Origin of the sequence: Streptomyces sp. NPDC094032 (assembly GCF_040303965.1) — a bacterium.
Classification (GTDB): domain Bacteria; phylum Actinomycetota; class Actinomycetes; order Streptomycetales; family Streptomycetaceae; genus Streptomyces.
The window spans coordinates 1-46,728 of sequence record NZ_JBEOUE010000039.1; the positions used below are offsets into that span (position 1 = coordinate 1).

Below are 46,728 nucleotides of genomic sequence, written 5' to 3' on the forward strand. Positions count from 1 at the left end.
ACTACGGCGCCGACAGCGAGAACGGCGACCGCATCGACGACCCCTCCGAAGACGCGCTGTTCATGATGATCAGCGATCTCAACGACTCCGACAACACCTTCGTGGTCGTCCAGCCCGACGAGGACGACCCCGTCTGGTTCGCCTCCGTGGCCGTTCTGGACGAAGGCGGCTACGAGATCGTCCGCCGCGACACCACCCGCAACGAGCACCAGGTCACCACGGCGACCAGCATCAACGACATTGCCCGCGACCTGACTATCTGGATGGCCACCCGCGGCTTCCCCGGACGGCCAACCAGCCAGGTCAGCGGGTTCTAAAACACGGCCTAGGCGCCGGGAGCCCTGTCCTCGTCGAGCCGGAGCGACACGAACGGGATCGTGTCGTCCGGGAGGACGTACCGCTCGGTCTCCACGAAGCCGCGGGCCAGCGCGAAGCGCAGCCCCTCCTCGTTGCTGGCCAGGACCACGGTCTCCACGCCCTCGTCGCTCAGCGTGCGGGCATGGGCGAGCCCGTGCTCGTACAGGGCCGTCCCGTAGCCGCGGCCACGGTGTCCGGGCAGCACGCGGGCGATGACCGTGGCGGCCGGGGTCTCCTCGTCGGGCGGCCGCACGGTGGAGCAGCCGACGGCGACGCCGTCCGCGTAGGCGACGCCGAGCCGGTTGCGGCCCGCGCGCTCGCGGACGTCCTCGGGGGAGAGCGGGGCGGTGGGGATGATCGTGTTGTGGATCAGCCGCCAGTCGTCCAGGAGCGCCGACCCGGCGGCGTCCGCGGGGCCCGCGGTCTCGATACGAAGATCGTTCATGGCCGCAGGAAACCGTGGGGGTGGCCTCCCGTCAACTCCTTTGCCGGGTGGCCCGGACGGGTGAGGAGGCAGGGGCGCGCGACAGGTCCGCATCCGACCGGGTACGGATCCCCGCATTGCCCCGAGCCTCGGAGGTGGCCGAACCATGCCCGTCCGCAAGGGCACCGCAACGGTGCTGACCTGTGCCCTGTCCGCGGCCCTGGTGCTGACCGGCTGCGCCGCCGGCCACTCCCCGGCCCCCGCGCCGCCCTCGGCCCGGGGCGCACACGACGCCCGAGGCGGCCACGACGGGCCGGACGGAGGCGCGGGGCCGGATGCCGCGAACCGCGCCCCGCAGCGGCCCCGTACCCCCGAGCGACTCCCCGGCGTCGGCCCCGGGACCCACGCCCGCATCCCCGACGGCACCACCCAGGCGCTCGTGGTGAGCGGCACCGACACTGACGGCAACACGGTCACCGCCGTCCTGCACGAGCGGGACCCGGCCGGCCGCTGGCACCCGGTCGCCGGGCCCTGGACCGGCCACAACGCCCTGCGCGGCTGGACCGACGCCCATGAGGCCGGCGACCTGCGCTCACCCACCGGAGTCTTCCGGATCGGCGACGCGGGCGGGCGGCTCCCCGACCCGGGTGCGCGGGTCCCGTACGACCAGGACGAGGAGTTCGCGGTCTCGGGCACCGGTTTCCTGGGGGAGCCCCTGGAGGGCTCCTTCGACTACGTGGTCGCCATCGACTACAACCGCGTCGCGGGGACGACCCCGCTGAACAAGGAGCGCCCGCTGGGGCCCGAGCGGGGCGGCGGCGTCTGGATCCACGTCGACCACGGCGGCCCCACCCAGGCCTGTGTCTCGCTGCCCCGGGAGAACATGGCGGAGCTGCTGCGCGCCCTCGACCCGGCGCGCGAACCCGTGGTCGTGATGGGCCCGGCGGCCGAACTCGCCCGCTGAACCACGGGCCGGCGGGGGCGGCGGACGCGCTCTCAGACCCCGGGCGCGGACGTCACCGTGATGCCGTGACGCTCCAGGAGCGCCGCCGTCACCCCGTCACCCGGCACGAGACCGCCGCCGAACGTCCCGTCGTACACCCGGCCCCGCCCGCAGGAGGGGCTGCGCGGCATCAGCACCGCCTCTGCGCAGCCCGCCGACCGGGCGCGGTCGAGCGCGAGGTGCGCGCCCGCGACGAACTCCGCGGTCACGTCCTCGCCCGCGTCGTCCACGACCTTCGCCGTGCCGTCCAGGACCGCGTGCCCGTCGCCGCCCACCAGCTCGGCGGGCCGCCGCGGGGTCGGCAGACCGCCCGCGCTCTCCGGGCAGAAGGGGACGACCACGCGGCCCTCGAGGCTCGCGTCGAGCGCGGCGGAGGGCTTGTCGCGTCCGTCGTAACGGCACGGCACGCCCCGCAGACAGGCACTGACCAGTACGGATTCCATGCGGCCAGGCTAGCGGGGGCCGTTGCGGCACCCGCCGGGCACCCGGGTGGCTCCGTGCCCGACGGTCAGGAACCGGCGGCCCGCAGCGAGGCCGTGTGGGTGCGGACCTGCTCCGGGGTGAGGTAGACGTCCGTGTACTCGAAGTCGCGCAGGGTGCCGGACTTCGAGGCGAGGAAGCCGGTGCGGACGAAGTCGTCGCCCGCCACCGCGTTCAGCAGCCAGTTGGTCATCACCCGGGTCTTCGCCACGTTGGTGCGCAGCGCGGCCCAGTGGTAGGCGCGGGCCACCGCCTGGGCCGGCATGCCGTGCAGCTCGACGCCGAGCGGCTTGGACACGCCGTCGAGACCGCCCAGGTCCACGACCAGGCCCAGGTCCTTGTGGACGTACGGGCGGGTCGGCTCGCCCCGCAGGGTGGCCACGAGGTTGTCGGCGACCGCCTTGCCCTGGCGCATCGCGTGCTGGGCGGTCGGCGGGCAGATCGCGTCGGCCTCGCCCTTGGCGAGGTCCGGCACCGCGGCCGCGTCGCCCAGCGCCCACACCCCGTCGAGGCCGGGGACCGCCATGTCGGAGCCGACCACCAGACGGCCGCGCAGCGTCTCGGAGCCCAGCGTGCCGATGAGCGGGCTCGCGGCGACGCCCGCCGTCCAGATCAGGGTGCGGCAGGGCAGCACCCGCCCGTCGGTGAGGGTCACGTTCTCCTCGTCCACGGAGGCCACCGACACCCCGAGGGAGACCTCGATCCCGCGCTTGCGCAGCACGTCGAGGGCGGCCGCGCCCAGCTTGGGGCCGAGTTCGGGCATGAGCGCGGGCGCGATGTCGACCAGGTGCCACTTGATGAGCCTCGGGTCGAGCCGGGGGTAGCGCTTGACGGCGTTGTGGGTGAGCAGCTGGAGGCAGGCGGCCGTCTCCGTCCCCGCGTATCCGCCGCCGACCACCACGAACTGGAGCCGGGCCGTCCGCTCGGCCTCGTCCTGGCTGGCATCGGCGAGGTCGAGCTGGGCGATCACGTGGTCACGGATGTACGCGGCCTCGGCCAGGGTCTTCATGCCCCGGGCGTGCTCGGCGAGCCCGGGGATGTCGAAGGTGCGGGTGACGCTGCCCGGGGCGAGGACCAGATGGTCGTACGGCTCGGTCTCCAGCTCGCCGGAGATCGTGCGCACCACGGCGACCTTCGCGGCCGTGTCCACGCCGACCGCGCCGCCCGGGATGATCCGGGTGCGGTGCCGCTCGCTGCGGCGCAGTGACAGCGCCACCGACTGCGGGGTGAGCACGCCGGAGGCGACCTGCGGCAGCAGGGGCAGATACAGCTGGTACGAGAAGGGAGACAGGAGCGAGATCGCCGCCTCCCGCGCGGTCAGCCGCCGTTCCAGGCGCCGTACGCACCCGACCCCTGCGAAACCGGCGCCCACCACGAGGATCCTCGGTCGAGACACGGTCAGCCCGCCCTTCCATGTTCCTGCCATGTTCCTGGCCGTCGAGGTCCTTGAAGGTCGACAGCCCTTGAAGGCTGACTAACCGGGCACACCATCCTGAAATCATTAATATCGGCCGAATGAGTGATGAATAGGGGTGAAGCCGGTCCTGTCCCGGCCGCGCCGGAGTGTGCGGGTGCGGCCCGGCCCGGGTTGTGGCTGAGTGGCCCCATGTGGCAGTTCTTCGCGGACAACCCCTGGCTCACGCTCTTCGTCGTCATCGCGGCCGGCTCCCTCTTCGGCATGGTCCGCTTCGGGCCGGTGAAGCTGGGCGCGGCCGGAGTGCTGTTCGTCGGGCTCCTGCTCGGCGCCCTCGACCCGGACATCGGACCCGCCGTCCCCGCCGGTCTCGCCGTCTTCGGCCTCGCCCTGTACGTGTACACGGTCGGTCTCGAAGCCGGACCCGCCTTCTTCCGCGAGCTGCGCCCCCAGCTCGGCGTGATGATCGGCGCGGTCGTCGCGCTCGTCCTCACCGCCGTGGCGGTCGGCCTCCTCGGCAACAAGGTCTTCGGGATCCCCGGCAGCTTCCTGGCCGGCGGCTACGCCGGCATCGGCACCACCACCCCCGGCCTCGCCGCCGCCCAGGCCTCGTCCGCGCAGCCCACGGAACCGGCCACCGGGTACGCCATCGGCTACCCGCTCGCCGTCGTCCTCACCATCCTGTTCGTCGCGGCCATCGCCGCCGTACGGTCCTGGCCGGCCCGCCGCGACCCCGGCACCGGACTGCCCGACCAGCTGGTCTACCTCACCGTGACCGTCGACCGCGCCCAGAAGTGGAGCGAGGTCCCCGGCGTCGCCGAAGGGCAGCTCCTCGCCAGCGTGCACCAGGCCGTGGGGGAGCCCCCACGGGTCGCCGACGGCCTCCGGGTCCTCGCCCCCGGCGAGCGGGTCGTCCTGGTCGGCAGCCCCGAAGCCGTCGCCGAGGGCGCCGCCGCGCTCGGCCGGGAGGACGCCGAGAACCTGCTCGACCACCGCGACGCCGTCGACTACCGCCGCATCCTGCTCACCAACCCCGACCTGGCCGCGCGCACCGTCGGCGAGCTCGGTCTCGCCGAACGCTACGGGGCCATGGCCACCCGGGTCCGCCGCGGCGACCAGGACATGCTCGCCCACGACGACCTGCTGCTCCAGCTCGACGACCGGGTCCGCGTGGTCATGCCCCGGGAGCGCACCCCCGAGGTCACCGCCTACCTCGGCGACACCGAGGCCAAGGTGAGCGAGGTCAGCGCCGTCAGCATGGGCCTCGGCCTGGCCGCCGGCTTCCTCATCGGCATCCCGAAGCTCACCATCGGCGCCACCACCCTCTCCCTCGGCACCGCGGCCGGGCCCCTGGTCATGGCGATGGTCCTCGGCCGCCTGCGCCGCACCGGTCCGCTGGTCTGGGTGCTGCCCACCCGCGCCAATCTGACCCTGCGCCAGATCGGCCTGCTCGTCTTCCTGGCCTGCGTCGGCCTCACCTCGGGATACGCGTTCCGGCGCGACGCCTTCTCCGTCTTCGGCCTGAAGCTGCTCCTCGTCCTGCTGGTGAGCGCCGTCCTGAGCTACGCCCTGATGGTCCTGGTGGCCCGGCTCCTCGGCCAGAGCCGCCCCCGGACGATGGGCCTGCTGGCCGGCTACGTCGGAAACCCCGCCATCACGGCGTACGCGAACAGCAGGGTCTCCGACAGCAGGGTGAACACCGGCTACGCGACGCTCTTCGCCCTGGCGATCCTGGTGAAGATCGTCTGCATCCAGCTCATCGTCGGACTCTGACGGAAGGCCGTGCCCCAGGGGGTCCCGGTCCGTCAGCCCGTGACGCTGGGCGCCCCCGTCTCGATGTGGCCGGTGTACCGCCGCGACCAGGTGCCGTCGGAATCGGCCAGGACCGTGAAGTCGTACCAGCCGTCGCTGTACGCCACGGCGTTGAAGAAGTCCTCGCGGGAGGAGTTCGCCGGGACGGTGTACGTCCAGGGGCCGTCCGTACGGTACGCGTTGGGGCGGACGGTGAAGGTGACGGCGGAGGCCGAGGCGTTGCTCATCCTGAACCAGATCGCCGTCTTCCCGGTGCCCGGCTCCGTCGCGAAGCGGGCCGCCACCTCGATGTCCTTGCCTGCCTTGGACGCGTCGCCGATGAAGCGGCGCAGGAAGCGGTTGGGGCCCATCATCGAGATGTCGTACTTCCCGGAACCCGAGCCGAGCCCGATGTTGAAGTAGTCGGTGGCGGTGGCGCCCGGGTCGACCGTGTACTGCCAGGCGGCGGTGTCCCGGTACTGGTGCGGGTGGATCGAGAAGTGCGCGGGGCGGCGCGCCTCGGTGCCCTGGTTGGTCATGGAGAACCAGGCCAGGATCTTCCCGGCCGCGCCGAACTCGAAGCGGTCGAGGTTGCCGTTCACCTGGTACGGCACGGCGCGCGCCGGCCGCGTGCCCGGCTCCTGCGGGGGCAGGGCGTTGTCCTGGGGGACCGGGTTGGGCAGCGGGCCGCAGGTGGACTGGCCGATGACCTTGGCGGTGGACGGCAGGTCCGCCGGGACGCCGTACACCGGACGGGCGAAGTCGAAGACGCCGGTCAGGTCGCCCACCACCTTCCGCCGCCAGGCGCTGATGTTGGGGCAGGTCGCGGGGGTGCCGAGCGCGGCCGTCCAGGTCTCCATGAAGCGCAGCACGGAGGTGTGGTCGAAGACCTCGGAGCTGACCCAGCCGCCGCGGGTCCACGGCGACATGACGATCATCGGGACGCGGAAGCCGAGGCCGACCGGCACCCCGTCGATGTACTCGCCCGGCGTCCCGGGCGGCGCGACCGGCGGCGGCACATGGTCGAAGAAGCCGTCGTTCTCGTCGTAGTTGAGGAACAGCACGGTCGAGTCGAAGACCTCGGGGTTCGCCGCCAGCGCGCGGTATACCAGGTCCACGAAGTGCGCGCCGTCGCCGGGCGGGGCGTAGGGGTGCTCGGAGAACGCCTCGTTGGCCACCACCCAGGAGACCTGCGGCAGCGTGCCGGCGACGACGTCCGCGCGGATCGCGGCGGCGATGTCGTCCGGGGTCGAGCCGGTGACCTTGGGCACCGAGCCCATGCCACGGTCGTACAGCGGATCGCCGGGCTTGGCGTCGGTGAACCTCTTGAAGTAGGCGAGCCCGTTGTCGCCGTAGTTGTCCTGGGCGTTCTGGTAGACCTTCCAGCTCATCCCGGCCCGCTGGAGGGCTTCCGCGTACGTCTCCCAGGTCAGCCCGGACTCGTCGCCGCCGTCCTTGCTGGAGGCGTCCACCTTGCCGCTCCACAGGAAGGTGCGGTTGGGGCCCGTGGCGCTGAGCGTCGAGCAGAAGTAGGCGTCGCAGATGGTGTACGCGTCGGCCAGCGCGTAGTGGAACGGGATGTCGCCGCGGTCCAGGTGGCCCAGGCTGCGGGTGTTGCCGACGCCGGTCACCCAGTTGTCCATGCGCCCCTTGTTCCAGGCGGCGTGCTGGGAGCTCCAGCTGTGCGGGAGGTCGCCGTTGCACTGGGCCAGGGTCTCGCCGTCGACGCCGCCGGCCGGGGGAGTGGCGCTGAGCTTCCACGGGTACTGCCGGCCGCCCCAGTTGGGCTGGTTGAACATGCCCCAGCCGCCCGGGATGTTGCCGGCGGCCCGGTCGCCGAAGCCCCGCACGCCGCGCAGCCGCCCGAAGTAGTGGTCGAAGCTGCGGTTCTCCTGCATGAGGATCACCACGTGCTTGACGTCCGTGATGGTCCCGTTCGCCCCGGCCGCGGCGGCCGGGACGGCCTCCCCGGCGGCGGCCGCGGCCCGTCCGGCCGGCAACGCGGCCCCTGCGGCGAGCCCCGCCCCGATCCCGACGAACCCTCTGCGGCTGATGGGAAGCATGCCCCGCCCCTCATGTCACATGGCTGCCCCGGTGGCACGCCGAGGGACAGGATGGGGGACCGGGGCCCAAAGGTATACGGCCGTGCAGTAATCGATGAGTGAACTTACGGAGGACGCTGAGGTGTTGGGTGAGAGGCGCAAAGGATTGGTCCGGATTCGAACCAATGCGGAGCCGCGCGGGTGGGGAGGAGTGCGAGGGGGACCGCTGTCGGTGGCGTGGTCCACAATCGAGGACATGACCGACGCACCACGCGAGCAGAGCGACACCGACCCCTACCTGTGGCTGGAGGAGGTCGAGGGCGAGCGGGCCCTCGACTGGGTCCGCGAGCGGAACGCCGAGACGCGCGCCGAGCTGGCCGGCGAGGACGGCTTCGACGCGCTCGTCGCCGAGCTGCGCGAGGTGCTCGACGCCCCCGACCGGATCCCCTACACCCGCCGCCGCGGCCCGTACCTCTACAACTTCTGGCAGAGCGCCGAGCACACCCGCGGGGTGTGGCGCCGCACGACCCTGGCGGAGTACCGCACCGACGAGCCCGACTGGGACGTCCTGCTCGACCTCGACGCGCTGGCCGCCGAGGAGGGCGAGGACTGGACCTGGGCCGGGGCCCAGGCGCTGCGGCCCGCCTTCCGGCGCGCCCTGGTGAGCCTCGCGCGCGGCGGCGGCGACGCCGTCGTGGTGCGCGAGTACGACCTGGAGGAGCGGGCCTTCGTCGAGAACGGCTTCCGGCTGCCCGAGGCGAAGACCGACATTGGCTGGATCGACGAGGACCATGTCTTCGTCGGCACCGACCACGGCCCCGGCTCCATGACGGCCTCCGGCTACCCGCGCACCGTGCGCCGCTGGCGCCGGGGCACCCCCCTCGACGAGGCCGCACCCGTCTACGAGGGAGCCGAGTCGGACCTCGCGGTGTCCGCCTGGCACGACCCGACCGAGGGCTACGAGCGCGACTTCGTCTCCCGCTACCGGGACTTCTGGCACCAGGAGACCCATCTCCTCACCGAGGACGGCGAGCTGCGCCGCGTCGAGGTCCCCGACGACGCCGACAGCTCCGTCTACCGCGACTGGCTCCTCGTCACCCCCAAGGCACCCTGGCTCGGACAGCCTGCGGGCGCCCTGCTCGCCTTCCGCTTCGACGCCTTCCTCGCCGGACGGCGCGAGCCCGAGGTCCTGTTCACGCCGGACGAGCACACCGCCCTCGCCGGCCACTCCTGGACCCGCCACCACCTGGTCGTCGAGACCCTCCAGGACGTCGCCAGCCGGATGTACGTCCTCACCCCGCCCACGGGCCCCGGCGACTGGAAGCGGCAGGAGCTCGCCGACATCCCGCCGCTGGCCTCGGCCGCCCTCACCGACACCGACCCGGACTCCGGCGACGAGTACTTCCTCTCCGTCACCGGCCACCTCGTCCCGCCGTCCCTGCACCGGGGCGAGATCGGCGGCACCGACGAGCTGATCAAGCAGGCGCCCGCGCGCTTCGACGCGACCGGCCTCGACGCCCGGCAGTACTTCGCGACCTCCGCCGACGGCACCCGCGTCCCGTACACCGTCGTCGGCTGCCACGGCGCCCTCCCCGGCCCCACCCTCCTCACCGGCTACGGCGGCTTCGAGGTCTCCCTGACCCCCTCCTACGACACCGTCCGCGGCCGCGCCTGGCTCGCCCGGGGCGGCACGTACGTGGTCGCCGGGATCCGCGGGGGCGGCGAGTACGGCCCGCGCTGGCACCGCGGCGCCCTCAAGGCCGACCGGCCCCGCGCCTACGAGGACTTCGAGGCCGTCGCCCGCGACCTCGTCGCCCGGGGCATCACCACCCCCGGCCGGCTCGGCATCACCGGCGGCAGCAACGGCGGACTGCTCATGGGCGCGATGCTGGTCCGCAGCCCCGAACTGTTCGGCGCGATCGTCGGCCACGTCCCGCTGCTCGACATGCTGCGCTTCCACCGGCTGCTCGCCGGGGCCAGCTGGATCGCCGAGTACGGGGACCCCGACGACCCGGCCGACCGGCCGCACCTGGCCGCGCTCTCCCCGTACCACCACCTCGAAGCCGGCCGGCCCTACCCGCCGGTGCTGCTCACCACCTCGACCCGCGACGACCGCGTCCACCCGGGCCACGCCCGCAAGGCCGCCGCCCGGCTGCGGGAGCTCGGGCACCGGGTGCTGCTCCACGAGACCCTCTCCGGCGGCCACGCCGGAGCCTCGGACCACGAACAGACCGCCTACAACGACGCCTTGGAGCACACCTTCCTCTGGCGGACCTTGGGGTCCTGAAGCGGCTCAGACCAGGACGCCGTCGCGGGCCACCACCCGGCCCGCCCGGACCACCAGGTCGCGGCGCGGCACGTCGACCACGGCCTGCGGGACGCACTCACCCTCGACCAGCATGAAGTCGGCGGGCGAGCCGGGCCGCAGGTCGGCCCGGTCCAGGCCCAGGAGCGCGGCGCCCCCGTGCGCGGCGAGCTCGAAGCAGGCCGTCAGCTCCTCGTCGAGCCGCGCGTCCAACGCCCAGCCGGCCAGCCAGGCCCGGTGCAGCATGTCCGCGTTCCCGAACGGGCTCCAGCTGTCCCGTACGCCGTCCGAGCCCAGGCCGACCCGCACCCCGCGCTCGGCCAGGCGACGGAACGGCAGGATCGTGGTGGCCGAGAGCGCGACCGTGGTGAGCGCGACCCCGGCGCCGGACAGCAGGTCCGCCGTCTCGTCGAGCTCCCGCCCGGACAGCTGGGCCACCGCGAAGGCGTGCGAGACGCTCACCCGGCCCTGGAGCCCGAGGGCCCGGGTCCGCGCGGCGATGTCCCGCAGCGGCGCGAGGCCGGTCTCGCCCCGGTCGTGCAGATGGATGTCGAGCCCTAGGCCATGGCGCTCCGCCAGCGCGAACACCGTCCCGAGCTGCTCGCCGTCGGCCGCGCCGCGCTCGGCGTCGAAACCGGCCGGGTCGATCCCGCCGACGTGGGTGATCAGCCCGCTCGCCGCCGCCTCCTCCAGCAGACCGGCCACGCCGGGCTCGCGGACCACCCCGTGCTGCGGAAAGGCGACCAGCTCCACGTCCACGATCCCGCGCAGCTTCTCCCGGGCCTCGGCCAGGCCCGCCAGGCCCGCGAGCCCGAACGCCGGGGCGACGTCCGCGTGCGCCCGCATCGCCCGGGTGCCCTGGGCCGCCGCGTGCGACATCAGCCGCAGCGCCCGCTCGCCCACCGGGGTGGGCAGCGCCCGGGCGAGCTCCACGTCCCCCTCGACGTACTCCCCGATGCCCCGCGCGGCCCGGCGGCTGTGCCAGGGCTCGCCCCAGGAGGTCTTGTCCGGGTGGATGTGCGCGTCGACCAGCGTCGGCAGCGCCATCCTGCCGCCGCCCTCCACCACCTCGACCACCGCGCCGTCCGGCACGGAGTCCACCAGGACCCCGTCCACGGCGACCAGTTCGGCCACGGCCCCGCCGAAGGGGCGCACGTCCCGGAAGACGGTCACGGAGGCGGGGGTTACGCGGGCGGCGGGCTGCGGTGAGGACACGGCGGGGTCTCCTGGGCAGGTGCGGCGGAAGGAACGGACGCCGTTTGGTATACCACGCGTTTGTATACCAAGCCTCGTGACGGGCTGCCGGAAGGCCCGGGGCGTCAGTCCTCGCGGCGCGCCAGCAGGCAGCAGCGCCTGGTCTCGGCCTCGTGCGGATACGGTCCCCGCTCCAGCTCGGCCTCGACGCGGAAACCGGCCCCGCGCAGCTCCTCGGCGACATCGGCCGGGCGGAGGAAGTGGAAGTCCACGTCCACCTCGTGACCCCACCACTCGGTCAGGGTGCGCACCTCGGTGCCGATGTGGAAGGAGACCAGGAGCAGACCGCCGGGCCGCAGTGTCCGCCGGATCTCGGCGAGGGCGGGGGTCAGCTCCCCGGGCGCGAGGTGGATCAGCGAGTAGAGCGCGACGGCCGCGTCGAACTCGCCGTCGCGGGCCGGCAGCCGCAGCAGGTCGCCCTCGCGGAACTCGACCCCGGGTGCCGCTCGCGGCCGAGGGCCACCATGGCGGGGGACAGGTCCACGCCCACCACGGCCCCGGCCCGGCCGAGCCCCGCGAGCCAGGCGGCGACATGCCCGGGCCCGCAGCCCAGGTCGGCGATCACCGCGCCGTCGCCCGCCTGCTCGACGAGGGCGCCGAGCAGCGCCCGGTCGAGCGGCTTCCCGTCGAGCTCGTCGCCGATCCGGGCGAGGTACTCGCCGGCCACGCTGTCGTAGCTGCGCCGCACCCGCTCATGGCCGGGCCGCCCGGCCCCCGCCGTCCCGTCCGTCCCCGTCATCGCTCCGGCCCCCTCCGTCGTGCGGTTCTCGTACGGACGACTACTGCATCGGGTGCTGCATCGCCTGCTGCACCGACGGCGGCAGCTGGTGCGGGGCCGCCGGGAGCTGGTGCATGGGCTGCGGAAGCTGCTGCATGGGCTGCTGCATCGGACCACGCGCCGGAGCCATCCCGGCCGGAGCCATTCCCGCCGGAGCCATCCCCGCGGGCGCCATTCCGGCGGGCGGCATCCCGGCCGGAGGCATCTGGATCACACGGCTGAGGTCGCGCAGCACCTCTTCGGCGGTCCGGCGCACGTCACCGGGCACGTCCCCCTGCTCGCGTATCAGCTCGGAGTAGATGGGGGCGGTGGTGTCCGCGTGGTTCATCGGGCTCGCATCCTCGGTGTTCTCGGGGGCTCTCGGGCGTGCTGGGGAGTCGTGCGGGGAGCGAGTCTACGGGGCCCGGCCCGTTCCCGGGGGCCGGGTTCATCCCTCCGCCGTGAACCCGGCCCTCTTGTACGTGCGCATGAGCAGCGCCGTCTCCGTGGCCGTGACCCCGTCGAGACGGCCCAGGACCCGGGCCGCGAAGTCGTGGACGTCGCGGACGTCCCGATGGCTGGAATAGCCCAGCAGGCTCGTCGTGCCCGAGGTGACCACCAGGTGCCGGACCGCCGGTTCGCGGGCCAGCAGCCGGATCGCCGGATCGAGCGCCCGGTACGGCAGACCGAGCCGGAACCGGGCCTCCACCGGATACCCGAGCACGGCCGGGTCGGCCCGCAGCCGCAGGTGCAGGACGTGCGAGTCCATGAGCCGGGCCAGGCGGCGGCGGGCGGTCGTCTCGCCCGTCCGCAGCTCGCGCGCGAGCCGGGTCGTCGACATCCGGGCGTCCCGCCGCAGCAGCTCGACGAGTCGCCGGTCCAGCTCGTCGACGACCGGGGGTTCCGGCAGCGCCCGGCCCTCCATGGCGTACCGCCGCACCTCGGTCGGCACGTCGGCGTACGGCGCCCAGTCGCTCGCGGTGAGCAGCAGGCGCAGCACCAGCGCCGAGTGCAGGTCCACCACGCCGTCCAGCCGGCCCACGACCGAGTCCAGCAGGGTGAGCAGCGCGCCGTGGTCGGGGAGGTTCACCTCGACGAAGACGTCGAGCGCCCCGGTGGCGACCTCCACGGACCGGACCTCCTCCAGCGCGGCCAGCGCGAGCGCGACCTCGTGCACCCTGCCCGGGGCGCAGCGCACGGCCAGCTCGGCGGTGACGCCCTCGTGGAGGTACTCCGGGACCAGGGCCGCGACGAAGGCGACCCGCCCGCTCGCCGTCATGCGCTCCAGACGGCGCGCCACGGTCCGCTCGTGCACCCCCACCGCCGCCGCGACCTCGGCGAACGCGGCCCTCGGGGACCGGTGCAGGACCCGCAGCACGGCGTGGTCCAGCCCGTCGAGGACGAGCGGGGCACGCCCGGTGCCGCCGGCGTGCTGCCCGATCCCGGCCGGTCCCGTGCCGGTCGGTCCGAGGCCGCCTTGTCCGGCGCCGGTCGGCCCAATCGCGGCCGGTCCCGTGCCCGTCGGTCCGATCCCGGCCGGTCCGCCACCCAGGGGGTCGCTCCCGGGCGGGCCCGCCGCCTTTCCGTCCGCCATCGCTCCTCCGAGAGCTCGCTCCGTCCGCACGCGTCCCGCGCCACCACACCCCCCCCGTGCGCCCGGCGGTCCGCCCCGCACCCCCGTCGTCGGCCCGCCCGAACCCGTACCGGGGAAGCACCGTACGCCGGAATCCGCCGCGCGACCCCCTCCCGCTGCCGCAATCGGCCGTGTTGACCTTCAAGTCTTGCCCGAAGGGGGGCCCGGTCGCCACATTGTGGTGCGCGTTCCGACGCGCTCCCCAGCGGCCTTCCGCTTCTCCTCGACTTCTGCCGATCCCCGCGGCCCTCCCGGACAGGTTGTACGTATGACCCTCTCCCCAGGCAGCACCCGCACCACGTCCGCTCACAGACACCCCGCGCCCCACGCGACCCCCACCGGGGTGGTCATCGCCTCGGTCGCCCTCGTCGAGCTCTCCAGCGGCGTCACCCAGGGGTTTCTCTCGCCGCTCCTCAAGGGGCTGACCGACACCCTCGGGGTCACGGCCGCCGACCTCAACTGGATCAGCATCGCCAACCTCCTGGCCAGCGTCGCCTTCACCCCCGTGCTCTCCCGTATGGGCGACCTCTACGGCCACCGCCGCATGCTGCGCTGGAACCTGGTCCTGGTGATCCTCGGCTCCGTCCTCGTCGGGCTCAGCCGTTCCTTCCCCGTCCTGCTCGCCGGGCAGATCCTGCAAGGTGCCATCGCCGGCTTCTTCCCGCTGCTCGTGGGCATCCTGCGCAACCGCGCCGGGGCGGGCGGCGACGCCGAGAGCCGCCGGGGCATCAGCTACATGGTCGCCGCGCTCGTCGGCGGACTGACCCTCGGCCTGCTCGCCAGCGGCTTCGTCGCGGCCTCGGTCGACAGCCCCACCGCCGCGCTCTGGGTCCCCGCCGTCGGTGCCACGCTCGCCCTCACCGCCACCTGGCCCTTCCTGCCCGAGTCCGCCGACCGGCCCGGCGGCTCCGTCGACTGGGCGGGCGGACTGCTGCTCTGTCTGGGCCTCGTCGCCCTGATGCTCGCCCTCGGCCTCGGCGGCACCCCCGGCTGGGAGTGGAGCTCGGCCCGCACCCTGGGCGCCCTCGTGGCGGGCGTGCTCGTCACCGCCCTGTGGGTCCTCGTCGAACTGCGCACGGCCGAGCCGATGATCGACGTGCGCATGTTCCGGCACCGCAACGTGGTCGTCGTCTCCGTCACGACCCTCACCTTCAGCTTCTGCATGCTCGGGCTCCAGATCGCCCACCCCGTCTTCCTCGGCACCGCCCCCGCCGAGACCGGCTACGGCTTCGGCCTCGGCCCGGTCGCCATCGGCCTCGCGATGCTCCCCAACCTCCTCTCCCTCGCCGCCGGCGCGCTCGCCGCCCCGGCCGTCGCCGCCCGGATCTCCGACCGGCGCACCCTCGTCGCCGGTTCGCTCCTGATGGCCGCCGGCTACGGGACCGACCTCCTCGCGTACGGGACGGCGGCGCCCTTCCTGTTCGGCACGGCGCTCGCCGGCTTCGGCACCGGACTGCTCCAGCACTCCACCCGCACCCTCGCCGTCGAGTCCGTCCCGCACGAGCGCACCTCCGTCGGCTCCGGTATCAACGAGCTCCTCATCAACGTCGGCGGCTCGCTCGGCGCCGCCGCCGTCCTGACCGTCTTCGCCGCCCGCACCCCCGCCGGCCGCACCCTCCCCGAGATCGGCGCCTACACCACCTCCTGGACCGTGTGCGCGGGCGTCTCCCTCGCGGGCGCCGCCGCCGCGCTCCTCCTGCGCGCCCCCGCCGCCCGCCCCGCACCCAAGGACCCCCGATGAGCACCCGCACCCCCGCCCCGGCCGCCGCAGGGCCGCGCGAGCACGCCCGCCGCACCCTCACCGGCCGCCAGGACGCGGTCATCGGCCTCAGCCACGCGCTGCACGCCGACCCCGAACTCGCCTACGAGGAGCACCGCGCGGCCCGCCGTATCGCCGACCTCGTCGAGGGCGCCGGATTCGACGTGACCCGTGGGGCGTACGGGCTGCCCACCGCCTTCCGCGCCACCGCCGGCGCCGGCGAGCTCGTCGTCGGCATCTGCGCCGAGTACGACGCCCTGCCCGGCATCGGCCACGCCTGCGGGCACAACGTCAACGGCGCCGCCGCGGTCGCCGCCGCGCTCGCCCTCGCCCCGCTCGCCGACGACCTCGGCATCACCGTCGCGCTCCTCGGCACCCCCGCCGAGGAGGCCGGCGGCGGCAAGGTCGACCTCCTGAACGCCGGGGCCTTCGACGACGTCGCCGCCGCGATGATGGTGCACGCCGCCCCGCAGGACGCCGTCGGCATGAGCTCGCTCGCCATCAGCAGCCTCGACGTCGCCTACACCGGCGTCACCGCGCACGCCGCCGCCATGCCGCACCGGGGCGTCAACGCCGCCGACGCCCTGATGATCGCTCAGGTCGCCATCGCCGCCCACCGCCAGCAGATGATCCCCGGCGCCGTCGTCTCCGGCGTCGTCACCTCGGCGGGCGAGGCCGCCAACGTGATCCCCGGCCGCGCCACCGCCACGTACGACTGCCGCGCCGGCACCAGTGAGGAACTGGCAGCGCTCAAGGCCCGGATCCGCGCCTGCTTCGAGGCCGGTGCCCTCGCCACCGGCGCCGAACTCGCCCTGGAGACCGTCGGCAACGACTACGCCGACCTGCGCCAGGACCTCGCCATGGGCGAGGCCTACCGGGCCGCCGCCCAGGCCCTCGGCCGCACCGTCCCGGCCTCCGACCGGGGCCTGCGCGGCGGCTCCACCGACATGGGCAACGTCTCCCACCTCGTACCGACCATCCACCCGATGATCGGCTACGACTGCGGCGACGCGATCATGCACAACCCGGAGTTCACCCGCTACGGCACCACCGCCGCGGCCGACCGCGCCGTCCTCGACGGCGGTCTCGCCATGGCCTGGACGGCCATCGAGCTCGCGACCGACGGCGCCCAACGCCGCCGACTGCTCGCGCAGGTGGCCGGCCGCCGTCCGTAAAACCGCTGGTCGGCGCAGGACACCGAAGGCAGAATGGGCCTCCTTGAAACCGGGAGGGAACCCATGAGCCAGGCGTACCTGACTCTCGACGCGCTGCTGCCGGCGCAGGAACTGGCAGCAGCCGTCGAAGCCGGGCATGTGACCCGCAAGTCGCACCCCGAGCTGCCGCTGTCGATCTATACGTACACGCGGGTCTGTCAGTACGAAGGCGTCTGGAACGAAGTCACCGTCCGCTGCCGGGGTCTCGTCGCCGACGACACCACCGGCCGGATCGTCGCCCTGCCCCTGCCGAAGTTCTTCAACGTCTCCGAGCACGAGTCCGGCCGCCCCTACGCGCCCGCGCTGCCCGACGAGCCGTTCGAGGTGTACGAGAAGGTCGACGGCAGCCTCGGCGTCGTCTTCCACTACGAGGGGCGCTGGCGGGTCGCCTCCAAGGGCTCCTTCATCAGCACCCAGGCCACCTGGGCGCAGCTCCGCCTCGACGCCGCCGACACCTCGGCGCTCGTGCCGGGCGTGACGTACCTCGCCGAGATCCTCTACCCGCAGAACCGCATCGTCGTCGACTACGGGGACCGCCGGGACCTCGTCCTGCTCGCCGCCTTCGGCCCGGACGGCACCGAAGTCGCCCTCGCCGAGGCCGCGGCCCACTGGACCGGGGTCGGCTCCGTCGTCACGGTCCATCCGCCCATGCCGCTGGACGAGCTCGTCAAGCTGACGGAGTCGAGCACGCTCCCCGACGGCGCCGCCTCGACCGGCACCGACGCCGAGGGCTTCGTCCTGCGCTTCGCCTCCGGCGTCCGAGCCAAGGCGAAGATCGCCGAGTACGTGCGCCTCCACAAGGTCCTCACCGGCGTCACCGAGCGGGACATCTGGCGCGGCCACGGCATCCAGCGCTTCGCCGGCACCTCCGCCAAGCGGCTGGCCCAGGGCCTGGGCCTGTCCATGGCCGAGCTCGGGGGCGTGCGCGCCCAGGGCGGCCGGCCGCTGGACGCGCTCCTGGAGCAGGTGCCGGACGAGTTCGACGCCTGGGTGCGGTCCGTGATCGCGCGCCTGGAGGACGCCTTCGCGGCGCGCGAGCACGCCATCGACGAGGCCTACGCGCGGCTCGCGCCGCTCGCCGGAGACCGGGGCGCGTTCGCCCGGGCGGCCAAGGAGCTGCCCGACCCGAGCCTGCGCTCGGCCCTGTTCCAGCGCCTCGACGGGCGCTCCACCGAGCTGTTCACCTGGCGGTCCCTGCGTCCCGAGACCGCCGACCCCTTCACCACCGACGAGGAGAACTGACCGTGCCCGTGGTCCACGTGATGACCGGACTGCCGGCCTCCGGCAAGACGACCGCCGCCCGCGCCCTCCAGGAGGAGTCCGAGGGCCGGATGCGCCGGGTCAACCTCGACGACCTGCGTTCCATGCTCGACCTGCCGGCCGGCGACCGCCGCTCGTTCGCGCACGAGCAGACCGTCCTCGGCATCCAGGACGCGGCCGTCCGCGCCGCCGTCGACGACGGCTTCGACGTGGTCGTCGACAACACCCACCTCACCCCGCACATCCCCAAGCGCCTCAAGGCCGCCGTCGCGGGCCGCGACGCCACCTTCGTCGTGCACGACTTCACCGCCGTGCCCGTCGAGGAGTGCGTCCGCCGCGACGCCGCCCGCGAGCGGCCCGTCGGCGAGGAGATCATCCGCATCCTGGCCGACAAGCACGCCAAGGCCACCCGAGGCGGCTGGCGGCTCAGCGACGCCTGGCTCAACGACCGGCCGGCCGTCACCCCGTACGTCGCCGACCCCGCCCTGCCCTCCGCCGTCATGTGCGACATCGACGGCACCCTCGCGCTGCGCGGCGACCGCGGACCGTACGACTTCAGCCGCTGCGACGAGGACCTGCTCAACGTCTCGGTCCGCGAGGCCCTGCGCGCCTTCCAGCGCTCCCACCAGGACCGGATCGTGCTGCTCTCCGGCCGCAGCGAGGACCACCGGGCGCTGACGGAGGCCTGGCTTGAGCGGTACGAGGTGCCGTACGACGAGCTGTGGATGCGCGCCTCCGACGACGGCCGCTCCGACGACCTCGTCAAGGCCGAGCTCTTCGACGCGCACGTACGCCACCGCTACGCGGTCCGTGTCTCGCTGGACGACCGGGACCGGGTGGTCGCCGTCTGGCGCCGGATGGGCCTGCCGACCTGGCAGGTCAACTACGGGAACTTCTGATACGGGAACGGCGTACCCGGCCTCGGTCCCGTGACCTAGGCCGGGTGCGACCGCAGCCGGATGCGGGGGTGGCCTCCGCCGTCCTAGGGTGGCGGGGGCCCACCACGGCTCGTGACCGCCCGACCGAGGAGATGTAACCGCGCATGATCCGCCGCACCGACGAGGTCGAAGACCTCATGCACCGCTTCCCGCACGTCCCCAGGGAGGCGGTGATCAAGGAGGATCTCCTGCGCGGCGGCATCGCCTTCGACGACTCGGCCCTCACGGACAGCTCCAACGAGGCGTCCGGCGAGGTCAAGCCCAAGTCGTACTTCATCTTCTCCTTCGACCACCGCACCCTGCCCGAGCTCGGCGAGGCCGCCCTGCGCCGCCCGCCGGAGGAGATCGTGCTCACCGGCGGCCCGTACGAGCTGCGCCGCACCGTCGTCTCCGTGCGCGTCAACCCGGCCTCGCCGTACCGCGTCGCCGCGGGCGAGGACGGGATGCTCGGGCTCTACCTCGACGGGCGCCGGATCGCGGACGTCGGCCTGCCGCCGATGCCCGAGTACTACCGGCACACCCTCGCCAGCGGGAAGTCCGTGATGGAGGTCGCCCCCACCATCCAGTGGGGCTATCTGATCTACCTCACCGTCTTCCGCGTCTGCCAGTACTTCGGCGCCAAGGAGGAGTGCCAGTACTGCGACATCAACCACAACTGGCGCCAGCACAAGGCCGCCGGACGTCCCTACACCGGCGTCAAGGACGTGGAGGAGGTCCTGGAGGCGCTGGCCATCATCGACAAGTACGACACGACCGGCGCCTCGACCGCGTACACCCTGACCGGCGGCGCGGTCACGTCCCAGGTCGGCGGCAAGGACGAGGCGGACTTCTACGGCCAGTACGCGCAGGCCATCGAGGAGCGCTTCCCCGGCCGCTGGATCGGCAAGGTCGTCGCCCAGGCCCTGCCCAAGGCCGACGTCCAGCGCTTCAAGGACTACGGCATCCAGATCTACCACCCCAACTACGAGGTGTGGGACAAGCGCCTGTTCGAGCTGTACTGCCCCGGCAAGGAGCGCTACGTCGGGCGTGACGAGTGGCACCGCCGGATCCTGGACTCGGCGGAGGTCTTCGGGCCGCGCAACGTCATCCCCAACTTCGTGGCGGGCGTCGAGATGGCCGAGCCCTTCGGCTTCACCACGGTCGACGAGGCCATCGCGTCGACCACGGAGGGCCTGGAGTACTTCATGTCGCGCGGCATCACGCCCCGCTTCACCACCTGGTGCCCCGAGCCCACCACCCCCCTCGGCAAGGCCAACCCGGAGGGCGCTCCGCTGGAGTACCACATCCGCCTCCTGGAGGCCTACCGCGCCACCATGGAGTCCCACGGCCTCAGCTCGCCCCCCGGCTACGGCCAGCCGGGCCCCGGCCGCGCCGTCTTCTCGGTCAGCTCCTTCATGGACAGCCTGCCGGCCGAGGACTGACCCGCGGGGCACGAGCGCTCCCGGACCGCGCCGCACGGCGCGGCCGGTCCGGGAGCGGGCCGTCGCCGTCGTCGCTTGCGGAAAATCGTTGCAGGATCTTGCAGGGCTTCGGCGGGCGCTGTTTGACTGCGCGCATGAGCAGCGACAGCACTAGCGACGCCGAGTCCGACATCGACGTCCTCGTCCTCGGCGGTGCCGGCGTCGACACCATCGTGTACGTCCCCGAACTTCCCCTCCCCTTCGCCGACAGCCACATGATCCGGCCGGGGATCGAGACCCGCGCCGGTCAGACCGGCGACTTCGTCGCCCTCGGGCTGCACCGGCTGGGGCTGCGGACCCACCACCTCGACCTGATCGGCGCCGACCCCGAGGGCGAGCTCGTGCGCGCCTTCCACCGGGACCAGGGCATCCCGCTCACCGAGGTGCCGCACCCGGCGGGGACCAAGCGGGCCGTCAACCTCGTCGGGCCCGACGGACGCAGACTCTCGCTGTACGACGCCACCCGCGCGCACGACGACGACCGGCTGCCGCCCGAGACGGTCAAGGCGCTCGCCGCCCGCAGCGGGCACGCCCATGTCTCGCTGACCCAGCCGTGCGCCCGGACCCTGCCCGCGCTGCGCGACGCGGGCGTGACGCTCTCGACCGACCTGCACGACTGGGACGGCTCGTCCGCCTACCACGAGCCCTTCGCGTACGAGGCCGACGTCGTCTTCCTGTCCACCGTCGCCCTCGCCGACCCCGAGCACACCCTGCGCGCCATCGCCGCCCGCGGCCGCGCCTCCGTCGTCGTCGCCACCGCCGGAGCCGCCGGCGCGTACCTCCTGACCGGCCCCGCCGACGAGCTCGTCCACGTGCCGGCCGTCACCCCGCCCGCCCCCGTCGTCGACAGCAACGGCGCGGGCGACGCCTTCGCGGCCGGGTTCCTGGCCGCGTGGCTCTCCGGGGCGCCCGTACGGGAGTGCGCCCTGCACGGTTCCGTCGCCGGGGCGTACGCCTGCACCGTGCCGGCGACCCGTACCGACGCGATCGGGCGGGACGCGCTGCGGGCGGAGGTGGCACGGCTGCGGGCCGAGCCCGGTGGTCGCTGAGCCGTCGGGGGACATGTCAGGATCGGAGGATGACAGAGAAGATCATCGCGGCGTGCGACGGCGCCTCCAAGGGCAATCCCGGACCCGCCGCCTGGGCCTGGGTCATCGGCGCCGAGGACGGCGTCATCGCCCACTGGGAGGCCGGCCCGCTCGGCACGGCGACCAACAACGTGGCCGAACTCACCGCGCTGCTCAGGCTCCTTGAGCACATCGACCCCGCCGTGCCCGCCGAGGTGCGGATGGACTCGCAGTACGCCATGAAGGCGGTCACCACCTGGCTGCCGGGCTGGCGCCGCAAGGGATGGAAGACGTCGGCGGGCACCCCGGTCGCCAACAAGGACCTCGTGGTCCGGATCGACGAGCTGCTCACCGACCGGCGCGTCGAGTTCGTGTACACCCCCGCCCACCAGGTCGACGGCGACCCCCTCAACGACGCCGCCGACCGCGCCGCCAGCCACTCGGCCCGCACCCAGGAGCCCGCCGGATCGGCCGCCGGGTCGCCGCTGCCGCCGCCGGAGCCCGGCTCCACCCGGCCGGCGGCCGCGAAGCGTGCCCCGAAGGCGTCGGGGGCGGCGCGCGGGGCGCGCAAGGCGGGTTCCTCCGGGGGGCCCACGCTCAAGGCCAGGTTCCCCGGCAGGTGCCGCTGTGGCAAGCCCTACGACAAGGGCGAGACGATCACCAAGAACCCCGACGGATGGGGCCATCCGACCTGCGTGGAAGCGGCCTCCTAGGGCCCCTCGGGAGGGGGTGTGGGCCATGTGAGGGATCGGGGTGAACCGGACATTCACCCAGCTGTGCGCTCGGGTTCGTGTGGGGTTCTGTTCAGGACGCGCTCGGGGCTGCATACTGTCCTCCTCGCACCGGTGACGAACCGTTTCATTGCCCGTTTTGCCCATCCGGCGAAGTGGTCGGCATCCGGCGCGAACCTCACCCCGTCATTCCCGTCGTGATCCGGCGTGGGATGTCCCCTGCCCGTGAAAGACCCGAGGTTCCGTGCCAGTACCTGTAGTCCTTGCCGGGCGCACCGTGCGCCTGGAGCCGCTGGCCATGCGCCACGCCGAGGGCATCGCCTGGGCGGGCGCACTGGATCGTGCGGCCTATGCCTACACCGCCGTGCCCCACGGCCTTGACGCCTCCTGCGACTACATCGCCCGCGCGCTCGCCGATCAGGCGGCGGGCCGGGCGTTGCCCTTCGCCCTGGTCAATCCCCGCAACGGCCGAGTCCTCGGATCCACCAGATTCCTGGAACTCGATTACTGGCGCGGGCCCCTCGTGTGGCCGCCGACCACCGGCACGCCCCACGGCGACCCCCTGACCGCCGTGCCCGACGCGGTGGAGATCGGCAACACCTGGATCTCCACCGAGGCGCGCGGCACCGGCGTCAACACCGAGGCCAAGTACCTCATGCTGCGTCACGCGTTCGAGAGCTGGGGCGTGCGCCGGCTCTCGATGCGCGCCGACGCCCGCAACAGCCGCTCCCGAGCCGCGATCGAACGCCTCGGCGCCACCTGCGAGGGTGTGCGCCGGGCCCACTCCCGCGGCCTGGACGGGGTCGTCCGCGACACCGCGTTCTACTCCATCCTCGACGAGGAATGGCCGGCCGTACGCGGCATCATCGAGCTCCGCCTCCCCGGGCTGCGCCCGCAGGGCGTGCTCGAACGGGCCTTCCCCGGCGAGACCCGCGAACACGGCGGCGCGGGCGAGCTGTTGCCCGCGTAGCCGGGGCTCCCAGGCCCCCGAGGGGGCCTGGGACTCGCTCAGACCCGCAGCCGTCCCGGGCGCCCCGCCCGGGGTGCCGGAGGCCGGATGGTGCCGGTGGGCGCCCGGTCCTCCGGTCCCGGGGCGGGCGGCTCGGGGCGGAGCAGGTCGTCGAGGGCGGTCAGCCGGATCAGCCGCAGGATCATCGGCTGGTCGCACACCAGGCGCCAGGCCGCGCCCCGCCCCTGTACGCGCTGCGCACACCGCACCAGGAGCCCGAGCCCCGACGCGTCGCAGAAGTCGAGTGGGCGCAGGTCGACCGTGAGCGCGGCGGCCTCGCGGGTGAGGTCGTCCAGTTCGGGCCGGACGCGCTGCGCCAGCACCAGGTCGAGCTCGCCGTAGAGCTCGACGGTGGTCAGGCCCCCGCTCGACCGGACGGCGAGGTGCGGTTCGCGGCGTCGGATCAGATGCATGGACACGCTCCAGTGGATCGGCCCCCGTGGGACGAGGGTCGCGGTCCCCACGGAGGCAGACACGTTTCTCCACATCCGCTATCACCCGAAGAGATGAATTCGGCGCATTTCCGCCCGAGACCGGGACCTCAGGACTGCTCCACCGGCGGTACGACGGCGACGGGGCAGGCCGCGTGGTGCAGGACGGCGTGCGCCACGGAGCCGACGAGCAGGGTCTCGACCCGGTGCCGCCGGTGCCGGCCCACGACCACGAGACCGGCCTCCTGGGAGTCCTCCACCAGCCGCCCGGCCGCGTCGACGGGCGTGACCGTCCGGACGAGCTCGACCTCGGGATACCGCGCGGTGAACGGGGCCAGGCGCTCCTCCTGGCTCCGGCTGGTCGAGGCGACCAGCTCCGGGGTCTCGTCGGGCATCGGGGGCGGGACCTGGAGCGCCGGCGCGGGCGCGCCGATGAGCAGGAGCGGGTTGGGCGGGACGGGGTAGGCCGTCACCACCTCCAGAGACACTCCGCGCAGCCGGGCGGCCTCGAAGGCGAAGTCGACCACCTCGTCCGGGGTTTCCTCGGTGTGCAGCCCGAGCAGCACCCGCCCCGCCTTGGCCCAGCCCTCCAGTGACGCGGCCCGCGCCTCGTGCGGCACGACCACCACGGGGCAGGACGCCGCCGCGACCAGGTTGCGGCTCGTCGACCCGAGGAGCAGGCTCTTGAAGCCTCCCCGCCCCCGGCTGCCGACCACGAGGAGCCGGGCGTCCCGGGCGGCCCCGGTCAGGGCGTCGACGACCGAGCCGTCGAGCGAGGTGTAGCGCACGTCAAGCCCCTCGGCCTTCGTCCCCATGCCGGCGGCGAGCCCGTTGAGGACGGTGTCCGGGATGGCGGGGGCCGGTCCCAGGGAGGCGATCCGGGCGCTGCCGAGCTGAAGCGCCTCGGGGCGGACATGGGCGATGGTCAGCGGGGCTTCCAGGTGGTGCGCGGCCCCGAGGGCCCATTCGAGCGCCCGCAGGCTGTGCTCGGAACCGTCCACACCCACCACAACAGCTGTCTTCTCACTCATGCTTCGCACTCATATCGGGATCATCCGCCCGCTTTCGGATGCCACGCCGGAAGCACCTTGCGTGTTCTTAATGAAAATGATTATCGTCTTGATTGTTCACGCACCCACACCACAGCCCAGGGGGGCTTCCTTTGCGTACCTCCACGCGTACCTTCACGCGTTCCCTGACCGTCGTCGGCGCCCTCGCCGCCACCCTGTCCCTCGGTGGACTCACCGCGGCCCACGCCGCCGGAACCACCCTGTCCCAGGGGCACATCGACGCCATCGACGTCGAGTACGACGGCACCGCGCTCCAGCTCCACGTCCACGACCACTCCACCGTCCCGGCCGTCGAGTACGCGCCCGCCGACGTCGTCCTGCGCGCCCTGCCCGCCGCCGCGTACACCGTCCCCGCCGGCACCTGCTACAGCCACCTCGGGGCCGCCGGTACGACCGTCCACCGCCTCCCGCAGACCGAGGCCACCGGACTGCTGTGGCCCGGTATCTCCGGCGAACACCTCGCCGCGGGCGTCTTCCAGGGCGACAAGGTCCAGGTCAAGCTGGCCGCCGTGAGCGGCCCCGGCAAGATCACCGTCTACAAGAACGGACTCTGCCCCAAGAACAACCGCTCCTTCGACAGCGGCGACACGACCCTCGCCAACACCAGGGACGTCGCCGCGGGCGAGCACGACCACGCCAACTGGGCCTTCACCAAGACCGGCACGTACACCGCCACGTTCCAGGTGAGCGGCACCCTCGCGAACGGCACCAAGGTCGGGCCGACCTCGGCCACGTACACCTTCCAGGTCGGCTGAGGCGGGGGCCGGAGCACCCGCCAGGTGCTCCGGCCCGTCCCGCACACCCCCCGTACGCCCGCCGCCCGTCCACGCAGAAGGAGCCGCCCCGCCATGCGGGCCCCACTCGTGCCACGCCCCGCCGTCACCGCCGCCGCCCTGGCCGCCGCCCTCGTCCCGCTCGCCGCCGCCCCGCCCGCCCTGGCCGCCGACCCCCCGGTCACCGACGCGCCGGCCGGCCTGCGCACCGTCCTCGACGGAGGCCACCTCGACCTCGCGGCCCGGCTCCGGAACGGCCGGCTCGACTTCATGATCAAGGACGGTACGGTCGCCGGCCGCACGGTCTGGCGCGAACCCTCCGACGTCGTCCTGCACTTCGACCCCCGGCACGCGATCGTCGTCCCCCCGCACGAGGAGGTCCCGCAGTTCGAGGGCTTCGGCGAGCCGGGCGAACGCCTCTGGGTCGACAAGGACTTCGCATCCCAGGAGGGACTCCTGTGGCCCGGCTGGAGCACCATGGAGATCCTCCCGGCCGACATCGAGGGTCCCGTCAAGGTGACCTTCCCGAAGATCGACGGGCCCGGCCGGCTCGTCCTCGGCCAGTGGGCCGACGACCCGGAGCTCGGCGTCCGCATCGGCGTCACCGTCGACGGCGCGAAGCCGGACCCCGGCAGCGTCGACCTGCGTCCCTTCAGCCACTCCCACCCGCTCTGGATCCTGGACGCCGAGGGCGTCTACCGGATCACCCTGGAGATGACCGCCACCCTGCCGTCCGGCACGAAGGTCTCCGACCGCGAGACCCTCGCGGTGGCGGTCGGTGACGTGGACGTGTCGAAGGTGGTGCCGGGGGAGGGGGAGGGGGACGGCGAGGGCGGGCCGGAGAGCCCGGGGACCCCGGAGCCCACGAAGTCGCCCACGCCAAGGCCCACTTCCACGCGGCCCACGTCCGCGCCGACGCCGACGCCGACGTTCGCGCCCACTTCCACCGCCACTCCTACCTCCACCGTCACTCCGACCCCCGGATTCACCCCCACCCCCTCCTCGGCGGCCACCGGAACACCCACCCCGCTCCCGCCGGACCCTCTGCCCGCCACCACCTCCCCGCCCCCGGCCGGTGGCGGCCGGCTCGCCGCCACCGGTGCGGGTGTCGCGCTCCCCGTCGGGATCGCCGCGGCGGCGGTCCTCGCGGGCGGAGCCGTCGTCGTATTCGTACGCCGGAAGAAGGCGGCGCGATGAGCCGCGCCCCGGGCCGTGCCCGTACGGCGAAGGGGGCCGTGGGACTCGTCGGCGCGCTGCTCGTGGCCGTCACCGGGTGCTCGGTCCCGGCCGCCGGACGCCCCGGCGACGCCGCGCTGACCGTCTCCACGACGACGGCGATCATCGCCGACCTGGTCCGCAACGTCGGCGGCGACCGGGTCGACGTCGCCTCCGTCGTCCCGCCGCACGGCGACCCCCATTCGTACGAGCCGAGCCCCGGCGACGCCGCCCGTGTGGCCCGCTCCGACCTCGTCTTCAGCAACGGGCTGCTCCTGGAGGAGCCCGGCATCCTGAAGACGATCCACACCAACGCCCCCGACGGGACCCCCAAGGTGCCGCTGGGGGAGAAGCTGGAGCGGTACGGCGGATCCGTCATCGAGCTGGACGAGGACCTCGGGCTCGACGTCCTCTGGCTCGGCTGGGCGGTGGAGGGCGAGGTCGCGGGCGACGGCAGCCAGGTGCGGACGACCGTGACCGGTCTGGAGGGCCCCGGCGACCTGCGGGTCTACCTCACCGACACCCTCGGCACCCCGACCGTCACCGTCGACTCCGCCGACGGCTTCGGACCCGACGACTCGTTCGTCCTGCCGCCCGAGGCCCACACCCACGTCAACTGGGCCTTCAGCGCCCCCGGTACGTACCGGCTCACCGTCGCCGGACGCACCGAGGCGCTCGACGGGAGCGGCGCCCCGATCGGCGGCGGCACGGTCACCTTCGCGGTCGGCGCGGCGGCGGCGAAGGCCGCCACCGGGAGGACCCTGCTCGACGGCGGTCACGCCGACATCGCCCTGGACGCCCGGACGCGTACCGTCCGGGTCCGCTCCGACGACCCGGCGACCGGCCGCCGCACCCACCACCCGCTGGACTCCGTCGTCCTGTCCGTCCCCGACCGGGCGAGGGAGACCGTGCCCGCCGAAGCCCCGTACCGCTTCCTCGGCGCCCCCGGCGCACCCCTGTGGCTCCTGCCGCAGGCCGTCGTCGGCAAGCACGTCCACGGGGACCTGGACCCGCACACCTGGCAGGACGTCGCCAACGCCGAGGCGTACGTACGCCGGATCGAGGCCGAACTGACCGCGGCGGACCCGGCGGGCCGCGCCGTCTACGAGCGCAACGCCGCCGCCTACCTCGCCCGCCTCGGGCGCCTCGACGAGGAGGTCGCCCGTACCCTCGCGGCGATTCCCGCCGAGCGCCGGCGGCTCGTCACCACCCACGACGCCTTCGGGTATCTCGCCCACGCCTACGGCCTGGACGTGGCCGGCTTCGTCGTGCCCGTGCCCAGCCGGGAACCCAGCGCCGCCGAGATCGCGAGGCTGCGCGCCACCATCCGCGAGCGGCGGATCCCGGCCGTCTTCCTCGAACCCAACCTCGCCGCGCGCGCCGACGTCCTGCGCCGGGTCGCCGAGGACGAGGGCATCCGCATCTGCACCGTCTACGGCGACTCCTTCGACGACGAGGTCCACGACTACGTCGCGATGATGCGCCACAACGCGAACGAACTGGCCCGCTGCCTGGGCCGGGAGGGGAGTGGAGCCCGATGAGGCTCGTCCACCACAGCACGACCGCCCTCGCCGCGGCGGGGGCCCTCGCCCTGGCCGGAACGGCCGCGACCATCCCACCGGAACCGGCGCCGTCCCCTGGCGCGCCCGCCCCGATCTCCGTCACCCCGAGCCCGACCGCCGCCCCCGTCCCCGTCCTGGCGCCCGTCACGCTCACCGAGACCGCGACGGGGCGCGCGCTGAGCCTCGGGCCGGACACCACCCTGGAGCTCGGCGCCGCCCATCGCGTCACCGGTCCCGACGGCATCACCCGTTGGGAGACGCCCGCCGTCTGGGACACGACCGGTGTCGGCACCGACGCCCCCGTCCACTGGACGCTCGCCGCCGTCGAAGGGCCCGGAGCCGTCCAGGTCCTTGAGCCGGACGGCGGGGAGGCGGAGCCCCTCGTACGCTTCGACAGCGCCGACGGCCTGCCCGACGGATACGACCTGCCGTCCGGCGGGCGGGGCGGGACCCGCTGGTCCTTCGACGCCCCCGGTACGTACCGGCTGACGCTGACCGCGCGGGTGCCGGTCGCCGACGGGCCGCCCGCCACGGCCGAGGTCCACCACACGGTGCGCGTCGGCGACGCGGATCCGGAGACCGAGGAGACCGCCGCTCCCACGGCCCACCCCCTGCCGGGGCGCCGGGTGGCCCGCGCGGTCGCGTCCACCGGAGCCCCGGAGAGCGCGGAGCCGGTCGAGACCGCGCGGACGGTGCTCGACGAAGGACATGTCGACATCGCCGCCCGGCTCGTCGGCGGCAGGCTCCAGATCCACGTGAAGGACGGCACCGTCCCCGGCCGTACCGTCTGGCGCGAACCGTCGTCGGTCGTGCTCCGGGTCAAGCCGCAGGCCAGGAAGACGATTCCGGCGCACAAGGACTTCGCCTTCCTCGGCCGGGCGGGCGACCCGGTCTGGCTGCTCGACCAGGTCCAGCAGCCGGGCCAGTTGTGGCCGGGCTGGTCCACGGACAACCTGCCGGCCGGGGCCACCCGGGGGGACGTCGAGTTCAGACTGGAGAAGGCCGAGGGCCCCGGGCGGTTCGCCCTCTACAACTACGACGGGCTCTCCGGCGCGACCGTCCGCTTCAACAGCGCCGACGGCGTGCCGGACTCCTTCCGCGTGCCGCAGAACACGCACGCCCACGGCGGCTGGGCCTTCGGCCGGGAGGGCACCTACCGGCTGACGGTCTCGATGTCCGGCACCCGCGCCGACGGCACCCGCGTGAGCGACACCGAGACGCTGGCCTTCTCCGTGGGGGAGAGCGGAGGAGCCGGTACGGGCGGCGGCATCGGCGGAAGCACCGGTGGCAGCTCGTCGGGCGGGACCGCGACCGGGGGATCGGCGGACGCGGGCCCCCCGACCACCGGCCCGGAGACGGGCGGGACCACGAACGCCGCCACCGGCGACCCTGCGGCACCCCGCGGCTCCATGGCCGCCACGGGCGCGGGCTCCGCCGCCCTCCTCGGCGGCGCGGCCCTGGCCCTGGCCACGGCGGGCGCGGCCGCCGTCCGTATCGCCCGGAGGCGCTCCGTATGACCACGGACATGACCACGGACGCGACCGCCGATCCGAAGCGGGCCGGCTCGACTGGCACGGCCGGCACCGCCCCCCGTCCCCTCCTCCGCGCCTCCTCCCTCTCCGTCGTCCTCGGCGGGCGCCCCGCCGTCCAGGACGCCTCCCTCACCGTCGCGCCCGGCGAGCTCGTCGGGCTCCTCGGGCCCAACGGCGCGGGCAAGACCACCCTCCTGCGCGCCGTCCTCGGCCTCACCGCCACCACCACGGGCTCCGTGGAGACGGTGGGCCCGGTCGGGTACGTCCCCCAACGGCACGAGTTCGCCTGGGACTTCCCCGTCGACGTCGCCGGAGCCGTCCTCAGCGGGCGGACCCGTGCCGTCGGCTGGCTGCGGCGCCCGAAGGCCCACGACCGGGCCGCCGCGGCGGAGGCGCTGGAGCGGGCCGGCCTGACGGAGCTGCGGCGGCGGCCGATCGGTGAGCTCTCCGGGGGCCAGCGCCAGCGCGTCCTGGTGGCCCGTGCCCTCGCCGCCGAGCCCCGGCTGCTGCTTCTCGACGAGCCGTTCACCGGGGTGGACGTACCGACCCAGGACCTGCTCGGCGAGCTGTTCGCGCGGCTCGCCGCCGAGGGCCGGGGCCTGCTGATGACCACCCACGACCTCGCGGCGGCGGCCCGCAGCTGTTCGCGGGTCGTGCTCCTCAACCGTACGGTCGTCGCCGACGGCGGCCCCGAACTGCTCTCCGACGCCGGACGGATGCTGCGCGCCTTCGGCCTGGCGACGGCACCGGGCGGGAAGGAGGCGGCGGCGTGAACGAGCTCCTCGTCCTCCTCACCGAACCCTGGCATCTGCCGTTCATGAGGCGCGCGTTCGCCGTCGCCGCGATCGTCGGTCTCGTCTGCGGGGTCGTCGGCGTGTACGTCGTGCTGCGCGGGATGGCGTTCATCGGCGACGCCGTCGCGCACTCGGCGTTCCCCGGGGTCGCCCTCGCGTACGCCTTCGAGGGCAATCTGCTGCTCGGCGGCGCGACGGCCGGTCTCACCACCGCCGTCCTGATCGCCTTCGTGTCGCAGAACAGGCGCCTGAAGGAGGACACCGTCATCGGTGTCTTCTTCGCCTTCGCCTTCGGTCTCGGCATCGTCCTGGTCTCCACCCGGGACAGCTGGACCACCGACCTGTCCTCGTTCCTCTTCGGGCAGGTCCTGGCCGTGGACGCCGCCGACATCTGGCGGGTCGCGGGCATCGGCGCGGTCCTCGTCGCCGTGCTGCTCGCGCTGCGCAAGGAGCTCGTCGCCGTCACCCTCGACCGTGAGACGGCCCGCGCCGCCGGCCTGCCCGTACTGCCGCTCGACCTCACGCTGTACGTGGTCGTGACGGCGACGATCGTCATGTCCCTGGAGGCCGTCGGCAACATCCTGGTCCTCGCGCTGCTGATCACCCCCGCGGCCACCGCCCGGCTGCTGACCGAGCGCCTGTGGGCGATGACCCTCCTCGCCTCCGTGCTCGGCTGCGCGGGCAGTCTGGCCGGGCTCTACGTGAGTTACGCGTACGACCTCGCGGCGGGCGGCTCGGTCGTGGTGGTGCTTACGGCGCTGTTCACTTGCGTCTGGCTGTGCGGTCCCCGGCACGGCCTGGCCGCCAGGCTCCGGCCCCGCCGCACCGCCCCCGCCCCGGCGGTGGGGGAGGGGGCGTGACGGGGTGGGCTCAGCGCGGCGCCCGGCGTCGGCCGCGCGCCGCGGCGACGAGCTCGGGGACCGTCCCCAGCTTCACCCGGGGCCGTCCCGCCGCCCCGCCCCGGGCGAGCTCCGCCCGTTCGATGGCGGCGAGACCCCGGGCGTCGACGAGCGTCCTCGTCCGGCCGTGCGCCAGCCGGTCGAAGGCGCGGGCGCTGCCGGCCGGGAGGGGCAGGGTCCCGTCGACGGCGTCGGCGAGGAGGGTGCCGACGGTCTCCGCCGCGCAGGTGCGGTTGGCGCCGATGCCGCCCGAGGGGCCGCGTTTGATCCAGCCGACCACGTAGGTGCCGGGCCGTCCCGCCACCCGTCCGTTCTCGTGCGGCACGGTGCCGGTCGCCTCGTCGAAGGGCAGCCCCGCCACGGGCATGCCCCGGTAGCCGACGGCGCGCAGCACCGTGCCGGCGGCGATCTCGATTGGCTCGGCGGGCTCGGGGCCCGTCACCCGCACCGCGCCGTCCAGGATCTCCTCGGGCGCGGAGTGGAACCGGAAGACGATGCGCCGCTCCGGCCCCGGCGCCCGGGACCACGCCACGCGCTCGCGGTCCGCGCCGCGCAGCAGCGCCGCCTTCTCGTGGGGCGCGGCGGCCTCGACGGCGGCCCAGGTCCGGGGGTCGTGGTCGTCCACGACCAGCCGTACGCCGGGCAGTCCGCCGAGCGCCCGCAGCTCGGACGCGGTGCAGGAGGCGTCCTCGGGGCCGCGCCGGGCCAGCAGCACCACCTCCCGTACGGAGGAGGCCCGCAGCGCGGCCAGCGCGTGGTCGGCGATGTCGGTCGCGGCGAGGGTCTCGGGGTCGGTCACCAGGACGCGGGCGACGTCGAGGGCGACGTTGCCGGTGCCGACCACCACGACCCGCTCGGTGCCCGACAGGTCGACGGCGTCGGGCGCGACCTCCGGGTGCGCGTTGTACCAGGCGACGAACGCGGTCGCCGAGAGGCTGCCCGGCCGGTCCTCGCCGGGGATGCCGAGCCGCCGGTCGGCCGAGGCGCCGACCGCGTAGACGACGGCGTCGTGGTGCGCGGCCAGCTCCTCCGCCGAGACGTCCGTACCGACGTCGACACCGAGGTACATCCGGACCCGGGGGTGGGTGTGGAAGCGGGCGAAGGTGTCGCCGATCCGCTTGGTCGAGGGGTGGTCGGGCGCCACGCCGTAGCGGACGAGTCCGCCGGCCACCGGCAGCCGGTCGACCAGCGTCACCTCGGCGCCGGTGTGCAGGAGCAGGTCCTCGGCGGCGTACATCCCGGCGGGCCCGGTGCCGACGACCGCGACCCGGATGGGGGCGAAGTCGGACGGCAGGGTGCGCGGGAACGACGGCTGCCCCCAGGCGTGGAACGTGGGTCCGGCCACGGGCTCGGGCCGGGGTCCGCGCCGCTCGTAGAAGGCCGCGTTGACGGCGGCGTACTCCCGCTGCCCGGGGGCGAGGGAGTCCGCGGGGAAGATCGCGTCGACCGGGCAGGCGTCGGCGCAGGCCCCGCAGTCGATGCAGGACCGGGGGTCTATGTAGAGCATCTCGGTACGGCCGAAGTCCGGCTCGTCCGGGGTCGGATGGATGCAGTCCACCGGGCACACGGCGAGGCAGGTGGCGTCGTTGCAGCAGGTCTGGGTGATGGCGTACGTCATGGCGTCGTCGGCTCGTCCGCTCGTCGCTCGGGCAGGTCAGATGAGGTGGGCGCGCTTGTAGAAGGCGAGCGCGGGGCGGGTGAGGAGGCGGCAGGAGGCCAGGAACTCCATCAGGCCCGAACAGCTCGACCGCATGAGGGACTTGTGGTGCTCGTTGGCGCGGGCCTCGGCGAGCGCCCGCTCGGTGTCGAGACCGGCGTGGGCGTACACCGCGCGGTTCACCATGCTGGTGACGATGACGTACGAGGCGATGGCGACGACCAGCGCCTGCACGTGCCGGCGCAGCGGCCCGGCGTGCCGCAGCCGGGCGCGGGTCTCCTCGCGGGCGAACTTCATGTGCCGCGACTCCTCGACGACATGGATGTTGTTGATGGTGCGGACGAAGGGCGCCACCCGCTCGTCGCGCATCCAGTCGCGCTGCATCACGTCGAGCACCTCCTCGGCGACGAGGATCGAGGCGTACGCGGCCTCGCCGACCGCGAGCGTCTTGAAGGCGCGCCCGAGTTCGAGGACGAAGCGGGCCGGGCGGTAGGCGGGGGCGCCCAGCTTGGCCGCGCCGCGCCCGAACATGATCGAGTGCCGGCACTCGTCGGCGACCTCCGTCAGGGCCCACTGGAAGCGCGGGTCCGTCGGGTCCTTGGCGTACATGTCGCGCAGCACCATCTGCTGGAGGATCATCTCGAACCAGATCCCCGTGCTGGCCACCGAGGCGGACTCCTGCCGGGTGAGCTCCCTGCGCTGCGCCTCGGTCAGCTCCTGCCAGTAGCGGGTGCCGTAGAGGGTGCTCCACTCGGGGCTCATGCCGTGGAAGCCCTCGTCGAGCGGGGTGTCCCAGTCCACTTCGACGGCGGGGTCGTAGGACAGCCTGGCGGAGGATTCGAGCAGCCGCCGGGCCGCCTCGCGCTCGGTGCTGCTTCCCATGATGCGGCTCCTTGGTGACCTCGGAGGGGGCAGGAACGTCCGCTTGTTAGACATCGCGTCTAGCAAGCTGTTGGACGGAAGGTATAGCAACAGCGTCCGTCCGCCTACCCATCGGTACGAAATTCGCTGGTGCGGTACCTGTGGCTCTTCGGCCACTCCCACCGGCGGGCACCCCCGTCGCGGAGCGCCGAACGCCCCGGCTGCCATGATGCGTTCTGCCGACCGGGCATGATCATGAACGCCCGGCGGGAGCCGAGGAGCGGGGGACCATGGACGACAAGAGGGACGGCAGTGAGCTGCTCACCCGGCGGTTCGAGCGGGACCGGAGCCATCTGAGGGCGGTGGCCTACCGGATGCTCGGCTCGCTCGCCGAAGCGGACGACGCCCTCCAGGAGGCCTGGCTGCGGGCGGACGCGGCCGGCATCGAGGGCGTCGACAACCTCGGCGGCTGGCTCACCACCGTCGTCTCACGGGTCTGCCTGAACATGCTCAGGTCCCGGGACCGGCGCCGCGAGGACGCCCTCGACGACCTGCTGCGCGAGACGGAGCCCGACCGGCCCGGCCGCGACCCCGAGGAGGAGGCCCTGATGGCCGACTCCGTCGGCGTCGCGCTCCTCGTCGTCCTGGACACGCTGGCCCCGGCCGAGCGCCTGGCCTTCGTCCTGCACGACATGTTCGCCGTCCCCTTCGAGGACATCGCGCCCCTGCTGGAGCGCAACACGGCCGCCGTACGCCAGCTCGCGAGCCGCGCCCGCCGCCGGGTGAAGGGCGCCGACCCGGCCCCGGCGGGGGCGGCCGACCCGGCGCGGCGGCGCGGCGTGGTCGACGCGTTCCTGGCCGCGACCCGGGGCGGCGACTTCGCCGCGCTGGTCTCCCTGCTCCACCCGGACGTCGTGCTGCACGCCGACCGTATGGTCATCCCGACGCCCGAGCCGGTCGTCGTCACGGGCGGCGCGACCGTCGCCCAGGGCGCGATGGGCGCGATGGGCCGTGCCCGCTTCACCGGAGTGGCGCTCGTCGACGGCACGGTCGGCCTGGCGATGGCCCCGATGGGCCGCCTGGCGCTGGTCCTCACCTTCGCCGTGACGGACGGTCTGATCACCGGGATCGACGTGATCGCGGAGCCGGATCGGCTCGCGGCGATGCGGCTTGATGTCGTCGGCGGTCTCGGCGGTCTCGGCGGCCTCGACAGTCCCGGCGGTCTCGGCGGCCTCGACGCCGGGTAGGCCGTTCGCCGGGCGCCCGCTTCCTCGGGCGCCCGGCGTACGGCCGTACGGGATCAGCCGGCGGTGACGCGGTACGCGCCGATCTGCGTCTGGGTGAGCGTGTTGCCGACGGCATCCGTCAGCTCGGCACGGAACGACACCGTCCCGCCCGGCCCCGGCGTACGGACGGAGGCGTGGCTCCCGACCATGGGCACCCGGGACCAGGTGGTCCCGGCGTCGGTGGACACCGAGACGGCCAGGCACCGGATCCCCGACGTCGCGGCCGCGCCCTGGACCGTCACCGGCACGAGCGAGGTCGTGTACGGCGCGGCGGTGCCGTCCGCTCGCAGCTCCGGGGTGAAACGGACCACGCTGAGCGGGAGTTCGGCGGGCTGCGCGGACGCGGCCGAGGTGAAGGTCCAGGTGGCCGTGACCCGGCCGCCCGGACGGGCCGCCGTCGTGGAGAGCCGGTAGTCGGCGCGGGGGGACGGCACGGTGAACTCGGCCTGCCCGGGCGTGCCGCGCAGGGTGCCGACGAGCCCGCCGTTGCGGTGCAGGGTGGTGCTCGCGCCCTCGAACAGCGGATCCTTCGACAGATGTCCCTCGCCGTCCGCGAGCAGGGACAGGTCGAGGCGGATCGTGTTGCCGGTGCGCACGCCGGCGGGCCGTGCGCCGGGCCTCGGATCGAGGGCGGGGCCGAAGACCGGGCTGTCGAAGGTGACGAGCCTGGTGGCACCGGCCCGCACCTGGATGTCGACCGCCTCGTACACGGTCGGCGGCGTCTCGTCCGTCACCCGGGGCGTGCTGTAGCCGATGTTCCAGGCCCCGCGCTCAGGGGTCGTCAGGAACGTGGTGCTGCCCGGGACCAGCAGCGGCTGGGGCACCATGGCCGCCGTCGGACCGGACGGTTCGAGCGTGACGAACCCGTACCCCGGCCCGGACGCCGGCGCGGGGGCGTGGACCGTGAGAGTGCCCAGCTCGGCGGCCTTCGGGCGCCGGACGAGGCCGGTCAGCGCGCGGTCGGAGGTGAAGGCGTAGCCGAGGGCGTACCACTGCTTCTCCCCCTTCCAGTAGCAGTCGACCCACTGCCGCACCGAGCCGGGCTCGGCCGCCGGACCCTGGTGGGCCATCCGCAGGGTCGGGGTGGCGTTGATGATGTGCACGCTGGCGGTGCCGCCGCCGTGCGCGACCTCGACGAGCACTCCGCCCAGCCGGAACTCGGTCCCGGCCTCCGGCGGCACCACGTCGATCGGCTGGGCCGAACGGGGGTCGAAGACGACGGTCGTGTCCCCGTCCACGTCCAGGCGCGGCTGGACGATCCAGTCCGTCTCGATCCGCGGGCTGTACACGCTGATCGAGGAGTCCAACAGGTAACGCCCCTTGGGGACGCGGAGGGTGACGGTCGACTCCGTCTCCTCGCGCAGCAGGTGCTTGAAGCCGGCGGCGGCGCCGGAGACGCCGATGACGTGGGTGGTGTAGTCGGTGGTCGGCGCGCCGGTGCGGCCGACGTGGACGAGCGTCAGCGTGTACGTCTCGGTGCTCGCGGCGGTCGCGGCCGCGGCCGGAGTGGCGGCGTGGGCGACGGCGGCGGGGAGGCAGGTGCCGGCGGCGGCGAGGGTGAGGCCGCGCAGCAGGGTCCGGCGGGTCGTGTGCCGGGTGGCGATGTTGTTCATGATCAGCACTGGGCGGAAGGGCGGGGGCCGTTCCCGTGACCTGCGCCACACGGAGCTGAGGGAGCTGAGGGAGTTGAGGCAGTTGAGGCGGATGTGGCGCAGGTCACGGGAACCCGGGCGAACCGGGGTCCAGTACTCCATGTGGAATCACCTATGAGGAATCGTTTCCGTGCCGGGGACACCGCGGCACTCGGCGAGGCCTACGACGAGCACGCGCAGGTCCTGTTCCGGTACGCGATGCGCGTCTGCGGCGACCGGGCCGCCGCCGAGGACGTCGTCTCCGCCACCTTCCTGGAGGCCTGGCGCTGCCGCGAGCGGCTGCGCCCCGACGGCGAAGGCCTGCGCCCCTGGCTGCTCGGCATCGCGACCAACATCCTGCGCGGCACGGCCCGTGAGGCCCGCCGCCGCGACCGGGCCCTGGCCCGGCTCGCCGACCGGGGCGTGCTCCCCGACTTCGCCGACGACGTCGTGACCCGGCTCTACGACACGGAGCAACTGGCCGCCGCCCGCGCCGCGCTGAAGCGCCTGCGCCGCCGCGACCGCGAGGTCTTCGCCCTCGTGGTGTGGGCCGGACTCGACTACGCGGCCGCCGGCGAGGCCCTGGGCATCCCGGTCGGCACGGTCCGCTCCCGCCTCTCCCGTGCCCGGGACAGGCTCAGGACGCTGGCCGACGCGGAGCTGAAGGCGGTACGGAAGGCCCGAGCGGCGGCTTCGGCCGACGCCGCCACGGCCGCGGTACCGACAGCCGTCTCCGCACCCGTCCCCGTCCCCGTCACCAAGGCGGCTTCCGCCCGTACCCGTACCGCCCAAGCCACCCCCTTCGCGACCGCGACCGCCACCGCCACCGCGACCGCCCCCGCACTCGTGCGCCGAACCACCTCGGAGAACTCGCTGTGAACACCCCCGCCGACGAAGCCCTCCGCGCCGAGCTCGCTGGTCTGCTGCCGCCCCCCGAGGTGCCGGACCTGCCGCCGCTGCGCCACCAGATGCTCAAGCACCGGATCCTGAACTCGGTCGAGGGGCGGGACGCCCTCCGCGCCCGTCGCCGCCTCCCGCGCTTCGCCGTCCCGGCGGTGGCCTGCACGGTCGCCGTGACCGCCGTGGCCCTGACCGTCGTCGCGGGTGAATCGCCCGTGCCGCCCGCCCCCGCCCCACACGCGGGGCTCGCAGCGCCCGGGCCCGGGCAGATCCTGTCGCGCGCCGCGCTCGCGGCGGCCGCGAGTCCTCGGGCCGAGGCGCGCCCCGAGCAGTTCGTCTACCTCGAGAGCCTGGTCGCCTACGCCGCCCGGAGCGCCTCCGGCGGCCCCGCCACGCTGCCGCCGGCCCACCGCAGGCAGGTCTGGCTCTCGGCGGACGGCAGCCGCGAGGGCCTGCTGCGCGAGCAGGGCGCCGCGGACAGCCCGCTCGGCGTCCGGGCCCCCGTGTACACGCTCGACCACCGGGGCGCCACGCCCCGCCTGGCCGAGGGCGGCGCTCCGGCGGCGTCGGTCACCGACCCGACCCACACCTTCGTCGCCTCCCTGCCGACCGACCCGGAGACCCTGCTGAAGCTGGTCTACGCCCAGACCCGGACGACCGGCGGCGGGGACGCGGACCAGCGGGCCTTCACCGCCATCGGCACGCTGCTCGGTGAGACCTGGGCGCCCCCGAAGGTGACGGCCGCGCTGTACGGGGCCGCCGCGCGGATCCCGGGCACCACCGTGCTGCCGTCCGCGAAGGACGCCGCGGGCCGCGAGGGCGTCGCCGTGGCCCGTACCGCGCGCGGCGAGCAGACCCAGTGGATCTTCGACCGGAAGACCTCGGCGTTCCTGGGACAGCGGACGGTGCTGGTGGGCTCGACGGACGCGGGCCCGGCGGGCACCGTCCTCGGCAGCTCCGCCGTCCTGACCAGGGCGGTCACGAACCGGCCCGGGGAGCGCCCGCACGGCGGCTCGGCGGCACCGAGGGCGTGAGCCCGCTGCCGGGCCGTCGGCGTGAGGGCGGGAATGCCCGGCTCGGGTGGTCTGTTGCACAGAGCGAAGCTGACATGCCCGAATCAAATGATCCCGGGGTCTGTCGGCCGGAAGGAGCACAGCATGGCCCGCACCACCCAGCGCCCGGTGGTCACCCTCCGGTCCACCGCCGGCACCGGCGTCACCTATGTGACCCGGAAGAACCGCCAGAACGACCCCGACCGCCTGGTCCTGCGCAAGTACGACCCGGTCGTGGCGGCACACGTGGAGTTCCGCGAGGTCCGCTGACGACCCGCGCCCAGGCCCGCCAGGGCTGACCCGCACCGGCCCCCGCTCGCGCCCCGCGCGGCGGGGGCTCCGTCGTGCCGCGCCGACCCGCCGGGGTCAGCCCCGGTCGTACACGTGCAGGTGCATCGCCCGCGGCCGCTCCGGCGGGGCGGCCGGCAGGTCCCCCTCGGCGCGGAATCCGCCGGACAGGGCGGTCCGGCACGAGCCGTCGTTGCCGACCGCGTGCACCAGCTCCAGCCGGTCACCCGTGAACGGGCTGTCCGGTGCGGCGGAGGCCCACGCGGCGGCCAGGGCCAGCGCGCGGGAGGCGATCCCGCGCCCGCGCGCCGAGGCGGCCGTCCAGTACCCGACGCGTACGACCCCCGCCGTTCTCGTCAGGGCGACATGCCCGACGGGCTCACCCGGCACACCACCCCCGCCCGCCCCGTCCGCCGCGCCTGCCCTGTCCACCCCGTCCGCCGTGCCTGCCCTGTCCGCCCCGGGCGTCACCTCCACCACCGCGAACGCGACCCGCGAACCGGCCTCGCGCCCCCGGTTCTGCTCCGCGATCCACGCGCGCGCCTGCTCCGCCGAGTCGAGGTGGGTGGCGAGCCAGCGCCGCATCTGCGGGTCGCCGTGATGCCTCACGAGCGCCTCGGCGTCACCGTCCTCCCAGGCCCGCAACGCCGGCCCGCCCCGCCCCGCGTGCGCATCCGTCACCGCGCCGATGACGTCGGACCTCACCAGGAAAGCGCCCAACTCCCTTTCCTTCCCGCCCTCTTGTGTTCCCACAAGTCGCCCCTTACTCTCGCCTCACCCAAAGATAGGAACCTTTCCTATCAGTCTTCCTCCCGCCCACGGATGGAGTGACATGCCCCCCACGATCAACGCACTCCGGCGCCGCCGCCTGGCCGCGCTCGTCGTCGCCGCGGCCACCGGTGTCCTGCTTCCCGCCGTCTCCGGCCTCACCCCCGCCACCGCCGCGGCGGGGAATCTCGCGCAGGGCCGCCCGGTCACCACCTCGTCCACCGAGAGCAGCACTCTCGGCGGCGCGAAGGCCGTGGACGGTTCCGGTTCCACCCGTTGGGCCAGCGCCGAAGGCGTGGACAACCAGTGGATACGGGTCGACCTCGGGTCCTCGACCGCCGTGAAGCGCGTCGTGCTCAAGTGGGAGGCCGCCTACGCCAAGGCGTACCGCGTCGAGCTGTCCGACGACGGCTCGACCTGGCGCCAGGTCTACACCACGAGCACGGGCGACGGCGGCACCGACGACCTCGCGGTCAACGGTACCGGCCGCTACCTGCGGGTCTTCGGCACCCGGCGCGGCACCACGTACGGCTACTCGCTCTGGGAGGTGGAGGCGTACGGATCGGGCACCACCCCGCCGCCTTCCAGCGGCACCAACCTCGACGACCCCCGCAAGAAGGAGGTCGCCATGAAGATCGTCTCCACCTTCGAGAACTCCTCCCTCGACTGGCGCGCCCAGTTCGGCTACATCGAGGACATCGGCGACGGGCGCGGCTACACCGCCGGCATCGTCGGCTTCTGTTCCGGCACCGGCGACATGCTGGACCTGGTCGAGCGCTACACGGCCAAGAAGCCGTCCAACCCGCTCGCCCGCTACCTGAGCGCGCTCCGCGCCGTCAACGGGACCGACTCCCACCAGGGGCTCGACCCGGGCTTCCCGAACGCCTGGCGGCAGGCCGCCCAGGACTCGGTGTTCCAGCAGACCCAGGAGTCGGAGCGAGACCGCGTCTACTTCAACCCCGCGGTCTCCCAGGCCAAGGCGGACGGCCTGCGGGCGCTCGGCCAGTTCGCGTACTACGACGCCGCCGTCATGCACGGCGAGGACGGCTTCCGCAGCATCCGCTCGGTCGCCCTCTCGCGTGCTCTCCCGCCCTCCAGAGGCGGCGACGAGCGGGCGTACCTGAACGCCTTCCTCGACGCCCGCGAGGCGGAGATGCGCAAGGAGGAAGCGCACAGCGACACCACCCGGGTCAGCACCGCCCAGCGCCGCTTCCTCAACGAGGGCAACTTCGACCTCAATACGCCGCTGCGCTGGAGCGTCTACGGGGAGGCCTTCTCGCTGACCAGCTGACCAGCTGACCAGCTGACACGCCCACCGCACGTACGTACGGGGCCGCTCCCGCGAGCGGCCCCGTACGGCTTTCCTACAGCCCCCGGTGCGCCCGCCACTCCGGCGCCAGCACCGCCCACACCTGCTTGTCGTGGCGGGTGCCGCCGTACGCCCAGGTCTCGCGGTTCACGCCCTCCAGGGTCATCCCGAGCCGCTTCGCCACCGCCGCGCTGCGCTCGTTGTCGGCGCGGCAGTGCCACTCCGCGCGGTGGACGCCGCGCTCGACGAGCGCCCAGTCGAGCAGGATCTCGCAGGCCGGGGTGATCAGGCCCTTGCCCTCCGCGGCGGGCTCCAGCCAGCAGCCCACCTCGCACAGGTCCGTCGCGACCGAGAAGTCCGTGAACATCACGCCGCCGACCAGCGTGCCGTCGAGCCAGATGCCGAACAGGCGCCCGCCGTCCCCGGCCTGGCGGTCGGCGTAGCGGCGCAGCGTGGCCCGCGCGCCCTCGACGTCGGACGAGAGGAATCCCGCGCCGACCCACGGCCGGATGTGCTCGCGCGCCCGGCCCATGTGGGCGGCGAACTCCTCGGCGTGCCGGACCTCGAGCGGACGGAGCGTGGCGCCGTCCCGCAGCGGGAGGGAGAACATGGTGACCCCATTCACACAACAAGCGTTACGGTTATGTACCGTAGCAGCATGGCACGAACCAAGGGCGACCATGAAGCCCGCCGCCGGGACGTCTCGGAGGCCGTCTGGCGCGTCCTCGCCGCCCACGGCTTCGGCGGCCTGACCATGCGCGCCGTCGCCGCCGAGCTCGGCGCCACCACCGGCCTGCTCACCCACTACTTCCCGGCCAAACGCGACCTGGTCGCGCACGCCCTCGACCTCCTCGACGAGCGGACCACCGCCCGTCCCCGCCGCGCCGCGGCACCGGGCCTCGCCGCCCTGCGGAGCGCCCTGCTCGACATCCTGCCGCTGACCGCCGATGCCACCGCGAGCAACCGCATCTGGGTCTCCTCCTGGGACACCGCCCTCGCCGACCCGGCCCTCACCGAGGACTACGCGGGGAAGTACGGCCGCAGCCGCGTCCGGCTTGCCGAACGCGTCGCCGCGGCCCAGGAGCTCGGCGAACTGCCCCCCGGCGACCCGGGGCACCTCGCCTCCGGCGCCCAGTCCTTCGCCCTCGGCCTGGTCGTGCAGGCCCTCTTCGCCCCCGCCGAGTTCACCCCCGAGCACCAGGTCGAGCTCCTCGACGCCTACCTGGCCGCCCTCGCGGCACCCCGCGACACGCCATCGGCCGCGCCCCCTCCGTAACGGAGGAAGGAGCGCGGCCGAAGAGTGCCCCCGGGTGCCGTCAGCGCCCGCCCGCCGACGTCGTGAAGGCCGCCGCCAGCACCTTGGCCGCCACCACCGGGTGGAAGAGGACCGCCGGAGACGCGGTCATGTTGACGACCCGCACGAAGCGCGACCACACGGCCGCGTCCTTCACCGCCACCCGGAAAAGGCGGCTGTTGTACCAGTGCGCGAACCGGGCACCCGCCGGCTGCCGCCGCGGGTTCCACATCAGGTCCGAGTTGGTCGACAGCGTCCAGGGCGTGAGCAGCAGCCGGCCGACCCGCCGCTGGAACGCGCGCGCGGCCCCGTCGAGCGACCGGCCCGCCGCGCGCCGCCGCGCGAGCATCCCGCGCAGCAGGTCGGCCTCCATCGCGGCGACGGTGAGCCCCTGCCCGTACACCGGGTTGAAGACGCAGACCGCGTCGCCCACCGCGAGGAGCCGGTCCGGCCACTCCTTGACCAGGTGGTACGGCCGCCAGCGGTTGTCGACGTTGGTGTAGCGGTACGTCGGCTCCTGCACGCTGCGCCGTGCGAGCTGCTCCGCCAGATGCGGGTTGTCCAGGGTGTGGGCGAACTCCAGGTACCCGGCGTCGTCGGTCGGCGGCTGCTGCTGGAACCCGAACAGCGAGCACGTCCACCGGCCGCCCTCGACCGCCAGCAGCACCCCGGCGCGCGCGACCCGTGGCGCGAACAGCATCTCGTAGGCGACGAAGTAGTCCGGATGCCCCTCCTCCGGCCGGTCGAAGTTCATCGAGGTGTACGTGACCTTCGCCTTCACCGTCCGCATCTCGGGCACCGTCACCCCCAGGTCGCCCAGCCACTTCTCCAGCGCGCTGGACCGGCCCGACGCGTCGACCACCAGATCGGCCGCCAGCTCGGCGCCCTCGCCCCCGCCGTCACCCCGGTGGTACGACACGCCGCTCACCCGGCCGCTCCCGTCGCGCAGCAGCCCGGTGCACGAGGTGCCGGGCATCAGCGTCACCTGCGGCAGGGCGAGCACCCTGCGGCGCAGCCGCCGTTCGAGACCGTCCCGGGTGAACGTCTGGATCTCGACCCCCGTGCGGGTCCGTGGTGCGGTGCCGCCGGGCAGCAGGAAGTCGATGCCCTCGCCGTAGTCGAACACCGGCGCGCCGGCCTCGCGCAGCTCCTCGCGCAGCCCCGGGAACAGCTGCTCCAGCACCTCGCCGCCCTTGGCCAGCATGGCGTGCGCGTGATACCCCTGCGGCGCCCCCGGATGGCTGCCGGTGTCCCCGTCGACCGGGTCCCGTTCGAGCAGCACGACCTCGTCGAAGAAGTCCGAGAGGACCCGCGCGGTCACGAGCCCCGCGTAGCTCCCGCCGACGACCGCCGCCCTGCCCCACCGCTGATGCTTCGTCATGCGCTCCAGCATGCTCAGCAGGGCACATCCGCCTCAACGGCTCACGGCCCGAGCCGCCCCGCGCGAAGGATCACGACGGGCGCACTCCGACGGCACGCGTGCCGGTACCGAGCGGGCGCGCGCCCCCTCCGGGGCGGGGCCGGATATCGGCCGACCGGACGATCTCGGTCCCGGTTCTCGGGCCCCGGATGTGAACCTCAGCCGCCTTCGGGGTAAAACCATGACCAACACCCCTCTCATTCGAACGGACACGCGCGCGTTGAGCATGCTTCCCGGATCACGTGTCCCAGGCAGAACCTGGACCATCCGACTCACCGGTCACCCGGACCACTCCGCCACGGTCACCTGCACCACGGAGGGCTGCCGCATGCCCGCCAGGTCCAGGGACGTCGCGGCCCTGCGCGCCTTCGCCGCCGAGCACGCGCGCGCCCACGCCCGCCTCGCCACCCCGCGCCCGAACGCCGCCTGCGCCTGCGGGGCGAGCGGCTGCCGCCACCACACGGCGCGTTCCACCTGCACGGGGACGACGCTGCTCGTCCTCATCCACAACCCGGCCGTCGCCGAGGTCTGGACGCTCGCCGAGATCTGCCAGGCCTGCGCGCCGCTCATCACGCACGCCATCGTCCTCGCGGGCGGCCGGACCGTGGCGGCCCAGCCGGGCCCGAGCGCCCGGACCGCCTCCCCGGCCCCCGCCGGCCCGCCGCCGGTGGCCGTCGGCTTCTCGTCGCCGGGCGCCGCCGGGGGAGAGGCCCCGACCCCGCCCGGCGGCCGCCGCCGCACCGGCCGCGGCAAGCCGCGCGGCAACCGCTCGGGCCGCGGCCCGTTCTGACGGACGCCCGCGACCGGATCACGCCGTCGCGCTCTTGCGCGCGCGAAAGGCCGCCGCCTTGGCGCGGTTCCGGCACGCGGTCGAGCAGAACCGACGCGCGGCATCGCGCGAGGTGTCGACGTAGACGCGGTCGCAGCGGCCGGCCCGGCAGACGCCCAGCCGGCTGGCGAGGCTGCCGCCGACGGCCGGCGCGAGGGCCGTGGCGCAGCCCGCGGTGCAGCCCGCGGCGAAGGAGTCGTCGGAGCCGTGGAAGCGCAGCTGCCAGGGCTCGCCCGCGCGCCGGTCCAGACGCGGCCGGGCGCCGCTGACCCGCAGCAGACCGTTCACCGTCGCGGCGGCCGTGTCCAGGTCGCCGTCCCGCACCGCCTGGAACACCGCCCGCATGCGCCCCGCCGCCGCGACGAGGTACTCCGCCTCCGCCGCGTAGGCGCGACCGTGCGACTCTCGTGGTTCGACGGTTACGTGAGAGGCGGCGGCCATGCCCAGGATCGTGTGGCTCCTGGTGGTGGCGCGGGCCGTCAACAAGCTGGGAGCCTTCTCCCTGCCGTTCCTGACGGTCCTGATCAGCAGCGACTTCGGGGCGAGCGTGACCACGGCCGGGCTGCTCTCGGCCGCGTTCGGCCTCGCCACGATCCCCTCGCGGCTGGCCGGCGGCCGCCTCGCGGGAGTCCTGGGACGCCGCCGCACCATCGTGCTCGGCCTCACCGGCTGCGCCGTCGCGCAACTCGCCATCGCCGCCGCCGACTCGCTGCTCCAGGTCGCGCTCTTCGCGATCCTCCTCGGACTCGCCTTCGAGCTGTACGAGCCCCCGAGCCAGGCGATGATCGCCGACGCCGTCGGCCCGGCCGAACGGGTCCGCGCGTTCAGCCTGCTCAACGCCGGGCTGGCCGTGGCCGGCACCGGCGCGGGCCTGATCGCGGCGGCCGTGGGCCGGTGGGACCTGCGCTGGCTCTTCGTCGTGGACGCGCTCACCTGCCTCGCCTGCGCCCTGGCCCTGCGCCTCGCTCTGCCCGCCGACCACCCGGGCCGCCGTCCGGCCGCCACCGGCGGCGAGGACGAGGGCGGCGGCGCCCCGGTCCGCCCCTGGCGGGACCGGGCGCTGTGGGCCATGTTCACCTGCGGCACCGTCTTCGCGCTCGTGGCCATGCAGGTCGTCATGGGGCTGCCGCTGACCCTCGCCCGCCGGGGGCTCGAACCCGCCGACGCCGGGCTGCTGTTCACCGCCTCGGCCGTCACCGTCGTGGCCGCCCAGCCCGCCCTGCGGCTGCGCCGGATCGCCGCGCTCACCGACACCGCCGCCCTGGCGCTCGGCTACACGCTGATGACGCTCGGTCTGGCCGGATACGCCCTTGCGTCGTCCCTGCCCGCGTTCCTGGTCGCCACGGGGCTGTGGAGCCTGGGCGAGGTGTTCGTCCTGGGCCGGGTGTTCGGCGTCGTCGCGGCGCTCGCCCCGCCCGGCGGCTCGGACCGCTACCTCGCCGCGTACGGCATCAGCTGGGGCATCGCCACGACGGCCGCCCCGATCACCGCGACCCAGCTCCTCGACCGCTTCGGCGCGACGGCCCTGTGGGCCTGCACGGCGGCCCTCTGCCTCGCCCTCGCCGCCGCGCAACCGCTGCTCGTCGCACCCCTGATCGGCGCGGCGCGCGAGCCGGGCCTCAGACGCCGGGCGTCATGTCGTACGTGACCCACATCGTGCGCGTCGCCACCTGGTCGTACTTCGCGCGGGCGCGGTGGTTGTCGTCGGCGGTGATCCAGCGCACGACGCTCCAGCCGCGCTCGGCGGCGATCCCGCGCAGCGCCTCCAGGAGCCGGTCGGCGGCACCGGACCCGCGGCTCTCCGGGGCGACGAACAGGTCGTCCAGGAAGCACCCGGTGGTCGCCGAGAGCGGGCGGGCGAAGGGCCGGTAGTGGGCGAGCCCGATGAGCCGGCCGTCGACGTCCTCGGCGACCAGCGCGTTCACCTCGTGTCCGGCGTCGTGGATCCACGACCAGACCCGCTCGGCGGCCTCCTCGGTCTGCTCGACCCGGTAGAACTCGGCGTAGCCGCGGTAGAGGGCACGCCACTGCGCGAAGTCCTCGGTGGTTACGGCACGGACCTTGACGTCGGTCGACATGGACTCACACACTCTCGCGCTTGCCGGTGCTGCGGGAACGGCGCGTCCCGCACAGGGACGATCATGCGGATCCGGAGCCGCCGCCACTGTAGACCAGCCAGCGGCGCAGCGCGGCGCCGAACGCGGGCGGCTCGTGCGCCTCGATGTCCCGCACCTCGATCCCGCACAGCTTCTTCCCGAG

At 74.1% G+C, this 46,728-nt stretch carries 44 protein-coding genes and 2 pseudogenes; 26 read left to right on the forward strand and 20 right to left on the reverse strand.

What is annotated here, in order from left to right:
• Nucleotides 1-317 (forward strand): hypothetical protein (locus ABTZ54_RS33360; protein ID WP_351670796.1); only part of this gene is annotated, 317 nt, incomplete at its 5' end.
• An 8-nt stretch (nt 318-325) separates the two neighbouring features.
• Here the strand turns inward: ABTZ54_RS33360 and ABTZ54_RS33365 are convergent.
• Nucleotides 326-802, reverse strand: coding sequence for a GNAT family N-acetyltransferase (locus ABTZ54_RS33365; protein ID WP_351670799.1), 477 nt, complete (start codon nt 800-802; stop codon nt 326-328).
• Nucleotides 803-947: 145 nt separating this feature from the next.
• Between ABTZ54_RS33365 and ABTZ54_RS33370 the strand changes: the two genes are divergently transcribed.
• On the forward strand, nt 948-1,745 hold the full coding sequence (locus ABTZ54_RS33370; RefSeq protein ID WP_351670802.1) for a L,D-transpeptidase family protein: 798 nt from the start codon (nt 948-950) through the stop codon (nt 1,743-1,745).
• A gap of 32 nt (nt 1,746-1,777) precedes the next feature.
• Here the strand turns inward: ABTZ54_RS33370 and ABTZ54_RS33375 are convergent, their stop codons facing one another.
• On the reverse strand, nt 1,778-2,227 hold the full coding sequence (locus ABTZ54_RS33375; protein ID WP_351670805.1) for a 2-thiouracil desulfurase family protein: 450 nt from the start codon (nt 2,225-2,227) through the stop codon (nt 1,778-1,780).
• Between the two features lie 65 nt (nt 2,228-2,292).
• Nucleotides 2,293-3,660 (reverse strand): NAD(P)/FAD-dependent oxidoreductase, encoded by a 1,368-nt coding sequence (locus ABTZ54_RS33380; RefSeq protein WP_351670916.1) that lies wholly within the window; start codon nt 3,658-3,660, stop codon nt 2,293-2,295.
• Between the two features lie 210 nt (nt 3,661-3,870).
• Between ABTZ54_RS33380 and ABTZ54_RS33385 the strand changes: the two genes are divergently transcribed.
• Nucleotides 3,871-5,451: an aspartate:alanine exchanger family transporter gene (locus ABTZ54_RS33385; RefSeq protein ID WP_351670808.1), complete on the forward strand. Its 1,581-nt coding sequence runs from the start codon at nt 3,871-3,873 to the stop codon at nt 5,449-5,451.
• A 32-nt stretch (nt 5,452-5,483) separates the two neighbouring features.
• Here ABTZ54_RS33385 and ABTZ54_RS33390 read toward each other — a convergent pair whose 3' ends face one another.
• On the reverse strand, nt 5,484-7,532 hold the full coding sequence (locus ABTZ54_RS33390; RefSeq protein WP_351670811.1) for a phosphocholine-specific phospholipase C: 2,049 nt from the start codon (nt 7,530-7,532) through the stop codon (nt 5,484-5,486).
• Between the two features lie 235 nt (nt 7,533-7,767).
• On the opposite strand from ABTZ54_RS33390, the gene ABTZ54_RS33395 reads away from it, so the two are divergent.
• Nucleotides 7,768-9,798: a prolyl oligopeptidase family serine peptidase gene (locus tag ABTZ54_RS33395; RefSeq protein WP_351670814.1), complete on the forward strand. Its 2,031-nt coding sequence runs from the start codon at nt 7,768-7,770 to the stop codon at nt 9,796-9,798.
• A 6-nt stretch (nt 9,799-9,804) separates the two neighbouring features.
• Here ABTZ54_RS33395 and ABTZ54_RS33400 read toward each other — a convergent pair whose 3' ends face one another.
• The 5 genes and pseudogenes from ABTZ54_RS33400 to ABTZ54_RS33420 form a co-directional block, all read right to left on the reverse strand.
• Nucleotides 9,805-11,082: an amidohydrolase gene (locus ABTZ54_RS33400; RefSeq protein ID WP_502997360.1), complete on the reverse strand. Its 1,278-nt coding sequence runs from the start codon at nt 11,080-11,082 to the stop codon at nt 9,805-9,807.
• Between the two features lie 53 nt (nt 11,083-11,135).
• Nucleotides 11,136-11,321 carry a hypothetical protein gene (locus tag ABTZ54_RS33405; protein WP_351670922.1) on the reverse strand — a complete coding sequence of 62 codons (186 nt, stop codon included), beginning with the start codon at nt 11,319-11,321 and terminating at the stop codon, nt 11,136-11,138.
• 84 nt (nt 11,322-11,405) lie between these two features.
• Nucleotides 11,406-11,809 (reverse strand): annotated as a pseudogene (locus ABTZ54_RS33410) (class I SAM-dependent methyltransferase); the annotation flags it as partial.
• A 40-nt stretch (nt 11,810-11,849) separates the two neighbouring features.
• Entirely contained in the window at nt 11,850-12,176 is a 327-nt protein-coding gene (locus tag ABTZ54_RS33415; protein WP_351670820.1) for a hypothetical protein, read from the reverse strand.
• Between the two features lie 99 nt (nt 12,177-12,275).
• A complete protein-coding gene (locus tag ABTZ54_RS33420) occupies nt 12,276-13,421 on the reverse strand; it encodes an Lrp/AsnC family transcriptional regulator (RefSeq protein WP_351670823.1) in 1,146 nt (381 codons plus the stop codon).
• 307 nt (nt 13,422-13,728) lie between these two features.
• On the opposite strand from ABTZ54_RS33420, the gene ABTZ54_RS33425 reads away from it, so the two are divergent.
• From ABTZ54_RS33425 to ABTZ54_RS33460, 8 genes are all read left to right on the forward strand, one after another.
• Nucleotides 13,729-15,201, forward strand: a complete 1,473-nt coding sequence (locus tag ABTZ54_RS33425) for an MFS transporter (protein WP_351670826.1) — start codon at nt 13,729-13,731, stop codon at nt 15,199-15,201.
• Nucleotides 15,198-16,394 (forward strand): amidohydrolase, encoded by a 1,197-nt coding sequence (locus ABTZ54_RS33430; protein ID WP_351670829.1) that lies wholly within the window; start codon nt 15,198-15,200, stop codon nt 16,392-16,394. Before ABTZ54_RS33425 ends, ABTZ54_RS33430 begins: the two co-directional genes overlap by 4 nt.
• 63 nt (nt 16,395-16,457) lie before the next feature.
• Nucleotides 16,458-17,675 (forward strand): RNA ligase, encoded by a 1,218-nt coding sequence (locus ABTZ54_RS33435; protein ID WP_351670832.1) that lies wholly within the window; start codon nt 16,458-16,460, stop codon nt 17,673-17,675.
• A gap of 2 nt (nt 17,676-17,677) precedes the next feature.
• A complete protein-coding gene (locus ABTZ54_RS33440; protein ID WP_351670835.1) occupies nt 17,678-18,592 on the forward strand; it encodes a phosphatase domain-containing protein in 915 nt (304 codons plus the stop codon).
• Between the two features lie 143 nt (nt 18,593-18,735).
• Complete coding sequence (locus tag ABTZ54_RS33445) at nt 18,736-20,052, forward strand: radical SAM protein (protein ID WP_351670838.1); 1,317 nt, start codon at nt 18,736-18,738, stop codon at nt 20,050-20,052.
• Nucleotides 20,053-20,186: 134 nt separating this feature from the next.
• Entirely contained in the window at nt 20,187-21,140 is a 954-nt protein-coding gene (locus tag ABTZ54_RS33450; protein WP_351670841.1) for an adenosine kinase, read from the forward strand.
• 29 nt (nt 21,141-21,169) lie between these two features.
• A complete protein-coding gene (locus ABTZ54_RS33455) occupies nt 21,170-21,871 on the forward strand; it encodes a ribonuclease H family protein (RefSeq protein WP_351670844.1) in 702 nt (233 codons plus the stop codon).
• A 262-nt stretch (nt 21,872-22,133) separates the two neighbouring features.
• The gene (locus ABTZ54_RS33460; RefSeq protein WP_351670847.1) at nt 22,134-22,859 is read left to right on the forward strand and encodes a GNAT family N-acetyltransferase; all 726 of its coding nucleotides are present in this window, start codon (nt 22,134-22,136) and stop codon (nt 22,857-22,859) included.
• 38 nt (nt 22,860-22,897) lie between these two features.
• Here the strand turns inward: ABTZ54_RS33460 and ABTZ54_RS33465 are convergent, their stop codons facing one another.
• Both ABTZ54_RS33465 and ABTZ54_RS33470 read right to left on the reverse strand, forming a co-directional pair.
• Nucleotides 22,898-23,311, reverse strand: a complete 414-nt coding sequence (locus ABTZ54_RS33465; protein ID WP_351670850.1) for an STAS domain-containing protein — start codon at nt 23,309-23,311, stop codon at nt 22,898-22,900.
• 128 nt (nt 23,312-23,439) lie between these two features.
• Nucleotides 23,440-24,360 (reverse strand): universal stress protein, encoded by a 921-nt coding sequence (locus tag ABTZ54_RS33470; RefSeq protein ID WP_351670853.1) that lies wholly within the window; start codon nt 24,358-24,360, stop codon nt 23,440-23,442.
• A 131-nt stretch (nt 24,361-24,491) separates the two neighbouring features.
• On the opposite strand from ABTZ54_RS33470, the gene ABTZ54_RS33475 reads away from it, so the two are divergent.
• The 6 genes from ABTZ54_RS33475 (at nt 24,492) to ABTZ54_RS33500 (ending at nt 31,135) form a co-directional block, all read left to right on the forward strand.
• On the forward strand, nt 24,492-25,154 hold the full coding sequence (locus ABTZ54_RS33475; RefSeq protein WP_351670855.1) for a choice-of-anchor M domain-containing protein: 663 nt from the start codon (nt 24,492-24,494) through the stop codon (nt 25,152-25,154).
• Between the two features lie 93 nt (nt 25,155-25,247).
• Nucleotides 25,248-26,369, forward strand: coding sequence for a choice-of-anchor M domain-containing protein (locus ABTZ54_RS33480; protein WP_351670858.1), 1,122 nt, complete (start codon nt 25,248-25,250; stop codon nt 26,367-26,369).
• The gene (locus ABTZ54_RS33485) at nt 26,366-27,928 is read left to right on the forward strand and encodes an anchored repeat ABC transporter, substrate-binding protein (RefSeq protein ID WP_351670861.1); all 1,563 of its coding nucleotides are present in this window, start codon (nt 26,366-26,368) and stop codon (nt 27,926-27,928) included. The genes ABTZ54_RS33480 and ABTZ54_RS33485 overlap by 4 nt, the downstream gene beginning before the upstream one ends.
• Nucleotides 27,925-29,466: a choice-of-anchor M domain-containing protein gene (locus ABTZ54_RS33490; RefSeq protein WP_351670864.1), complete on the forward strand. Its 1,542-nt coding sequence runs from the start codon at nt 27,925-27,927 to the stop codon at nt 29,464-29,466. The genes ABTZ54_RS33485 and ABTZ54_RS33490 overlap by 4 nt, the downstream gene beginning before the upstream one ends.
• Nucleotides 29,463-30,254 carry an anchored repeat-type ABC transporter ATP-binding subunit gene (locus tag ABTZ54_RS33495; RefSeq protein ID WP_351670867.1) on the forward strand — a complete coding sequence of 264 codons (792 nt, stop codon included), beginning with the start codon at nt 29,463-29,465 and terminating at the stop codon, nt 30,252-30,254. Before ABTZ54_RS33490 ends, ABTZ54_RS33495 begins: the two co-directional genes overlap by 4 nt.
• On the forward strand, nt 30,251-31,135 hold the full coding sequence (locus ABTZ54_RS33500; protein ID WP_351670869.1) for an anchored repeat-type ABC transporter permease subunit: 885 nt from the start codon (nt 30,251-30,253) through the stop codon (nt 31,133-31,135). The genes ABTZ54_RS33495 and ABTZ54_RS33500 overlap by 4 nt, the downstream gene beginning before the upstream one ends.
• Nucleotides 31,136-31,145: 10 nt before the next feature.
• On the opposite strand, the gene ABTZ54_RS33505 is transcribed toward ABTZ54_RS33500, so the two are convergent.
• The gene (locus tag ABTZ54_RS33505) at nt 31,146-32,792 is read right to left on the reverse strand and encodes an FAD-dependent oxidoreductase (RefSeq protein WP_351670872.1); all 1,647 of its coding nucleotides are present in this window, start codon (nt 32,790-32,792) and stop codon (nt 31,146-31,148) included.
• A 36-nt stretch (nt 32,793-32,828) separates the two neighbouring features.
• Nucleotides 32,829-33,713, reverse strand: a complete 885-nt coding sequence (locus ABTZ54_RS33510) for an AurF N-oxygenase family protein (protein WP_351670875.1) — start codon at nt 33,711-33,713, stop codon at nt 32,829-32,831.
• 269 nt (nt 33,714-33,982) lie between these two features.
• Here ABTZ54_RS33510 and ABTZ54_RS33515 point away from each other — a divergent pair, with 269 nt between their 5' ends.
• Nucleotides 33,983-34,939 (forward strand): sigma-70 family RNA polymerase sigma factor, encoded by a 957-nt coding sequence (locus ABTZ54_RS33515; RefSeq protein WP_351670878.1) that lies wholly within the window; start codon nt 33,983-33,985, stop codon nt 34,937-34,939.
• 53 nt (nt 34,940-34,992) lie between these two features.
• Here ABTZ54_RS33515 and ABTZ54_RS33520 read toward each other — a convergent pair whose 3' ends face one another.
• Complete coding sequence (locus tag ABTZ54_RS33520) at nt 34,993-36,732, reverse strand: serine protease (RefSeq protein ID WP_351670881.1); 1,740 nt, start codon at nt 36,730-36,732, stop codon at nt 34,993-34,995.
• Nucleotides 36,733-36,744: 12 nt separating this feature from the next.
• On the opposite strand from ABTZ54_RS33520, the gene ABTZ54_RS33525 reads away from it, so the two are divergent.
• The 3 genes from ABTZ54_RS33525 (at nt 36,745) to rpmG (ending at nt 38,831) form a co-directional block, all read left to right on the forward strand.
• Nucleotides 36,745-37,488 carry an RNA polymerase sigma factor gene (locus ABTZ54_RS33525; RefSeq protein ID WP_351670884.1) on the forward strand — a complete coding sequence of 248 codons (744 nt, stop codon included), beginning with the start codon at nt 36,745-36,747 and terminating at the stop codon, nt 37,486-37,488.
• A complete protein-coding gene (locus tag ABTZ54_RS33530; RefSeq protein WP_351670887.1) occupies nt 37,485-38,543 on the forward strand; it encodes a CU044_5270 family protein in 1,059 nt (352 codons plus the stop codon). The genes ABTZ54_RS33525 and ABTZ54_RS33530 overlap by 4 nt, the downstream gene beginning before the upstream one ends.
• Nucleotides 38,544-38,666: 123 nt before the next feature.
• Nucleotides 38,667-38,831: a 50S ribosomal protein L33 gene (gene rpmG / locus ABTZ54_RS33535; RefSeq protein WP_046910080.1), complete on the forward strand. Its 165-nt coding sequence runs from the start codon at nt 38,667-38,669 to the stop codon at nt 38,829-38,831.
• A 96-nt stretch (nt 38,832-38,927) separates the two neighbouring features.
• Here the strand turns inward: rpmG and ABTZ54_RS33540 are convergent, their stop codons facing one another.
• Nucleotides 38,928-39,569, reverse strand: coding sequence for a GNAT family N-acetyltransferase (locus ABTZ54_RS33540; RefSeq protein ID WP_351670892.1), 642 nt, complete (start codon nt 39,567-39,569; stop codon nt 38,928-38,930).
• Nucleotides 39,570-39,681: 112 nt separating this feature from the next.
• Between ABTZ54_RS33540 and ABTZ54_RS33545 the strand changes: the two genes are divergently transcribed.
• Nucleotides 39,682-40,908, forward strand: a complete 1,227-nt coding sequence (locus tag ABTZ54_RS33545; RefSeq protein WP_351670895.1) for a chitosanase — start codon at nt 39,682-39,684, stop codon at nt 40,906-40,908.
• A gap of 73 nt (nt 40,909-40,981) precedes the next feature.
• Here ABTZ54_RS33545 and ABTZ54_RS33550 read toward each other — a convergent pair whose 3' ends face one another.
• Nucleotides 40,982-41,536, reverse strand: coding sequence for a GNAT family N-acetyltransferase (locus ABTZ54_RS33550; protein ID WP_351670919.1), 555 nt, complete (start codon nt 41,534-41,536; stop codon nt 40,982-40,984).
• A 48-nt stretch (nt 41,537-41,584) separates the two neighbouring features.
• Between ABTZ54_RS33550 and ABTZ54_RS33555 the strand changes: the two genes are divergently transcribed.
• Nucleotides 41,585-42,202 (forward strand): TetR/AcrR family transcriptional regulator, encoded by a 618-nt coding sequence (locus tag ABTZ54_RS33555; RefSeq protein ID WP_351670898.1) that lies wholly within the window; start codon nt 41,585-41,587, stop codon nt 42,200-42,202.
• Between the two features lie 40 nt (nt 42,203-42,242).
• On the opposite strand, the gene ABTZ54_RS33560 is transcribed toward ABTZ54_RS33555, so the two are convergent.
• Nucleotides 42,243-43,601 carry an FAD-dependent oxidoreductase gene (locus ABTZ54_RS33560; protein ID WP_351670901.1) on the reverse strand — a complete coding sequence of 453 codons (1,359 nt, stop codon included), beginning with the start codon at nt 43,599-43,601 and terminating at the stop codon, nt 42,243-42,245.
• 367 nt (nt 43,602-43,968) lie between these two features.
• Here ABTZ54_RS33560 and ABTZ54_RS33565 point away from each other — a divergent pair, with 367 nt between their 5' ends.
• On the forward strand, nt 43,969-44,430 hold the full coding sequence (locus tag ABTZ54_RS33565; RefSeq protein ID WP_351670904.1) for a hypothetical protein: 462 nt from the start codon (nt 43,969-43,971) through the stop codon (nt 44,428-44,430).
• Between the two features lie 18 nt (nt 44,431-44,448).
• Here the strand turns inward: ABTZ54_RS33565 and ABTZ54_RS33570 are convergent, their stop codons facing one another.
• The gene (locus ABTZ54_RS33570; protein ID WP_351670907.1) at nt 44,449-44,910 is read right to left on the reverse strand and encodes a CGNR zinc finger domain-containing protein; all 462 of its coding nucleotides are present in this window, start codon (nt 44,908-44,910) and stop codon (nt 44,449-44,451) included.
• Here ABTZ54_RS33570 and ABTZ54_RS33575 point away from each other — a divergent pair.
• Nucleotides 44,909-46,117, forward strand: coding sequence for an MFS transporter (locus ABTZ54_RS33575; protein WP_351670910.1), 1,209 nt, complete (start codon nt 44,909-44,911; stop codon nt 46,115-46,117). The two genes, ABTZ54_RS33570 and ABTZ54_RS33575, sit on opposite strands and share 2 nt — an antisense overlap.
• Here ABTZ54_RS33575 and ABTZ54_RS33580 read toward each other — a convergent pair.
• Nucleotides 46,089-46,547 (reverse strand): GNAT family N-acetyltransferase, encoded by a 459-nt coding sequence (locus ABTZ54_RS33580; RefSeq protein WP_351670913.1) that lies wholly within the window; start codon nt 46,545-46,547, stop codon nt 46,089-46,091. The two genes, ABTZ54_RS33575 and ABTZ54_RS33580, sit on opposite strands and share 29 nt — an antisense overlap.
• A gap of 76 nt (nt 46,548-46,623) precedes the next feature.
• Nucleotides 46,624-46,728: pseudogene (locus ABTZ54_RS33585) on the reverse strand (RDD family protein); the annotation flags it as partial.

Bases quoted from the DNA above. Each gene is read 5' to 3' on its own strand.
- ABTZ54_RS33365 (WP_351670799.1), bottom strand. From the start codon at position 802: ATGAACGATCTTCGTATCGAGACCGCGGGCCCCGCGGACGCCGCCGGG.
- ABTZ54_RS33370 (WP_351670802.1), top strand. From the start codon at position 948: ATGCCCGTCCGCAAGGGCACCGCAACGGTGCTGACCTGTGCCCTGTCC.
- ABTZ54_RS33375 (WP_351670805.1), bottom strand. From the start codon at position 2,227: ATGGAATCCGTACTGGTCAGTGCCTGTCTGCGGGGCGTGCCGTGCCGT.
- ABTZ54_RS33385 (WP_351670808.1), top strand. From the start codon at position 3,871: ATGTGGCAGTTCTTCGCGGACAACCCCTGGCTCACGCTCTTCGTCGTC.
- ABTZ54_RS33390 (WP_351670811.1), bottom strand. From the start codon at position 7,532: ATGCTTCCCATCAGCCGCAGAGGGTTCGTCGGGATCGGGGCGGGGCTC.
- ABTZ54_RS33395 (WP_351670814.1), top strand. From the start codon at position 7,768: ATGACCGACGCACCACGCGAGCAGAGCGACACCGACCCCTACCTGTGG.
- ABTZ54_RS33415 (WP_351670820.1), bottom strand. From the start codon at position 12,176: ATGAACCACGCGGACACCACCGCCCCCATCTACTCCGAGCTGATACGC.
- ABTZ54_RS33420 (WP_351670823.1), bottom strand. From the start codon at position 13,421: ATGGCGGACGGAAAGGCGGCGGGCCCGCCCGGGAGCGACCCCCTGGGT.
- ABTZ54_RS33425 (WP_351670826.1), top strand. From the start codon at position 13,729: ATGACCCTCTCCCCAGGCAGCACCCGCACCACGTCCGCTCACAGACAC.
- ABTZ54_RS33430 (WP_351670829.1), top strand. From the start codon at position 15,198: ATGAGCACCCGCACCCCCGCCCCGGCCGCCGCAGGGCCGCGCGAGCAC.
- ABTZ54_RS33435 (WP_351670832.1), top strand. From the start codon at position 16,458: ATGAGCCAGGCGTACCTGACTCTCGACGCGCTGCTGCCGGCGCAGGAA.
- ABTZ54_RS33445 (WP_351670838.1), top strand. From the start codon at position 18,736: ATGATCCGCCGCACCGACGAGGTCGAAGACCTCATGCACCGCTTCCCG.
- ABTZ54_RS33450 (WP_351670841.1), top strand. From the start codon at position 20,187: ATGAGCAGCGACAGCACTAGCGACGCCGAGTCCGACATCGACGTCCTC.
- ABTZ54_RS33455 (WP_351670844.1), top strand. From the start codon at position 21,170: ATGACAGAGAAGATCATCGCGGCGTGCGACGGCGCCTCCAAGGGCAAT.
- ABTZ54_RS33465 (WP_351670850.1), bottom strand. From the start codon at position 23,311: ATGCATCTGATCCGACGCCGCGAACCGCACCTCGCCGTCCGGTCGAGC.
- ABTZ54_RS33470 (WP_351670853.1), bottom strand. From the start codon at position 24,360: ATGAGTGAGAAGACAGCTGTTGTGGTGGGTGTGGACGGTTCCGAGCAC.
- ABTZ54_RS33480 (WP_351670858.1), top strand. From the start codon at position 25,248: ATGCGGGCCCCACTCGTGCCACGCCCCGCCGTCACCGCCGCCGCCCTG.
- ABTZ54_RS33485 (WP_351670861.1), top strand. From the start codon at position 26,366: ATGAGCCGCGCCCCGGGCCGTGCCCGTACGGCGAAGGGGGCCGTGGGA.
- ABTZ54_RS33490 (WP_351670864.1), top strand. From the start codon at position 27,925: ATGAGGCTCGTCCACCACAGCACGACCGCCCTCGCCGCGGCGGGGGCC.
- ABTZ54_RS33495 (WP_351670867.1), top strand. From the start codon at position 29,463: ATGACCACGGACATGACCACGGACGCGACCGCCGATCCGAAGCGGGCC.
- ABTZ54_RS33505 (WP_351670872.1), bottom strand. From the start codon at position 32,792: ATGACGTACGCCATCACCCAGACCTGCTGCAACGACGCCACCTGCCTC.
- ABTZ54_RS33510 (WP_351670875.1), bottom strand. From the start codon at position 33,713: ATGGGAAGCAGCACCGAGCGCGAGGCGGCCCGGCGGCTGCTCGAATCC.
- ABTZ54_RS33515 (WP_351670878.1), top strand. From the start codon at position 33,983: ATGGACGACAAGAGGGACGGCAGTGAGCTGCTCACCCGGCGGTTCGAG.
- ABTZ54_RS33520 (WP_351670881.1), bottom strand. From the start codon at position 36,732: ATGGAGTACTGGACCCCGGTTCGCCCGGGTTCCCGTGACCTGCGCCAC.
- ABTZ54_RS33525 (WP_351670884.1), top strand. From the start codon at position 36,745: ATGAGGAATCGTTTCCGTGCCGGGGACACCGCGGCACTCGGCGAGGCC.
- rpmG (WP_046910080.1), top strand. From the start codon at position 38,667: ATGGCCCGCACCACCCAGCGCCCGGTGGTCACCCTCCGGTCCACCGCC.
- ABTZ54_RS33545 (WP_351670895.1), top strand. From the start codon at position 39,682: ATGCCCCCCACGATCAACGCACTCCGGCGCCGCCGCCTGGCCGCGCTC.
- ABTZ54_RS33550 (WP_351670919.1), bottom strand. From the start codon at position 41,536: ATGTTCTCCCTCCCGCTGCGGGACGGCGCCACGCTCCGTCCGCTCGAG.
- ABTZ54_RS33555 (WP_351670898.1), top strand. From the start codon at position 41,585: ATGGCACGAACCAAGGGCGACCATGAAGCCCGCCGCCGGGACGTCTCG.
- ABTZ54_RS33560 (WP_351670901.1), bottom strand. From the start codon at position 43,601: ATGACGAAGCATCAGCGGTGGGGCAGGGCGGCGGTCGTCGGCGGGAGC.
- ABTZ54_RS33565 (WP_351670904.1), top strand. From the start codon at position 43,969: ATGCCCGCCAGGTCCAGGGACGTCGCGGCCCTGCGCGCCTTCGCCGCC.
- ABTZ54_RS33575 (WP_351670910.1), top strand. From the start codon at position 44,909: ATGCCCAGGATCGTGTGGCTCCTGGTGGTGGCGCGGGCCGTCAACAAG.
- ABTZ54_RS33570 (WP_351670907.1), bottom strand. From the start codon at position 44,910: ATGGCCGCCGCCTCTCACGTAACCGTCGAACCACGAGAGTCGCACGGT.
- ABTZ54_RS33580 (WP_351670913.1), bottom strand. From the start codon at position 46,547: ATGTCGACCGACGTCAAGGTCCGTGCCGTAACCACCGAGGACTTCGCG.